The 54,606-nt window shown below is 61.8% G+C and carries 53 protein-coding genes and 7 pseudogenes (2 of these 60 cut by a window edge); 31 read left to right on the top strand and 29 right to left on the bottom strand.

Annotated elements, in window-relative coordinates; all coding sequences use genetic code 11:
- The 4 genes from QIY50_26355 to QIY50_26340 form a co-directional block, all read left to right on the top strand.
- Positions 1 to 207, top strand: partial view of a DUF5676 family membrane protein gene (locus tag QIY50_26355; protein ID WGV20711.1) — the 3' portion only. It extends 63 nt beyond the left edge of the window; 207 of the gene's 270 nt are visible here — the last part of the coding sequence; its start codon lies beyond the left edge, outside the window; its stop codon occupies positions 205 to 207.
- A 24-nt stretch (positions 208 to 231) separates the two neighbouring features.
- Complete coding sequence (locus tag QIY50_26350; GenBank protein ID WGV20710.1) at positions 232 to 2,415, top strand: heavy metal translocating P-type ATPase; 2,184 nt, start codon at positions 232 to 234, stop codon at positions 2,413 to 2,415.
- A complete protein-coding gene (locus QIY50_26345; GenBank protein WGV20709.1) occupies positions 2,412 to 2,630 on the top strand; it encodes a hypothetical protein in 219 nt (72 codons plus the stop codon). Before QIY50_26350 ends, QIY50_26345 begins: the two co-directional genes overlap by 4 nt.
- Positions 2,631 to 2,765: 135 nt before the next feature.
- Complete coding sequence (locus QIY50_26340; protein ID WGV20708.1) at positions 2,766 to 3,086, top strand: DUF2933 domain-containing protein; 321 nt, start codon at positions 2,766 to 2,768, stop codon at positions 3,084 to 3,086.
- A 125-nt stretch (positions 3,087 to 3,211) separates the two neighbouring features.
- Here the strand turns inward: QIY50_26340 and QIY50_26335 are convergent.
- Positions 3,212 to 3,431, bottom strand: a pseudogene (locus QIY50_26335) (transposase domain-containing protein).
- 34 nt (positions 3,432 to 3,465) lie between these two features.
- Here QIY50_26335 and QIY50_26330 point away from each other — a divergent pair.
- Entirely contained in the window at positions 3,466 to 3,675 is a 210-nt protein-coding gene (locus QIY50_26330) for a DUF2790 domain-containing protein (GenBank protein ID WGV23123.1), read from the top strand.
- A 447-nt stretch (positions 3,676 to 4,122) separates the two neighbouring features.
- Positions 4,123 to 5,892, top strand: coding sequence for an alkaline phosphatase family protein (locus tag QIY50_26325; GenBank protein ID WGV20707.1), 1,770 nt, complete (start codon positions 4,123 to 4,125; stop codon positions 5,890 to 5,892).
- Between the two features lie 40 nt (positions 5,893 to 5,932).
- Here QIY50_26325 and QIY50_26320 read toward each other — a convergent pair.
- From QIY50_26320 to QIY50_26275, 10 genes and pseudogenes are all read right to left on the bottom strand, one after another.
- Positions 5,933 to 6,075: pseudogene (locus QIY50_26320) on the bottom strand (type II toxin-antitoxin system YhaV family toxin).
- Positions 6,075 to 7,384: pseudogene (locus QIY50_26315) on the bottom strand (PAS domain-containing protein). The pseudogenes QIY50_26320 and QIY50_26315 overlap by 1 nt, the downstream one beginning before the upstream one ends.
- A 1-nt stretch (position 7,385) precedes the next feature.
- Complete coding sequence (locus QIY50_26310) at positions 7,386 to 8,654, bottom strand: GTP-binding protein (protein WGV20706.1); 1,269 nt, start codon at positions 8,652 to 8,654, stop codon at positions 7,386 to 7,388.
- The gene (gene nthB / locus QIY50_26305) at positions 8,651 to 9,313 is read right to left on the bottom strand and encodes a nitrile hydratase subunit beta (GenBank protein WGV20705.1); all 663 of its coding nucleotides are present in this window, start codon (positions 9,311 to 9,313) and stop codon (positions 8,651 to 8,653) included. The genes QIY50_26310 and nthB overlap by 4 nt, the downstream gene beginning before the upstream one ends.
- A 36-nt stretch (positions 9,314 to 9,349) precedes the next feature.
- Positions 9,350 to 9,931 carry a nitrile hydratase subunit alpha gene (gene nthA, locus QIY50_26300; GenBank protein WGV20704.1) on the bottom strand — a complete coding sequence of 194 codons (582 nt, stop codon included), beginning with the start codon at positions 9,929 to 9,931 and terminating at the stop codon, positions 9,350 to 9,352.
- 88 nt (positions 9,932 to 10,019) lie between these two features.
- Positions 10,020 to 11,534, bottom strand: a complete 1,515-nt coding sequence (locus QIY50_26295; GenBank protein WGV20703.1) for an amidase — start codon at positions 11,532 to 11,534, stop codon at positions 10,020 to 10,022.
- 186 nt (positions 11,535 to 11,720) lie between these two features.
- Positions 11,721 to 12,245: a group 1 truncated hemoglobin gene (locus QIY50_26290; GenBank protein ID WGV20702.1), complete on the bottom strand. Its 525-nt coding sequence runs from the start codon at positions 12,243 to 12,245 to the stop codon at positions 11,721 to 11,723.
- A gap of 38 nt (positions 12,246 to 12,283) precedes the next feature.
- On the bottom strand, positions 12,284 to 13,150 hold the full coding sequence (locus QIY50_26285; GenBank protein WGV20701.1) for a transporter: 867 nt from the start codon (positions 13,148 to 13,150) through the stop codon (positions 12,284 to 12,286).
- 92 nt (positions 13,151 to 13,242) lie between these two features.
- Positions 13,243 to 14,301 carry a phenylacetaldoxime dehydratase family protein gene (locus QIY50_26280; protein WGV20700.1) on the bottom strand — a complete coding sequence of 353 codons (1,059 nt, stop codon included), beginning with the start codon at positions 14,299 to 14,301 and terminating at the stop codon, positions 13,243 to 13,245.
- Positions 14,301 to 14,486, bottom strand: a complete 186-nt coding sequence (locus tag QIY50_26275; GenBank protein WGV20699.1) for a hypothetical protein — start codon at positions 14,484 to 14,486, stop codon at positions 14,301 to 14,303. Before QIY50_26275 ends, QIY50_26280 begins: the two co-directional genes overlap by 1 nt.
- Positions 14,487 to 14,826: 340 nt before the next feature.
- Between QIY50_26275 and QIY50_26270 the strand changes: the two genes are divergently transcribed.
- Positions 14,827 to 15,768, top strand: coding sequence for a helix-turn-helix domain-containing protein (locus QIY50_26270; GenBank protein ID WGV20698.1), 942 nt, complete (start codon positions 14,827 to 14,829; stop codon positions 15,766 to 15,768).
- Positions 15,769 to 15,970: 202 nt separating this feature from the next.
- Here the strand turns inward: QIY50_26270 and QIY50_26265 are convergent.
- The 3 genes and pseudogenes from QIY50_26265 to QIY50_26255 form a co-directional block, all read right to left on the bottom strand.
- Positions 15,971 to 17,211: pseudogene (locus QIY50_26265) on the bottom strand (DUF4010 domain-containing protein).
- A complete protein-coding gene (locus tag QIY50_26260; protein WGV20697.1) occupies positions 17,190 to 18,017 on the bottom strand; it encodes a helix-turn-helix domain-containing protein in 828 nt (275 codons plus the stop codon). Before QIY50_26260 ends, QIY50_26265 begins: the two are co-directional and overlap by 22 nt.
- 2 nt (positions 18,018 to 18,019) lie before the next feature.
- On the bottom strand, positions 18,020 to 18,229 hold the full coding sequence (locus tag QIY50_26255) for a hypothetical protein (GenBank protein ID WGV20696.1): 210 nt from the start codon (positions 18,227 to 18,229) through the stop codon (positions 18,020 to 18,022).
- A 356-nt stretch (positions 18,230 to 18,585) separates the two neighbouring features.
- Between QIY50_26255 and QIY50_26250 the strand changes: the two genes are divergently transcribed.
- The gene (locus QIY50_26250; protein ID WGV20695.1) at positions 18,586 to 19,512 is read left to right on the top strand and encodes a universal stress protein; all 927 of its coding nucleotides are present in this window, start codon (positions 18,586 to 18,588) and stop codon (positions 19,510 to 19,512) included.
- Between the two features lie 29 nt (positions 19,513 to 19,541).
- On the opposite strand, the gene QIY50_26245 is transcribed toward QIY50_26250, so the two are convergent.
- Positions 19,542 to 20,090 (bottom strand): GNAT family N-acetyltransferase, encoded by a 549-nt coding sequence (locus tag QIY50_26245; protein WGV20694.1) that lies wholly within the window; start codon positions 20,088 to 20,090, stop codon positions 19,542 to 19,544.
- 184 nt (positions 20,091 to 20,274) lie between these two features.
- Between QIY50_26245 and QIY50_26240 the strand changes: the two genes are divergently transcribed.
- The 5 genes from QIY50_26240 to QIY50_26220 all read left to right on the top strand — a co-directional run bounded on the left by QIY50_26240 (position 20,275) and on the right by QIY50_26220 (position 24,643).
- Positions 20,275 to 21,189 carry a universal stress protein gene (locus tag QIY50_26240; protein ID WGV20693.1) on the top strand — a complete coding sequence of 305 codons (915 nt, stop codon included), beginning with the start codon at positions 20,275 to 20,277 and terminating at the stop codon, positions 21,187 to 21,189.
- A gap of 2 nt (positions 21,190 to 21,191) precedes the next feature.
- Complete coding sequence (locus QIY50_26235) at positions 21,192 to 22,559, top strand: MBL fold metallo-hydrolase (GenBank protein ID WGV20692.1); 1,368 nt, start codon at positions 21,192 to 21,194, stop codon at positions 22,557 to 22,559.
- A 19-nt stretch (positions 22,560 to 22,578) separates the two neighbouring features.
- Positions 22,579 to 23,223 (top strand): hypothetical protein, encoded by a 645-nt coding sequence (locus QIY50_26230; protein ID WGV20691.1) that lies wholly within the window; start codon positions 22,579 to 22,581, stop codon positions 23,221 to 23,223.
- 63 nt (positions 23,224 to 23,286) lie between these two features.
- The gene (locus QIY50_26225) at positions 23,287 to 23,979 is read left to right on the top strand and encodes a phosphoribosyltransferase (protein ID WGV20690.1); all 693 of its coding nucleotides are present in this window, start codon (positions 23,287 to 23,289) and stop codon (positions 23,977 to 23,979) included.
- Positions 23,972 to 24,643: a dienelactone hydrolase family protein gene (locus QIY50_26220; GenBank protein WGV20689.1), complete on the top strand. Its 672-nt coding sequence runs from the start codon at positions 23,972 to 23,974 to the stop codon at positions 24,641 to 24,643. The genes QIY50_26225 and QIY50_26220 overlap by 8 nt, the downstream gene beginning before the upstream one ends.
- A 17-nt stretch (positions 24,644 to 24,660) precedes the next feature.
- Here QIY50_26220 and QIY50_26215 read toward each other — a convergent pair whose 3' ends face one another.
- The 3 genes from QIY50_26215 to QIY50_26205 all read right to left on the bottom strand — a co-directional run bounded on the left by QIY50_26215 (position 24,661) and on the right by QIY50_26205 (position 27,630).
- On the bottom strand, positions 24,661 to 26,028 hold the full coding sequence (locus QIY50_26215) for an erythromycin esterase family protein (GenBank protein WGV20688.1): 1,368 nt from the start codon (positions 26,026 to 26,028) through the stop codon (positions 24,661 to 24,663).
- Positions 26,029 to 26,088: 60 nt separating this feature from the next.
- Positions 26,089 to 26,658, bottom strand: a complete 570-nt coding sequence (locus QIY50_26210) for a GNAT family N-acetyltransferase (protein ID WGV20687.1) — start codon at positions 26,656 to 26,658, stop codon at positions 26,089 to 26,091.
- Between the two features lie 96 nt (positions 26,659 to 26,754).
- Complete coding sequence (locus tag QIY50_26205; GenBank protein WGV20686.1) at positions 26,755 to 27,630, bottom strand: universal stress protein; 876 nt, start codon at positions 27,628 to 27,630, stop codon at positions 26,755 to 26,757.
- Between the two features lie 212 nt (positions 27,631 to 27,842).
- Here QIY50_26205 and QIY50_26200 point away from each other — a divergent pair, with 212 nt between their 5' ends.
- A complete protein-coding gene (locus QIY50_26200; GenBank protein WGV20685.1) occupies positions 27,843 to 28,574 on the top strand; it encodes a helix-turn-helix domain-containing protein in 732 nt (243 codons plus the stop codon).
- Here QIY50_26200 and QIY50_26195 read toward each other — a convergent pair.
- Positions 28,543 to 29,280 (bottom strand): hypothetical protein, encoded by a 738-nt coding sequence (locus tag QIY50_26195; protein WGV20684.1) that lies wholly within the window; start codon positions 29,278 to 29,280, stop codon positions 28,543 to 28,545. The genes QIY50_26200 and QIY50_26195 overlap by 32 nt on opposite strands.
- Positions 29,281 to 29,470: 190 nt before the next feature.
- On the opposite strand from QIY50_26195, the gene QIY50_26190 reads away from it, so the two are divergent.
- The 3 genes from QIY50_26190 to QIY50_26180 are packed head-to-tail and all read left to right on the top strand — an operon-like array spanning position 29,471 to position 32,964.
- Positions 29,471 to 30,031, top strand: a complete 561-nt coding sequence (locus QIY50_26190) for an Hsp20/alpha crystallin family protein (protein ID WGV20683.1) — start codon at positions 29,471 to 29,473, stop codon at positions 30,029 to 30,031.
- 58 nt (positions 30,032 to 30,089) lie between these two features.
- Positions 30,090 to 30,554 carry a CBS domain-containing protein gene (locus QIY50_26185; protein WGV20682.1) on the top strand — a complete coding sequence of 155 codons (465 nt, stop codon included), beginning with the start codon at positions 30,090 to 30,092 and terminating at the stop codon, positions 30,552 to 30,554.
- 34 nt (positions 30,555 to 30,588) lie between these two features.
- Complete coding sequence (locus QIY50_26180; GenBank protein WGV20681.1) at positions 30,589 to 32,964, top strand: phosphoketolase family protein; 2,376 nt, start codon at positions 30,589 to 30,591, stop codon at positions 32,962 to 32,964.
- Positions 32,965 to 32,971: 7 nt separating this feature from the next.
- Here QIY50_26180 and QIY50_26175 read toward each other — a convergent pair whose 3' ends face one another.
- From QIY50_26175 to QIY50_26165, 3 genes are read right to left on the bottom strand one after another with little or no spacing between them, the layout of a single operon-like run.
- Positions 32,972 to 33,397, bottom strand: coding sequence for a potassium channel family protein (locus tag QIY50_26175; GenBank protein ID WGV20680.1), 426 nt, complete (start codon positions 33,395 to 33,397; stop codon positions 32,972 to 32,974).
- A gap of 28 nt (positions 33,398 to 33,425) precedes the next feature.
- The gene (gene ftsH, locus QIY50_26170) at positions 33,426 to 35,267 is read right to left on the bottom strand and encodes an ATP-dependent zinc metalloprotease FtsH (protein WGV20679.1); all 1,842 of its coding nucleotides are present in this window, start codon (positions 35,265 to 35,267) and stop codon (positions 33,426 to 33,428) included.
- Between the two features lie 26 nt (positions 35,268 to 35,293).
- Positions 35,294 to 35,941, bottom strand: coding sequence for a BON domain-containing protein (locus QIY50_26165; protein WGV20678.1), 648 nt, complete (start codon positions 35,939 to 35,941; stop codon positions 35,294 to 35,296).
- 152 nt (positions 35,942 to 36,093) lie between these two features.
- Here QIY50_26165 and QIY50_26160 point away from each other — a divergent pair, with 152 nt between their 5' ends.
- From QIY50_26160 to QIY50_26145, 4 genes are all read left to right on the top strand, one after another.
- Positions 36,094 to 36,348 (top strand): outer membrane lipoprotein OprI, encoded by a 255-nt coding sequence (locus QIY50_26160; protein ID WGV20677.1) that lies wholly within the window; start codon positions 36,094 to 36,096, stop codon positions 36,346 to 36,348.
- 6 nt (positions 36,349 to 36,354) lie between these two features.
- Positions 36,355 to 38,637 (top strand): heavy metal translocating P-type ATPase, encoded by a 2,283-nt coding sequence (locus tag QIY50_26155; GenBank protein ID WGV20676.1) that lies wholly within the window; start codon positions 36,355 to 36,357, stop codon positions 38,635 to 38,637.
- 111 nt (positions 38,638 to 38,748) lie between these two features.
- The gene (groL, locus tag QIY50_26150; GenBank protein ID WGV20675.1) at positions 38,749 to 40,368 is read left to right on the top strand and encodes a chaperonin GroEL; all 1,620 of its coding nucleotides are present in this window, start codon (positions 38,749 to 38,751) and stop codon (positions 40,366 to 40,368) included.
- Positions 40,369 to 40,396: 28 nt separating this feature from the next.
- Positions 40,397 to 41,287: a universal stress protein gene (locus QIY50_26145; protein ID WGV20674.1), complete on the top strand. Its 891-nt coding sequence runs from the start codon at positions 40,397 to 40,399 to the stop codon at positions 41,285 to 41,287.
- A gap of 14 nt (positions 41,288 to 41,301) precedes the next feature.
- Here the strand turns inward: QIY50_26145 and prs are convergent, their stop codons facing one another.
- A complete protein-coding gene (prs, locus tag QIY50_26140; protein WGV20673.1) occupies positions 41,302 to 42,249 on the bottom strand; it encodes a ribose-phosphate diphosphokinase in 948 nt (315 codons plus the stop codon).
- 155 nt (positions 42,250 to 42,404) lie between these two features.
- Between prs and QIY50_26135 the strand changes: the two genes are divergently transcribed.
- On the top strand, positions 42,405 to 42,896 hold the full coding sequence (locus QIY50_26135; GenBank protein WGV20672.1) for a BCAM0308 family protein: 492 nt from the start codon (positions 42,405 to 42,407) through the stop codon (positions 42,894 to 42,896).
- A 51-nt stretch (positions 42,897 to 42,947) separates the two neighbouring features.
- On the opposite strand, the gene QIY50_26130 is transcribed toward QIY50_26135, so the two are convergent.
- The gene (locus QIY50_26130) at positions 42,948 to 43,844 is read right to left on the bottom strand and encodes a universal stress protein (GenBank protein ID WGV20671.1); all 897 of its coding nucleotides are present in this window, start codon (positions 43,842 to 43,844) and stop codon (positions 42,948 to 42,950) included.
- Between the two features lie 162 nt (positions 43,845 to 44,006).
- Between QIY50_26130 and QIY50_26125 the strand changes: the two genes are divergently transcribed.
- On the top strand, positions 44,007 to 44,885 hold the full coding sequence (locus tag QIY50_26125; GenBank protein ID WGV20670.1) for a universal stress protein: 879 nt from the start codon (positions 44,007 to 44,009) through the stop codon (positions 44,883 to 44,885).
- 1 nt (position 44,886) lies between these two features.
- On the opposite strand, the gene QIY50_26120 is transcribed toward QIY50_26125, so the two are convergent.
- Positions 44,887 to 45,459, bottom strand: a complete 573-nt coding sequence (locus QIY50_26120) for a phosphoribosyltransferase family protein (GenBank protein WGV20669.1) — start codon at positions 45,457 to 45,459, stop codon at positions 44,887 to 44,889.
- A gap of 484 nt (positions 45,460 to 45,943) precedes the next feature.
- Here QIY50_26120 and QIY50_26115 point away from each other — a divergent pair, with 484 nt between their 5' ends.
- From QIY50_26115 to QIY50_26105, 3 genes are read left to right on the top strand one after another with little or no spacing between them, the layout of a single operon-like run.
- A complete protein-coding gene (locus QIY50_26115) occupies positions 45,944 to 47,137 on the top strand; it encodes a cation:proton antiporter (protein WGV20668.1) in 1,194 nt (397 codons plus the stop codon).
- Between the two features lie 55 nt (positions 47,138 to 47,192).
- Positions 47,193 to 48,524, top strand: a complete 1,332-nt coding sequence (potE, locus tag QIY50_26110) for a putrescine-ornithine antiporter (protein WGV20667.1) — start codon at positions 47,193 to 47,195, stop codon at positions 48,522 to 48,524.
- Complete coding sequence (locus tag QIY50_26105) at positions 48,521 to 49,435, top strand: transporter substrate-binding domain-containing protein (GenBank protein WGV20666.1); 915 nt, start codon at positions 48,521 to 48,523, stop codon at positions 49,433 to 49,435. The genes potE and QIY50_26105 overlap by 4 nt, the downstream gene beginning before the upstream one ends.
- Here the strand turns inward: QIY50_26105 and QIY50_26100 are convergent.
- From QIY50_26100 to QIY50_26090, 3 genes are read right to left on the bottom strand one after another with little or no spacing between them, the layout of a single operon-like run.
- Positions 49,432 to 50,538, bottom strand: coding sequence for a hypothetical protein (locus QIY50_26100; GenBank protein ID WGV20665.1), 1,107 nt, complete (start codon positions 50,536 to 50,538; stop codon positions 49,432 to 49,434). The genes QIY50_26105 and QIY50_26100 overlap by 4 nt on opposite strands.
- A gap of 57 nt (positions 50,539 to 50,595) precedes the next feature.
- Positions 50,596 to 51,486, bottom strand: coding sequence for a DUF2252 family protein (locus tag QIY50_26095; protein WGV20664.1), 891 nt, complete (start codon positions 51,484 to 51,486; stop codon positions 50,596 to 50,598).
- Between the two features lie 25 nt (positions 51,487 to 51,511).
- Positions 51,512 to 52,042 (bottom strand): DUF2252 family protein, encoded by a 531-nt coding sequence (locus tag QIY50_26090; protein WGV20663.1) that lies wholly within the window; start codon positions 52,040 to 52,042, stop codon positions 51,512 to 51,514.
- A 211-nt stretch (positions 52,043 to 52,253) separates the two neighbouring features.
- Here QIY50_26090 and QIY50_26085 point away from each other — a divergent pair, with 211 nt between their 5' ends.
- Both QIY50_26085 and QIY50_26080 read left to right on the top strand, forming a co-directional pair.
- Positions 52,254 to 52,691, top strand: a complete 438-nt coding sequence (locus QIY50_26085; protein WGV20662.1) for a YeeE/YedE family protein — start codon at positions 52,254 to 52,256, stop codon at positions 52,689 to 52,691.
- 1 nt (position 52,692) lies between these two features.
- Positions 52,693 to 53,122 (top strand): annotated as a pseudogene (locus QIY50_26080) (YeeE/YedE family protein).
- A 78-nt stretch (positions 53,123 to 53,200) separates the two neighbouring features.
- On the opposite strand, the pseudogene QIY50_26075 reads toward QIY50_26080, so the two are convergent.
- Positions 53,201 to 53,474: pseudogene (locus QIY50_26075) on the bottom strand (electron transfer flavoprotein subunit beta/FixA family protein).
- Between QIY50_26075 and QIY50_26070 the strand changes: the two are divergent.
- The 3 genes and pseudogenes from QIY50_26070 to QIY50_26060 form a co-directional block, all read left to right on the top strand.
- Positions 53,448 to 53,711, top strand: coding sequence for a hypothetical protein (locus QIY50_26070; GenBank protein WGV20661.1), 264 nt, complete (start codon positions 53,448 to 53,450; stop codon positions 53,709 to 53,711). The pseudogene QIY50_26075 and the gene QIY50_26070 overlap by 27 nt on opposite strands.
- 54 nt (positions 53,712 to 53,765) lie before the next feature.
- Positions 53,766 to 54,374, top strand: coding sequence for an NAD(P)H-dependent oxidoreductase (locus QIY50_26065; protein WGV20660.1), 609 nt, complete (start codon positions 53,766 to 53,768; stop codon positions 54,372 to 54,374).
- Positions 54,353 to 54,606: pseudogene (locus QIY50_26060) on the top strand (MerR family DNA-binding protein) (it continues 4 nt past the right edge of the window). The gene QIY50_26065 and the pseudogene QIY50_26060 overlap by 22 nt, the downstream one beginning before the upstream one ends.

Genomic DNA, 54,606 nt, shown 5'->3' with positions numbered 1-54,606 from the left:
TGTGCGCTGCTCTATGCGCTATGGCCGGCGCAGGGTATCGCCTTTCTCAACGCCTTGTTCCATGGACTTGACTTCGGTCGTCTCCAAGCCCCGAAAGACTACGATGTGACGACTTTCGTCGGGCCACTGCTGGTCTTGACCGTATGGGGCGCGATAGTCGGCACCTTGTTTGCCTGGCTGTCCGGCAAGCTCCATGGCAAGTCTTGATAGCCGCTTCAGCAGGAGACAGTGATGAACGAATCACACATGCAGCACAGCCAGCACCAGGCGGCGTTTGCATCAGGGAAAATGGCGAAAGATCCGATTTGCGGGATGATGGTCGATAAGACCACCGCGTTGTCACGAGAACGTGGCGGGCGCAGCTATTACTTTTGCAGCGATACCTGCCTGCGCACCTTCGAGTCGCCAGAACGAGAACTGAAGGCGATGAAAACCCGCGTGACTATCGCCCTCACCGGTGTACTGGCCCTGGCGCTTCTGCGTGCCGGCGCCTTCATCGCGCTGGCCGCCGGTGCCACGCTACTGACTTGGGTGCCGATCCCTGCGCTTCCTTGGTTCACCTGGGGTATATGGCTTTTCCTGTTGGTCACTCCGGTGCAGTTCATCGGTGGCTGGAGTTTCTACAAGGGAGCGTGGAACGCCATTCGCACCCGTAATATCAACATGGATTTCCTGATCGCCCTCGGCACGTCGGTTGCCTATTTTTACAGTGTCGCTGTGCTGTTCTTCCCGGACGTCCTGCCGGTAAAGGTGGCCGAGCGCGACGTCTATTTCGAAGTGTCTGCGGTGATCATCGCCTTCGTACTGCTGGGTAGGTACATGGAGGAGATCGTCAAGAAAAAGTCTTCGGCTGCGGTACGGCGCTTACTTGATCTCAAACCGGCGATCGCGCATGTGATTCGTGATGGGCAAGAGGTCGACTTGCCCGCTGAAAACGTCATGGCCGGCGAGTTCCTGGTAGTGAAACCTGGCGAAAAAATCCCCACCGATGGCGATGTCAGTGAAGGTCAGTCAACGGTAGATGAGTCCATGCTGACGGGCGAGTCGATGCCGGTCGACAAACACCCGGGCAGTCCGGTGATCGGAGGTACGCTCAATGGCAGTGGTGTGCTCACTTTCAAGGCGAGCAGAATTGGTGCCGATACCGCACTGGCGCAGATCATCAAGATGGTCGAGGAGGCACAGAACAGCACGGCACAGATCCAGCGCTTGGCCGATCAGGTCACTGGCTATTTCGTGCCGGCGGTGGTGGCGATCGCGCTGCTGGCCCTGGTCGGCTGGTCTCTTGCGGGGAGTTTTCCGCAGGGGCTGTTGGCCTTTATCGCGGTTCTGATCATTTCTTGCCCCTGTGCACTGGGCGTGGCGACGCCCGCTGCGTTAATGGTCGGTGTTGGCAAGGGTGCCGATAACGGCATCCTTATTCGTGGCGGCGAAGTATTAGAGCGAGCAGAAAAACTGAGTACGGTGGTGTTTGACAAAACCGGCACTATTACCCGAGGTGAACCAAACGTAACTGATGTGATCCAGCTCGGCACAGCGTTGGAAAATGAGGTCTTGATGCTCGCCGCCGCCGTGGAGTCTGGTTCAGAACATCCGCTCGGCGCAGCGATAGTGCGCGCCGCCCGGCATCGCGGCATAAGCCTGCCGAAAGCAACCGGCATCAATGGGATTGCCGGTCACGGCATCGAAGGCAGTATCGACAGTCGAAAAATCTGGCTGGGTAACCGACGTTTATTCGCCCGCCAAGGCATTTCGACCGAGGCTGCCGAGGAGCACCTCATCAGCCTGGAAGCCGATGGCAAGACCGCTATGCTGGTCGGGGTCGACGACCGCTTGCTCGGGGTAATTGCTGTGGCCGATACCATAAAACCTGAAGCGGCTGAAGCCGTTGCGGCATTGCAGGCAAGCGGCATCAAGGTCGTGCTACTGAGCGGCGACAACCACCGTACTGCCGAAGCGGTCGCGCGGCAGGTCGGCATCGAGCGAGTGATTGCCGAGGTCTTGCCGGACGACAAGGCCGCAGTGATCCGTCAATTGCAAAGCGAAGGGCAGGTCGTGGCTATGGTTGGCGATGGTGTCAACGATGCGCCTGCCCTGGCCACCGCTGACATCGGCATCGCCATTGGCTCGGGTTCCGATGTAGCCAAGGAAACCGGCGGCATTATCCTGCTCAAGAACGACGTACGCGACGTGGTCACCGCGATCAAGCTGTCGCGCGCAACGATGGTCAAGATCAAACAAAACCTGTTCTGGGCATTCATCTACAACAGTATCGGCATTCCAATCGCGGCCTTCGGACTGCTTAATCCCATCATCGCTGCCGCCGCGATGGCACTCAGTTCCCTGTCGGTAATCGCCAATTCCGCGATGCTGAAACGTGCCCGTATCGGCTTGAGTCAGGAGGCTAAATCATGAACCGCGAAGTTTTAATTATCTGCCTCCTGGTGAGTGTTGTGGGCATCGCCACCGTGCTTTACCTGTTGGGGCTGACCGGAAAATCGTTCGTCATAGCAGCGATTTTCCTGCTGTGCCCGGTCTTGGTTGGGGTGCAACTTTTTCGCGGCGTCCGCCAATTTGATAAGGACATGGCCGAGGCTAATCGGCAACTGAAAAGAAAGAATCTGCCTTGATACTTTATGCGCCGCATTGGACACGTAAACCGATGCTCTGGCTCGCTATGCTCACACCTACGATAGCGCTTCAGCAAAATTGGAAGTGGCCTTGCGTCATGACCCTCCCTCCCGTTCCCACCAAGGAGTGCCATCATGAATCAACATAACTTGCCCCAGCACCGCACAAGGGGCACCAACTGGTACTTTTTAGGCTTCCTGGCCATTGCCGGTTATTTCCTGCTCACCGAGCACAGAGCTCACGTCCTTCCATATCTGCCATTCCTGCTACTACTGGCCTGTCCACTGATGCACTTTTTCATGCACCGTGGGCATGGGCATGGCGGACATGAACACGGTGAAAGTGGTGAACATGACAATTGCTGTGGCCATCAGCACACCAGCGCTCGCGATAGCCAAGAGGAGCACGAAGGTCTACCCGATAATCAGACGAAATATCCCGATCGCCCTGCATGACGGATTCGTCGTATATGCGTAATGCCATGAAGCTAATCGATCTTCGGTTGGCTCATGGCCTAATTTTTTGAAACGGCGCATGAGTAGAATCAGGGCAAGCGTCTTCCGAAGTCTCCCTGCTTAAGTTATGCCGTTACCCACTGATGCGGCAGCAATTGGCCAATCTCACTCGCCCGCTGCATCGGCAGCCGAGTCAGTACATCCTTCAGATACGCATACGGATCATGCCCATTCATGCGCGCCGACTGGATCAAACTGATAATCGCCGCCGCGCAGTGATCCTGCGAAGAGCCAGTTCTTGCGACCCAGCGCCCATGGCCGGATCTGGTTCTCTGCCCAATTACTCGTTTTGTCCCTGTGCTGCCTTGGTTCTGTTGCTATGGCCGATGACCAAGGTACTCAAACTGCACAAATAACGGTTGAGCCCTACCGATACTCTCAGGACCTGGATATCGCGCACGTCGTGGCTGTGACGCCGGTGCCCAATGTTTGCGAAGTTGTGCCGATGCATCTGACTTACGACGACTCCAATGGCCAGCGTCATATCATGGAGTACCGTATTATGGGGAATGGCTGTTCTAACAACTGATGCGCCGCCCATACTCCAAGAAGCTGTTCCGTCATATGTGCTCTGCACGATCCTTGCTGGAGCCTTCGCCCTTCCGGAACCAAGTCATACCCTCGCACAGCTTTATCGATCACTCCTCGGTGGCGGTCCTGACTCGATCCGCGATCGAGAACTATCTGGTCATGACGTGGCAACCCTTGGCATATCGGCTCGCTACAGCTGGCCAGCGTGGGTGCTGGCGCTTGCTGTTGCGTATGCCTACACTCCAAAAGCCTTATGCAGACGGGGCGAAAAGGTCATGAAAAGAGCCTTCACAAGGGCTATGTCGAGTTGCCTCGTGATCACTTACCTGGCAGCAGTTGCATTTTGAACGCGAAACCGCGCTTGCGGGCATGGTTTGCGCTGGGTATTTCAGGTGTGCAAACTTGTCAACGTTATTGCTGCTTAACCTGAAGGGAAATAACAGGGATGTCCAAAGCACTCTTTACTGTGGGGCCCGTGCTGTCCTTTCGAGGCGTCAGCAAAACCGGGCAATGGCAAGTGACCGCATTGGTCGGGGTTGTCAGTGGTTCTGCATTCCCTGCGTTTTCCGTTGAAGGGCGGGCTTGTCCAGCACCGAAAGTTTTACTGGACCGCCCGAAGGAAACCATCCTCCGATATGACCTGAGCTGTGATCTGCAGGAGCAGGAGCGAACGGTTCAGTTTGGTATGGGAGGTGGCGGGCCGCAATGGCAGTTCTCCGTTCCCGGTCGAGACTACGCCCCGAGAATGGCCTACGTCTCTTGCAATGGCTTTTCCGACCCCAGTGGAATGCGCAAGTTGGTACGCCCTGAAAACGCCGTCTGGGCCGACCTGATCAGCAACCATGACAGTGAGTTGCGGGCTGCCGGTTACGTGCTGGACAAGGAGCAGCTATGGCACGAAGGACGAATCCACGACAAGGGGTTGAAGCGCTTCCAGTTACTGCTGATGGGAGGCGACCAGATTTACTTCGACTCGATCTGGGAAGATTTAAAGGCGCTCAAGAGATGGGTTGGGCTGTCGCGCAAGGAGCAGCTGGCGTTCAAGGTGAGCGTGGCGTTGGAGAAGGAGATCGAAGCTTACTATTTCGGCCTGTATGCCCAGCGTTGGCTACCTGATACACGGCGTGACTGGGGCCATGCCAGGCCGAATCTGGATGCAGCGGATGCGATGGCGAGAATTCCAACGGTGATGATGTGGGATGACCACGATATCTTCGACGGTTGGGGGTCATACAGCCCAGCCATGCAGCATTGTGAGTTGTTCCAGGTGTTGATGCGCCATGCCCGCAAGGCGTTCTGGGTGTTCCAGTTGCAGCATGCGCTTGATGATTTGCCGCAGCAGGAACTGCTCCAGCGCGCGAACGTCTCCCAGCAGGATCCACAGTATGAGCCGGTGCAATGGAGCGCACGATTGAAAGGAGACCGACTGGCCTTGCCGCTTCTGGATGGCCAACCGGGCTTCAGTTTCGGCTATCACATGGGGCCGGTATCGCTGTTTGTTGCCGATTTGCGCACTGAGCGTTCACGCACCCAGGTGATGGGCCCCAATACCTGGACCGCCATGCAGGCTTGGCTGCGCACGCTGCGTGACGGCAAACCCGCCCATCCCGGAAGCAAATGTCAGCACTTGATCTTCATGTCCTCGGTACCGGTCGCGCACCCCAAATTGTCACTGGCTGAAGGATTGCTCGATACGTTTGGTCAGGATCATGTGCTCGACAGCAATGCGGATGACCTCAAGGATCATTGGTCGCACGGGGACCACGAGGGCGAGCGCAAGCGACTCCTGGAGTCGCTGACCCATATTGCCGAGCAGAGAATGCTGCGGGTATCCATTGCCTCCGGAGACGTGCATGTGGCGGCGTGGGGCAGTTGCTATCGTCGGGATATTCCGCCGACATCGAACTGGGCGCAGATTCAGCAATTCACTTCGTCAGGCGTGGTGCATCCGTCGTTGGTTGGCGTGGCCGAGCGGCTGTTTCTGCAGTTGCTGAACCAAACCGCAAGCAACGTCCAATCCATCGATGTGCAGCACTGTGTCGAGATGATGTTGTTTCCAGGGTTCAACCGGTACGTGATGCCGGCTCGGAACTGGTTGGCATTGGAGCTGGACATGGGGGGCGAGGCAGGATGCAAGCTCTGGGCAACCTGGCGTTGTGAAACCGAGGCTGGCTTTTCCAATCACCTGCAAGCGGTGCAACCGGCCCGGAAATAGCGCACAGCGAGGATTGCTGTAGCGTGTTTTGAAAGGCTGCTTCGGGCTTGCCCCATTCGCTACTCGCCGCAGCAATCAGCGCATCCCAGTCATCAAGAGGGTTACCGCAGCCCAGCATTTTCTCGAATCCGGCATATGGATCGGATTGTTGCCTGCGTACCGTAGGGTATTTTCGTCGTTAACCCCGCGCTGGCACGGGTTAGCTGTCGATCATCTGCGCCGCTTGCTGGGTTGCCTGACTTGTACGGGTCGCGAGCTTGCGCACCTCGTCCGCCACTACTGCAAAACCGCGCCCGGCTTCGCCCGCACGCGCCGCTTCGATGGCGGCGTTCAAGGCCAGCAGGTTGGTTTGGCTGGCGATGCCCTGGATGGTGGCGACGATGTGGGTGAGTTTTCCGAGGGTCTCCTGCATCAGCTGGTGTTGTTGCGTCTGTGCCTCGCGGATGGTGCTTTCTTCATGACGGGCATGGATATCAGTTATAGCCCCTACTACCCGCAACGGCGTGCCATCCTGACCACGGCGGGTTTGCCCGCGGCCGCGGAACCAGCGGTAGACGCCACTTTGGTGGCGAAGCCGATACTCGACATCGAACGGGGTGTTGCCACTGCGATCGTCAACATGGGCGACAAATGCTGCGATGGCGCGAGCGCTGTCGTCTGGGTGCAGGCGTGAGGTCCAGCTTTCCAGGGTGTTGGGGAATTCCTCGACGGTGCTGCAACCGAGCAGCCTGCGCATCTGCGACGACCACCAGATCGTATTGCTCGGGTTGGCCGGATCACCGGCCACTACCTCGATATCCCACAGGCCATCGTGGAGCATCTCGCGGGAGATGTCGAAACGTTCGGCAACCAGCTCCAGCTGCTGTATATGCAACTGTTGCTCGTGGATGTCCCGCAGGGTGCCCGCCGTGGCGATGGAAACGCCGTTGGCGTCACGCAGCGAACTGCCGCTGACCCGACACCAGCGGTAATCGCCACCGGCGGTGAATTTCATGCGCAGGTCCAGCACAAACGGCGTGCGCCCACTGCGGTCGGCGAGGTGCCGGGCCAGGGCTTGCTGGTGGGCATGGCGATCAGCCGGATGCAGCTGTTCGTGCCACTGGCCCAGCTCAGACAGATGCGGTGCCTGGATCGGGCCCGAGCCCGTCCACTCCATCGAGCAGCCCGGTGCAGGCGTGCCTGTGGCGTTCAAATGCAGTTGCCAGAACAGCTCATCGGCACCTTCGGTGATCAGCGTCCAGCGTGCTTGCAACTGCTGCATATGTTCGTCGCGCTCAGCCAGGCGCTGTTCCAGTTGGCTCACCTGCGAGGCGAGTTCGTAAGCCTGCTCCTTGAACGTGCGCCGCTCCTGCAGCAGCTGCTCGACGCCGGTGAGGATGCGCCGCAGCAGTGGGTTGCGCGACGATAACGGTGCGCCCGGCTGGTCGGGCTGATCGAGGCGGTCGGCGAGTGGGGCCAGTACCCGGCGGCTGGTGCGATTGAAAAACAACATGCTACATCTCCAACTGGATAGCGGCAGCAGCCGGTAATGGCTGCGCCTGGCTGGCTGACAAGGCGAGGCTGTCAAAGGCGTTCGCCCAGGGCAGTGCTGGCCAGCCGGACGGGCCGGTAGCGATTTCGTCTGCGCTCAACAGGCAGTGGTCGAGCTCGCGTTGTAACGTCGCGGTGTCCAGGTCCTGGCCAATGAACACCAGTTCTTGCCGGCAATCGCCGACGATGCTGTCCCACTTGGCCATGATCCCCTGCAGGCGGTACTTGTCCTGCGGCCACTGCGACGGGTCGATGAAGTTCCACCAGTGGCCAACGTAGTCCCACTGGAACTGCTTGCCGCTGTGCACCAGCAGGCCGATTTCGCGGTGACGGCTGGCGAGCCAGAAGTAACCTTTGCTGCGCAGCAGGCGGCCATTGCTCCAGGGGCGGGAGAGAAATTCGAGCAAGCGTTGCGGGTGAAACGGGGCGCGTTCGCGGTAGACCCATGAGACCACGCCGTAGGTGTCCGACTCGGCGGCCGGGGTGTCATGGGCCTCCATCTGCTTCATCCAACCGGGCGCGGCGGCCAGGCTGGGCAGGTCGAACAATTGGGTGCCGAGGATTCTCGACGGTTCAACATTGCCGGCGACCATCGGCAGGATTTGCGCGCCAGGATTGAGCCCGGCCAGCACCGCCCGCACTGTCTGGTATTGCGCGTCGTCGATCAGGTCGCACTTGTTCACTAGAATCACGTTGGCGTACTCGACCTGCTCGATCAGCAGGTCAGCCAACGGGCGGCGGGGCGCAGCAGCGTCGGCACGCTCGACGGTTTCCGATGAGTCGAGCAGGGCCTGAAACTGGCTGGCATCGACCACCGTGACCAAGGTATCCAGCCTCGCCAGTTCGCTGAGGCTGAAACCCTCGGTGTCGAGAAAGGCAAAAGTCTCGGCGACCGGCATCGGTTCGGAGATGCCGGTGGACTCGATCAGCAGATAATCAAACCGCTGCTGGCGCGCCAGCGCGCTGATCTGCTCGAGCAGGTCGGCGCGCAGGGTACAGCAGATGCAGCCGTTGCTCATCTCGATCAACTCGTCCTGGCCACGATGCAGCGTTACATCACGCTGCACCTCAGCGGCATCAATGTTGACCTCGCTCATGTCGTTGACGATCACCGCCACTTTCAAGCCTTGGCGGTTGCGCAGGATATGGTTGAGCAGGGTGGTCTTGCCTGCGCCGAGGAAGCCGGAAAGGACCGTCACCGGCAGTCGGCCTGCCTGGGCGCCGGCAGTCATGTGCGCACCGCTCGCGGGCTGTCGACTTTGTCCAGGTAGCTTTCGAACAGGTCGACTACCACCAGCCCATCGTCGGCGGCATCGCCCCACAGGTCCTTTACGCGGAACTCGACATGGTAGGTCGGTTGATGCGCCGCGCTGCGGTCCCCGTGGCCAATCGCATCCGGGAACGGCCACTGCTCAGTGGTGCGGTGCAGTACCACGCCCTGCTTGCCGCGCACGTAGGCTGGCATGCGCACATGCCCGGCGACGTATTCATCACGCACGACGACCCGGTCGCCTACTTCAAACGGCGGGCGCCCGGTGATCGCTTCACGACCCTGGGCATGGGCCGGGTTGGCCAGCTTGAAGTGCGAGCCAAGGGCCTCATCCAGTTCGGCCTGGGTGATGACGCCGGTCTCGACCAGCAGGGTGGCGGTGGCAATGACATAGCGCTCATAGTACTCGGTGCCTACATGCTGGCGCACATCGATGCGCTCCACGGCGTGACGGATTTCGTCGACGCTGAACTTGCCCATGTGGTCGGCGCCAATGAACATCAGGCTGTAGGCCAGGTGCTCCCAGTCCTGCTTGAAGACTTGTTTGTAGCTGAGGCTGTTGATGCGGTGGGGCACTTTGCCAAAGCCCTGGAAACCGCCGAGATCGTGAAAACCATCCATTTTGAACACTCCGCAAGGGTAGGGGGGGCGCTTAGCTCAGCCGACGCGCGGCAGGGCGACGCCGATCAGCACGTCTTTGGTGACCAGTTGGCGTAGCTGCTCTTCGCTCATGTGCTCGGAGCCCGCTGGCCGCTGTGGCAGCACCAGGTAACGGCTTTCAGCGCTGGTGTCCCAGACCTTGATCACCACGTCTTCTGGCAATTCCGTGCCCATCTCGCGCAACACCGTGCGCCCCTCCCGCACCAGCCGCGCGCGGAACTCGAAGCCCTTGTACCACTCGGGCGGCAGGCCCAGCACCGGCCAGTTGGTGCAGGAACACAGGCTGCAGACGATCACGTTTTTCAGCGTTGGGGTGTCTTCCAGGGCGACGATGTATTCGCCCTGCGGCCCGGTGAAGCCGAATTGGGCGCAGGCGGCGGTGCCGTCCTTGAGCAGCAGCGCGCGGAAGGCCGGATCAACCCAGGCCTTGGCGACGATGCGCGCGCCGTTGTCCGGGCTCCAGCCGTGTTCCATCAGCTGGGTGAGCTGCTCGATGTAGCCCTCTGGGATGAGGTCTTTGCTCTTGAGCACTGCGTACAGTGCCCGCGCCCGCTCACCCGGGGTTGAAGGTGCCGTCATGGGATTACTCCTCTCGTTCAACACGGTTGTCTAAGGATGTTGCTTTTCTGGTTGTTGGGGTGCCGGGGCGCAGCGGCTGTCGCTTGTTTCACAACGTGCGCCAGTCCACCGCGCCTTCGAATGCCGCCGCTGCCTGGTAAATAGTGCCCTCGGCGTAATGCTTGCCGACCAGCATCAGCCCAACGGGCAAGCCGTCGACCAAACCGCAGGGAATGGACATGGCCGGGTGGCCGGTGATGTCCTGGGCGGCGGTGTTGCCGAGCATTTCCAATGCCCGCGAGACGTTCTCGGTGATCGAGCAGCCCGCCGCTGGCAGCGGCTGGGCGATGATCGGCACGGTCGGCATCACCAGCAGGTCGAAGCGCTCCAGCGCCTTGTCGTAACCGGCGCGGGCGAAGCGGGCGATGTTCTGCGCCTTGGCGTAGTAACGGCCGTGGTAGTGGTCGAGGCCAAACTGGCCGACCAGCATGCACAGCGTGAGCGATGGCGAGAGGGCGTTGGCCTGGGTGCGCCAGCCGACCTGTTTGTCGAGCAGGCCGACGTCGTACAGGCCCTTCCAGTTAAAGCCTGCGCCGTTGCCGTGCATCATCTGCATGGTCAGGCCTTCGCAGCCGATCGGGCCCCACAGCGTGCCGGCCAGGGTGTGCTCGGGCACCGAGACTTCCTCGGCCACCGCGCCCAATGCTTCGAACTGGGTGATGGCGCTGCGCACCGATGCGGCAACCCGCGGGTCGAGGTTGGCCAGCTCGAAGCCTTGTTTGAGGATGCCGATGCGCAGGCCACGCACGCCACGATCAAGGTAGTGGCTGTAAGCGTCGACTTCAGGCGCGCCCTGGCGTGGGTCGAGCCCGTCGGCGCCGGCCATCACTTCCAGCATCAGCGCGTTGTCGCGCACATTGTTGGTCATCGGGCCGACATGGTCGAAGGTCGCCTCGACCGCCATCACGCCGGTATACGGCACCAGGCCGAAGGTCGGTTTCAGGCCATAGATGCCGCACCATGCCGCAGGAATGCGCGCCGAGCCGCCTTGGTCGCCGCCCACCGCCAGGTCGACTTCGCCCGCCGCCACCAGCGCCGCGCTACCCGACGACGAGCCACCGGTACTGAAGCCAGGACGCAGTGGGTTGTGCACCGGAGCCGGGTCCGAAGTGTGGCTGGCGCCGGACAGACAGTAGTGCTCGCAGGTGGCCTTGCCGAGGATGGTCACCCCGGCGTCGAGCAAACGGGTAACCACGGTGGCATCGAACGCCGGCACATGGCCGGCCAACGGCGCCGCGCCGTTCATCATCGGCACGCCGGCCAGTGAGATGTTGTCTTTCAGGGCAACGGTTTTGCCGAGCAGCTTGCCCGAGCTGGCGCCCATCACCTCGGTGCGATAGTACCAGGCGTTAAGCGGGTTTTCGCGGTTGGACGGGCGATAACCGGCAGTGCGCTCGTAGCGCACCAGCGGGGTGAAGTCAGGCAGCTCGTCGACCAGGTCGTAGGCGTCCAGACTGGGCTGCATAAGCGCCAGGTATTCGCTGGCTTGCTCGGGTGTCAGCTGCAGATGCAAGCGCGCGGCGAGGGCCTGCAGTTGTTCGAGCGTCGGGCGGGTGATGGCCATGGTGTGTCCTGTTTCCGATGCCAGGGCAGGGCCTGGCAGATGGCTGTTCGAGAGGCCCGCCGCGGCTGGGCCTGCTACTAAGCTAGCGCCAGCACGCGGGCGGCACTTGGTTGAGCAGGACATTCGCTTGGTTGAGAAGGACTGCCTGCGCCAGGTGCTGAGCCTCATCCAGGTGGCCGAGCGGTGTTATGACTCGAGCTTGGGCACCGCAGCCTGTGCCGCCGCTTCGTCGCGAGCGGGCCAGACCACGCCAACGCTCTTCATGCCCTTGGCCGGGTCCATCTCAGGGTTGGCCAGCACCACGTCGCGGTAGGACGGGCTGCCGATCACCGCCGGCTTGAACTTGATCAGGAAGGCGTTGACCTCCTCGCGCAGCTCCGGCGCCAGGTTGTAGTCGTTGTAGCACTCCTCCAGGCAGTCCAGCGTGGCTTGCCAATGCACCTCGGTCAGGCCCATGCCACGGTGTGCGGTGACCATGTCGCGGCCGCGGTACTTGGCGCTGCCGCCCCAGTGCTGAGAGAGGAAGTCGACAAAATTGATGTGCTCTTTCTGGAAGGTCGACTCGGACATATGCGCCCAGATATGACCAATGGCCGGGTGCCCCATGGTCTTGCGCAATACCGCGCCAGCGAACTGGTAGATAACGTCGTAGCCGCCCAGGCGGGTGTAAAGCGAAGGTTGTTGCCCGGTAGAGGCGTTTTGGTCAGTCATGGGTGAATGCTCCATTTCAGTTGAGGCTGTGCAGACGGTTAAAAGACCCGGACGTACCTGAGGTTCAGGCGGAAGTTTTCTTTCGGGCCGTTTTCTACCGCGAGGTCTCGCCCCAGTTGCATCTGCAGCTGGTCCTGAGCGGTAAAGAACCTGGTTGCGGTGACGCGGAAGTTGGTGGTCTTGCCTCGGTCATCCTGAGAAGTGCCGTCGACCTTGGTTTCGCCACCCCAGGTATGGCCAAAACCGAGGGCCAGGGACGTGCCCGGGTTGATGATGTAGCGCCCCATCAACTGTGCTGCGTAGGACATATCCTGCTCACGGCGTACCGAGTTGGCGGTGAAGTCGTCGTTGTCGCCGTACCAGATCGCATCACCGATCACATCGACCGCCCACTTCTCGCCGAAGTGCTTGATATACGCCGCCTGCAAGTCCACCTTCCAACGGTTCTCGCCCAGGTTGAGCGCGTCTTTGCGGTCGTAGTTTCCGGTCGGGGCGATCAGGTAAACCGTGGCGCCGACCGTGTCGTTGGCCTCGTTCAAGCGATACTTCAGCGGCGCGGTCAGGATGAGGTCACCGATACCGCTGGTGCTGCCCAGCGCCGAGGCGTCACGGTCGCTGGAAACATGGCCGAACGGCAGCAGAAACTGCGGCTCGATGGTCAGTCGATCGGTCAATTTGTAAACGTGCAGCAAGCGCAGGATGCCGACGTCAGAGGTCAGGTCGAAGTCCGAGCTGGCCTTGTGGCCCTGGGCGTAGGCACTGTCGGTGGTGGAATGCTGGTAATAGACCACGCCAATGGTTTTATCCGCCGGCAGTATTTCGTAATCCCCCGGCGAAACTTCAACTGCCTGCGCAGACAGGCACGGCGCGGCCGCCGCGAGCATCAGGTAACGGAGCTGTTTCATGGACCAGGTCCTTATCGTGGGCCCAAACGCGGGCAAAAAGAGCCCCGCTGCCGTGATAACGGCAGGTGCAGGGCTAAACGTGGAGTTTGTTATTAGTTGGTGCTTACTTGCGCGTCACGCAACATGCCCGTGTGCGGGTGGCAGTTGATATATTCGAACACCTGGCTGCTTGCATCCGACACCGACACCTCGTGATACAGGCGCAACTTCTGAAGCCCCGCCGCCACTCGGAAGAAGGTGACGAAGATGCGCAAATGAGTCGGGTGTGATTCAGCCCAGCGCTCGAGTTTTTCCACCGAGCGCCAGTGCCCGATGTTGTAACTCATGTCGAGGAAGTTGCCTTCGGTATCGATATTGCGCACGAAGCGATTGCTGTAACAGCCCAACGACTGGCCGTTATCGCGCAAGAAGTCCATGCCGTCCTGCAGGGTCGGCAAGATCTCATCCAGGTACAAAGAACGCTCCGCCGCCTCAGCCGCTGCCCAGTCCTGGCCCGAGCGAATCAAGGCGATGTTGTCATGGCCGAGCACTACCACCCGACCGCCCTTGGCCGGGTCGCCGGATACCACCCGCAGCCCGCCGTTGGGGCTCATCCAGCTGGTTTGCGACACCGGGAAACGATCACGCATCGAGCCCCAGTAACCGTGCTCTTCGATCTCGCCACTGATGTTGTCCATGACCGCCCCAACCCCGGGCAAATCGCTTTGAAACGCATACAACGTCTCGAACTGCTCAGCCCGCGGCGCAGAGATCTCGCGGTAATAACCCAGGCCGTCATCCAGGCGCTGCGGCGAACTCCACCAGCCCTCCACCTCGGCCGAGCGCACCCAGCGACAATACGCGGCCGTGTCCTTCCAGTAGCCGACGATCATCAGGTTGTCGTAGCCGCTGCTGTCGGTGTGGTGAGTCAGGTCGTGGTTCAGCGGGCCGTCGGCCAGGCTGAAGCTGGCAACGATGTCACGCATCGCCTGCAAGGCCTGCTCGCGCTGGCCGCCACCTCTGTATTGCACGCCCAGATAAGCCATCACCACCTGAGTCAACTGCTCATCAGCGCGGCCCACCCACATCGGGAAGGGCGGCTGGTAATCGTCAGGCACCCGGCGCGACAACGTGCGCGGGCACTTGAGGTGTTTGTCGATTGCAGACTCCATCACAGGCTCCTTGTTGTTTTAGGTTCAGACACACGCTCAGTTTCACGGGAGGCACTCGCCAGCCGGGCCCGCACTGTGCAGGCCCCCCACTCGAGCAGCCACGACAAAAACTCTTCGGGCGCCAGGTCACGCATGTGCAGCCACCTGAACTCGTCGGCCACCTGCTGTTGTTGTTTGAATTGCATGGGCTCACCTCATCGGCATGGGTTGCTGATTTGCCGTAAGGTCAAAGTTAGGCAGGACTGACCAGCCCCGCTTTGTTCGCAAGGACAACCGTTTGTTTGGAAAAGACAGCGCCAAAACACCCGCTCGAGCACGACCCAAGAGGGTGCGGCGCACCACGCAAATCAGGGCTTTTGCCCCGAAACGGGGAGGGGCGTTGAGGCTGTTGACAGGGCCGCGCAGATGAAATCAAGCAGTAGACACTCTCGCGCCAACGCAAGCCGCTGGCGTGTTTATTGCCTGTCCCACCCACGGTAACAGTGCCCCGTTTTCTCCCGTTGTTGCATCAAGGTGAACGCCATCATGGCTGAGACCTACCAGTATTCCACCCTTGCCGTTTCACCCGCTCGCCGCTTTGACTACTGGCGAGAAGTGGTCTGCCGCCATTGCCTGTCGGCAGACAGCAAACCCTCGTCGCAGAGCGATTTCGAGGGTGCGCTTCAGGTCAACGGAATTGGCCCCCTGGACATCACCACCCTGTCGTCCCCGCTGCACCATTGGGTGCGCGCAGAGCAGCATTTGCGCAGCGACCCCGCCGACGATATCTGGCTCGGTTTCACCCTCGACGGCCACGGCGAAATTGAACAACACACCCGCAAAGCCAGCCTCAGCGCCGGCAGTTTGTTTCTTTATGACGCAACCCAACCGTTCCGCTTCAGCCTCGGTGGTACCGAAAACCACCTGATCCGCATTCCCCGCCCACTGCTCGCTCAACGCCTGCCCCGGATCGGTGATTCCACCGCACTAGTGCTGGACGAAGCCCGCCCCGGCGTGATCCCGCTGCGGCAAATGATCGTTCAGGCGGCCAGTTCGGAGGCGCTGCTGCAGGATGAAGGAATCTCCCGGCGCTTCTCCCACACCATCATTGATTTACTGGTGCTCAGCCTGGAGCTGCAGGACCTGAAGATCACCCATCAAGAGCTGGATTTGTATGAGCGGATCATGAACTACATTCAGCAGCATTTAACCGAGCCGGAGCTGTCGATCGAAACGATTGCGTTGGCGCACCATGTGTCAACGCGCACGGTGACCCGGGCGTTTGCGCGGCATCAGAAGTCGCCAGTCGCAGAAATTTGGAAGGAGCGGCTGACTGCTAGCCGCGTGGCGATCGAGTGTGGGCATGTAAGGAGTGTTTCGCAGGCGGCGCTGGAGTTCGGGTTTTCGGATTTTTCGCATTTTAGTCATGCGTTTCGGAAGGCATTCGGGGTGGCACCACGTACATTGCTGCGAAGAAGTGGGGGGTGACCATGGTCGCCATCTGTTTTCTGGTGGGGTGTTTAGAAATACTGCTGAAAATCATTTGCCCAGCGCTCGTGCCACGCGAGCGACTGAGGCAACTGGGGTGGCAGTAAGCGCCTGCGGGGACTCATTGCGCTGTGCAGTTCGATAATCAATTCCATTGCGAGCTTTTAATCTACCATTAGAAGCCTTGGTCACCCTGCACAGCTTATGCGAGCAATCCTAACCACATAGCACTGAGTATCACGAACTGCGCCGGAATCACGTATCGCGCAAAACCGTAGCCGCCATTGGTGAACGCCAGCACGCATTTGGTTAGCGTGTTTGCCGTCAACGCCATCATGCCCGGAATGACAAGATCAGCCAGTCCAATCCGGCCAGCGACGACCAGCGCGGCCATCGAAGCAGTCGCCGCGTGGGCATCGCCCAGCCCGGCGACGAAGGCTGCGATGTTCACACCGTTTTGGCCCAGATGCTGAAGGAGAAAGGCCGAGAACAGTGCGATGCCGGTCAGGGCGAGGGTGATGATCAGGGCCGTCCAGAGGCTGAAGGCTCCCTCGCTTTGATACGCTGTCGCATTGCCCGAGGCTGTGCGCCAAGGGGCCAGCAGCAATAGCCCATACGTCATGGTAACCAGGACGCCAAGCCCGATCGATACCATGAACGGGCTCAGCAGGCGCCTGTCGACGACACCCAGTACGAGAGCGAACTGGCTGATGCTTGCGAGGTTGGACAGTACGGCCGCAGCGGCATAAGGCCTGATTGCCGTCCCTCGTTGCCTGGCCTGGTGAGCCAGCAACGCAATGGTCGCCGAGCCGGAGGCAAAGCCCGATGCGATGGCGCTCAAGGGCAGGCCATACCTGGGGCCCAGCAACCGTAGGGCGATATGGCCCAAGGCGCCGACGGTCATCAGCAAGACCACCAGTGTGCAGATCGTGCGTGGGTTGAGGACCTGGTAGGGTCCTACGAAGCGATCCGGTGTCAACGGCAGCACCACTAACGCCACCGTCAGTAACATCAGGCCGTCGCGCAGTTCCTGCTCGCTCAGTTGCTGCAGCACGAAATGATGCAGCTGACGGCGCAGCGCTAACAGCAAGGTCAGTACAACGCCTGCCGCTGTGGCGAGTTCGGGTTGATCGAGGCTCAGCGCGCCCAGAGTCAGCACCAGCAGCAGGGCGATTTCGCTTGTGACTTCCGGGTCCTTGTCGGCATGTTTGCGGTAATGCATGCAAAGCATCAGCACCAGGCCCAGGCTCGCCACCCCAAGACCAGCATCGCGCCCCCCAGCAGTATGCTGACATAGCCCAGCAGGGCGGTGATGGCAAAGGTTCTGAGCCCGGCAGCTGCGTGGTCTTCGTTCCGGCCTTTCTTGCGTTCACGCTCAAGCCCGACAAGCATGCCGATACCCAGGGCCACCGCGCCATGGCCTACATTGACGGTGTCGAGCATGGTGCCTTCGGGTTGTCCTTGCGTACGCCGTCACCGCCGCCTTGTTGGAGCGCCATCAGTGCAGGCATGTCGAGTATCTCCACCAGCCTGCCGTGCATGCTGACGATGCGCAGTGCACGTAGGCGAGCGACGGAACGGCAAACGGTTTCCAGGCGCAGGCCCAGGTACGAGGCCATGTCCTCGCGGGACATGCGCAACATGAAGCCATGGGCAGAGTAACCGCGGCTGACGAAGCGCCTGGACAGCCCCACCAGGAAGCTGGCCAGGCGTTGCTCGGCGGTGAGGTTGCACAGCATCAGCACGCGCTCGTGTTCACGTACGATCTCCCGGCTCATCAAGCGGTTCAGGCTTTGCTGCAGGACCGGAAATTCGCGCGCCAGGGTTTGCAGGCGGCGGTAGGGCACCGGGCAGACTTCGCTGTCTTCCAGGGCAATGGCGTCGCAGACATGGTGCTCGGTGGCAATGGCATCGAGGCCGAGCACGTCGCCCGGCATCCAGAAATTGATCACCACGCCCTGGCCTTCGACGGTGTTGAGGCTGGACTTGAAGCTGCCGCAGCGCACCGCATAGAGCATGGTGAGTGGGTCATTGGCATTGAACAGCGCGGCGCCCTTGCGAATACGCATGCGTGGACCTATCAGGGCGCCCAGGCAGCTGTTGTCGTGAAGGGGCAAGCCGGTGGGCAGGCACAGGCCGCTGACGCGGCAATCCCTGCACAGGGTCGACAGCGGTTTCAGGTGAATCGGGGTTGCCGCCTGCGATGCCTCGGAGTGGTCGAGCAGCATGACCTTGAGTTGGCCGGACATCATCAGTACTCCTTCGCGTATCGACGTTCGGCCGACCCGCTACGGGGGGGGCAATTGGCCAGCTTGTCGAAGGAGTGGGGGGCGTTGAGGCGGGCAAGCAATCGCTCTACAAACTGTTCCGCCTCAGCGGACGAGGTGAAGCTTACCCGGCAGTCATCCAGGCGTACCCACCAGCGGTTGTGTTCGGTGTTTTTCTCGACGTAGACGTTCATCGGAGCCTCCAAAGCCTGCATCAGCAAGACAACTGCGTGACAGTGCAAAACGAAGGCGTCCCTGCCGACAGCGGGCCGAGGGCGGAGATGAGTTTATCCTCGCCCACGATACGGTTCTTTTCAACGAAAACTGCTGCATTCATGAGCGCGATGGCACGTCTCCCGAGGCATTGCGTGATTGTTCTTGATCTAGGGTCAGCGTGCGCCGGATTTGCCAGGAATCATTGATCCGCATCAAGTTTGCACAGGGGCCGAATCGCCGTTCGTCTGTACGCTGCGTGAGTTGACAAACATCAAGCCGCACGTACGCCGGGGGCAGATGATCGAAACACGCTTCCCAACCGCAGAGGTGTGCCATGGACAACCCGCAAAGACTCTTGATGATCGCATCGCCCCTGATGCGCCGAACCCCGGTCTATGACCGCGCTGCAGCATTGGCCAAGGCCAAGGGCATGGCCTTGCACATCGTCGCTTTCGACTATGTCGAAGGGCTGGCCACTGCGGGCCTGGTCAATGACCAGGCACTGGCGGTGATGCGCGATGGCTATGTGCGGCAGCACCGCGAGTGGCTGGAAAGCCAGGCGCAACCGATGCGGCGTACTGGCCTCACGGTCACCACCGAAGTAGTCTGGGTGCAGCATCCGCTCAACGAGATCCTGCTGCATTTGCGCGAGCAACCCTTCGCCATGCTGATCAAGGAGTTCGAGCACGAGCCCTGGTGGATGCGCGCCATGTTCACGTCGCTGGATATCCAGTTGTTGCGCGATACGCGCATACCGTTGCACCTGATACACAAAGCCAGCCACGCCTTGCCGCGCAGGATACTGGCGGCCGTCGACCTGTCCAGGCCCGAAGACCAGTATGAAGGCTTCAATGACCAGATCATCAGCGAGGCACTGAAACTGGCCTTGCAGTGCAACGCCCAGATCGACTTGCTCTACGTCTACGACCTGGGGTCGATGTACCTGGACGCCGGCGGTAGTCGCGAGCATTCGTTCGTATTCGACTCCAACCTCGCCCAGACCCTTCACGAAGCCCAGAGTGAGGCCTTCCAGGCACTGGCCGAGCGCAATGGCATCGCCAGCGAGCACCGCCACATGCACATGGGCGACCCGGCCAAGGTCCTGGGATTGTTCATGGACAGCCATGACATCGACGTGCTGGTGATGGGCAGTTATCACCACCATGGCATCGGCTGGTTCATTGGCAGCACTGCCGAGCGTGTCATGCACCGGTTGTCCAGCAGTGTGCTGGTGATCTCGCCCGAGCATTCACAGGGGTAACCGTACAAGGCCCGTCAGGGCCTTGTCGCTCAGGTGCTGAGGTCCAGCTCGTGGACGATTTCGCTGACGTCGCCGCCCAGGTAGCGTGAGGTGAAACCCAGCGCCTTGGTCAGCCGGTGCATGGCGTAGTTGTTCGCCAGGTCCCGAGAGACCATGCACTGGTAGCCATTGCGCCGTGCCGCGTCGATCAGGTGCTGCAACAGGCGCTTGCCCAGGCCTTTGCGCTGCCAGTCTTCGCTGACCGCCACCGCGCATTCGCAGCTCAGGCTGCCCGCTATGCTGGCGTAGCGGCTGACGCCCACCTGGCGCAACTTGCCGTCCACGTGGGCGAGTGCGACATAGGCCGTACGCTGATGCTGATCGACCGGCATCCACCGTGGGTCGAGACTGGGCATTGCGCCGCTGAGCCCGGCGATGAAGCGAAAGCGCCTGGCTTCGTAGGCGATCGTGCTCAGGAAGCGCTTGTCCCGTTCGTAGTCTTCTTCGCGCAGCGGGCGGATCAGCACGGCTGAACCGTCGTCAAGCGTTTCGACCCAGTGCTCACAGGCTTGTGCCTGTTCAGTTTGCTGCCCGCTCATGCTGCCTCCCGGTGATCTGATCAGTGCCTGGTGCAGCCGTTGTAACGTGACCAAGCGGTTCGGTTCTGACAATGGTCAAGTTCAGCGCAGATGGCAGTTTTCTGATCTGCATCAAGCGCCATCGAGGCGGTGCGCGGAACATCGCCTGCATCACACCCCAGTGGCGCAAGCCCGGAGGTTCATCATGGGTCAATACCGACAACTGCTGGTGCTGCTCACCGAGGTCGATGCGCATTCCGCCGCGCTGCGCAGGGCCCTGGCCCTGGCGCACGTCAGTGGCGCCAGCTTGCATGTGCTGGGGCTGTTCGAACCGAGTGAGGAGCACTTGCTGCGTGAGGAGCGGCTCAATGAAGCCGACCTCAAGCGCCAGTACGAACACTATCGGGCCAGGCTGACCGCCTTGGTCGAACGGCATCGCGGCAGTGGCATCACGCTGACGGTCGACACCCTGAATGCAGACGATATCCGCAGCATGGCCATCGACTACATCAATGAACTGCAGCCCGACATGGTCATCAAGGACAGCGAAACCGCCTCGGCCCTGGCGCGGCTGTTCAGTACGCCGCTGGACTGCGCCTTGATGCGGGGGTTCAAGGGCATCACGCAGTTTGTGCCGAAGTCGTCCGTCACGCTGCCCCGGTGTGTTCTGGTTGCCGTGGATACCGCGTTCAGCGAAACACCCGCTGTGCAGGAGCACTTCAACCGTGGGCTCATCCGCGCCGCCCAGGCGCTGGCCCTGCAGTGTGATGCGCCGTTGCACCTGTTGTCTGCTTACAACCTGGCCGGGGTGTTCGCCGCGGACATGAATGTGACCCAGGCCTGGATCGACGAGATGCGCGAAGCGCTTCAGGAGCCATTCGACGCCTTGGCAGACGCCGAGGGCGTCGCGCCCGAGCGTCGGCACTTCATGGAAGGCGGGCCGGTACAGGTGATCCGCGAGCAGGTGGCCGCACTGGATATCGATGCGCTGGTAATGGGCATCGTGCAGCCCAAAGGGCTGGACAAGCTGCTGGGCGATACCACCGAGCGAATTGTCGGCCACCCGCCCTGCAGCGTCCTCGCAGTACACCCTGACGTGGCCGAGACCTGGGAGCCATAGCCATGCAACTGACCTTTCTTGGCGGTACAGGCACCGTGACCGGCAGCAAGTTCCTGTTGACCCGCGACAGCACGCGCGTGCTGGTTGACTGCGGGCTGTTCCAGGGCTTCAAGCAATTGCGCCTGCGCAACTGGGAGCCGCTGCCACCGGCCCTGCGCGCCCTCGATGCAGTGGTGCTGACCCACGCCCACCTTGACCATAGCGGTTATCTTCCGGTGCTGGCGCGTGAGGGCTACAGCGGGCCAATCTACGCCACCCCGGCGACCTGTGCCCTGGCAGAAATCCTGCTGTTGGACAGTGCGCGCTTGCAGGAAGAGCAGGCCGAGCATGCCAACCGCCACGGCTACTCCAAGCACACGCCAGCGCGCCCGCTCTATACCGAGCAGGATGCGAAACGGGCCCTGGCACTGTTGCACCCCGTGGCGTTGCATCAGCCCTTGCCGATCGCCGACGGCATGGAGCTGCTGATGCGCACCGCCGGGCATATCCTCGGCGCGGCAACGGTGCAGATCAGTGCCGAAGGCCAGACCGTGCTGTTCTCGGGTGACCTGGGCCGCCCTCAGGACCCGATCATGCGCGCGCCTGAACTGGTCAGGACGGCGGACGTGCTTTTGATCGAGTCGACGTACGGTGATCGCCAGCACCCTGACGAATCGACCGCGCAGTACCTGGCCAAGGTCATCAATGAAACGCTGCTGCGCCATGGCATCACCCTGGTGCCATCGTTTGCCGTCGGCCGCGCCCAGCTGCTGATGTATTACCTGTACACGCTCAAGCGCGACCGGCTGATCCCGGATATCCCGGTCTACCTGAACAGCCCTATGGCCACCGACGCAACCGCCCTCTACCAGCAGTACCGCAGCGAACATCGGCTGTCGGCGGCCGAGTGCGCCGCCATGTGCCATGGCACGCATATCGTGCGAACGGTCGATGAGTCCAGGCACCTTGACCAGCTGCGCGAACCTGCGGTGATCATTGCCGCCAGTGGCATGGCTACTGGTGGCCGGGTGCTGCACCACCTCAAGGCGCTGGCCCCCAACCCGCGCAACAGCATCCTGTTCTCGGGCTTTCAGGCCGGCGGCACGCGGGGGGCCGATATCGTCGCCGGTGCTCACAGCGTGCGCTTGCAAGGCGAAGATGTGCCGATAAGGGCGCAGGTGCATGCCATGGAGAATCTCTCCGCGCATGCCGATGCCGACGAAATCATGGAGTGGTTGCGCGGGTTCACCCGGCCGCCTCGGCAGACCTACGTCATTCATGGCGAGCCGCACGCCGCCGACACCTTGCGACGGCGCATCAGTCTCGAACTTGGCTGGCAGGTTTGCGTGCCGGAGTATCAGGAAACCGTCGCCATCGACCCTGTGCGCTAGCCGGTACGGGAGGTGAATCATGAATACGCAAGCAAGGGCGAAACTGCGGGCCTGGTTGCACAGGCCCAGGGGCAGCCTGGGTTGGATCGTGACTATCGTCGCTTTACTCGTCGCTGCGTCCGTCTATCGCGCCTTGAGCGCGAGCTGGCGCATGCCCATGCGTGATCCGGCGGTGCTCCTGAGCCTGTTGGCGTTAAGTGTGGCGCTGGGGTGGGCGGTGCAGCGGGGCGTCAAACGCACGGTCGGCAAGACCATTTTCAACGGCCAGGAGACGGGTTGGCAGGCCAGGTTGGCGTTGCTCCGTTCGATCACCCAGGAATCGAACAGGTTGATGAGTGTGTTGCTACTCCTGATCCTGCTCGGTGCTGGCACTGTGTGGCTGGCGGGGCGCTCCGTGGCACAGATCGTGGAAAATTGCACGGCCAACCTGCAGGCCCAGGTCGATGTACCCGAGGATGAGAAGCTTGCGGCGCTGGTCGGCAAACCCGTGTGCACGTGCATGGCTCAGACCTTTCTGGAGCGCAATGGGGTGCTGCGCCTGGCCCTGTTCGAAACGCCCCTGCAGGAGGTGAGCGGCCTGAAGGCGCTGACCCCCGCGGATGAGCAGCGTTGCCTCGCGCAGTTCGACCTGTTGCCCGAGGAGGGGCGTGCAGCCACGCCTTGAAACCCTCACTGACCCCATCGGATGCTGCAATGACAGGCGCCCATCGCGGCGCGGGAGGTATTCATGTCCCATGATCTTGCCTTGCCAACCTTGTTTGTCGACCGTAGCCAGGCTGGACGTTGCCTGGTCGAGCCACTGGCCCGCTACGCTGGCAGGCCCGACGTGATCGTGCTCGCACTGCCGCGTGGTGGTGTTCCGGTGGCCTACGAAGTCGCGACCGCCCTGAACGTGCGCCTGGACCTGCTGGTGGTGCGCAAGCTCGGCATGCCGTTTCACCCCGAGTTCGCCATGGGGGCGATAGCCAGCGGCGGAGTCACTTTCCTCAATGACGACATGCTGCGGGCCTATCCGGTAGATCCCGCGTTGTTCGACGCCGTGGTTGCCAGGGAGACCGAGGAGCTGGCCCGGCGCGAGCGGGCCTACCGGGGAGGGCGGCCAGCCCTGCAACTCAAGGACCAGGTGGTGATTCTCATCGATGACGGCCTGGCGACCGGGGCCACGATGAGGGCAGCTATCCAGGCTGCGCGCGCTCAGTCACCGGCGCGGATCGTGGTAGCCATCCCGGTCGCACCGCCAGAAACGCTCGAAGCGCTGTACGGTGAAGTGGATGAGCTGGTGTGCCCGCTGGTCCCCGAGCGGATGGTTTCGGTGGGTTACTGGTACCAGGATTTCCCGCAGACGTCGGACGAGGAAGTCATGACGCTCATGGGGCAAGCCGATCAGCAAGCGCTTTGCCGGAGTGCACCCCATGACTGAGCACAGGGTTGAAGTTCGCACGCAGACGATGAAGCTGGCAGGCGTCGAACTCATGGCGGACGTGCGTGAGCCGGCCAACGCTGGTGCCCTGGTCATCTTCGCCCATGGTAGCGGTAGCGGGCGTCTGAGCGCCCGAAATCAGTACGTAGCGGATGTTCTCGCGGCGCGTGGCCTGGGTTCACTACTTTTCGACCTGCTGACCGAGGCTGAGCAACAACTGGATAACGAGACCGGAGAATTGCGCTTTGATATTGCCTTGCTGGCCAAGCGTTTGATCGATGTCGTCGATTGGGTTGCAGGCGATCCGCAGTTGGGCAAGCTGCGCATCGGCTTGTTCGGCGCGAGCACGGGGGCCGCTGCGGCCCTGTGGGCGGCTGCGCAGCGTCCCGAGCGGGTGGCGGCGGTGGTGAGCAGAGGTGGCAGAACAGACCTGGCTGAGCCGATGCTGGGCCGTGTGCAGGCGCCAACCTTGCACATCGTAGGTAGCCGGGATGCCCTGGTGCTTGAGCTCAATCGTCAGGTGGGTCGCTTGCTGAACTGTGAGCATCATCTTGAAGTGGTGCCAGGCGCTACGCATCTTTTCGAAGAGCCTGGCACCCTGGCGAAGGCCGCAGCGCTCGCCGGTGACTGGTTTGTGAAGTACCTGCAGCGCGAATCCGCCTGATGAGGCTTCGCCGAGGCTTATACACCAAATGGATAGGTTTCGTCCTCAGGCTCAAGATGCTGTTGTTTCGGCAACGGCAGGGCAGTCACTGGCTGGGTCTGCTCGAACCAGAGCAGCGCATCGAACTGCTCGGCCAGCACCGCTTCGAAGTAGTGGCTTAGCCGTTCGCTCTCGGGGCGATAGATAACGCCGATGGCGCGTTCGAGCAGCGCCGTGGACAACACATGGCGCAGCTCCTTGCGCTGTGGATCGCGCCAGTCGCTAAGGCAGGCTGGCACGCCTGCGAGGCGGAACTGGTGCTCCCAGCTGTCGCTTCGCGAAGGGCGGATTTCCTTGATCCGCATGTCGCCGTCCCAGTCATCGGCGGCGGCCACTTGGCCGCGGTCGGTGGCCATGCCGATCAGCACCGCGTCATGCCCGAAAGCGCTGCGGCAAAGCTGGCCGATGTTGAACTGGCCTTTCCAGCCCATTTCCGTGGCACCGGCATTGCCGACATGGGAGTTGTGTGCCCAGACTACCGCTTTGGCATGGGGCCCACGGTGTTCCAGCAGCGCGCGCAAGGTATCGAACATGTGCCGGTCGCGCAGGTTCCAGGAGGCCGTCGAGCCTCGGTAAATGGCGCGGTAGTACTGTTCCGCGGCGATGATGACACGGGCGTTCTGCGTTGCGTTGAAGAAGGCTTCGTCATTGCGGACAAGCCCTGACAGTTGCTCGGCTAGCATGACATTCAACTGCTGGATCACCGGTTGCTCGCAAGGCATGACGCCACCGCGCTCGACAAAGTGCCCATACAGCGCGGGGTCGTCCTGCCAAGGCGTCAGGCAACCGTAGCGGCGGCGAGCTTCATGGGCCAGGTGCGGATCGACCCGGTCCAGATACGCCAGCACTTCATGGATGGAGTTGCGCAGGCTATAGACATCCAGGCCGCGGAATTCCACGCGATGGTCGGTGGGCAGCAGGCGGTTGTGGCCGTGCAGCCAATGGGCGAAGGCTTTGACTTCGCTATTGCGCCACATCCAGGTCGGAAAACGGCTGAAAATATGGCGTTTCCACGCCGAATGGGCCAAGCCGCGAACGTACTGATCGACATGCCCGGCATCCGGCCAGTCGGCCTCGACGGCGACGATGTTGAAACCATGCTGTTCGATCAGGCGCCGAGTGATCGCCGCTCGGGCGCGATAGAACTCGCTGCTGCCGTGGCTCGCCTCGCCCAGCAGGATGACGCGCGCGTCAGCGTAGCGGTCGAACAGGGCTGCGAATGCCGGTGTATCCAGGTCCGGCAAGGGTTCGGCGTATTGATGAAGCACCGGAGCAATATCGGCAATGTCGACCTGATACTGCTTGCCGTAGAGTTTTTCCATCAATTTCTTCGAAGGGCCGTTCATGGGGATACTTCCATAGTCGGGCCGCCGCGCCTTGACCCGTCAGGGTGCGGCGGCCCAGGGTCAGATCAGGGAGAGCCGGTGAATGACTTGGCTAGGGTCATCCGGGTCAGCGGCGGTGGTGAACCCCGCCGCCTTGGCCAGATCGCGCATCGCCTGGTTGGCTGCCGCGTCGATCGAATACATCTGCCGCAAGCCCTTGGCCCGGGCATGGTCGGTCAGGTGCTTGAGCAGCAGGCGCCCCAAACCATGGTGCTGCCAGCTGTCCATGACGGTGACGGCGCATTCGCACTCATCCTTGCCGCTGGCGGTGGCGTAGCGGGAAATGCCCACTTCCTGCAATTCGCCATCCACGTGGGCGAGGGCGACGTAGGCCGCCTGGCGATCCTGATCGACCTTCATCAACTGGTCGAGCAAGGCCTCACCGGGCTCTCTGAGCTGGCACAGGAAGCGGAAATGCCGCGACTCGGGCGACAGCCGTTCGATGAAGGCTTTTTCGCGTTCCCGGTCCTGGGCCTGCAAGGGCCTGATCAACACGTGAACGCCGTTATCAAGGGCTTCGATCCAGTATTCACCCGAAGGTTTGGGAAACGAAGGCGTTGTGTGCACATGGGAAGTCTCGGCGGGCGCCATGGCTGTGTCCTCTGTGTCGAATGAACAAGGGAGTCCAGTTTCGGCAACCGGCCCTGCGCTGACTTGACAGTTGTCAATTGCTTCACTCATCACCTGTCAAACCGATAGAAAAAGCGGGTCGCGCAACGCCTGGGACTCAGGAATGGCCAACTGCTGCTGGCGCGTCTTGGCGTGTACTACGAGCAAGCTGCATTTCAGGTTATTCTGCAGGTATTCCAGGGTCGCAAACTGCCAAGCGCGATGAGGGCTGGAGATCACCACAGTGTCATACCTGCAGCGATTGGCGTAAGCGCAGAGGGTGAGCGCGCATGACCCGACGATCAGATGGTGATGAACGTTGGGGATGCCCAACTGCGCTGCGAAATGTTTGAATGCGCTTGCAAGGGTTTCATATGAGGGGATTTCCGCCAGGCTGTAGTGCTCGGTGTGACGCAGCAAGGCAGCCTGATCATAAACGGAAAACAGATGCATCTTCGCTTTGCGCGCATGGCTTATGAGCCTTGCGGCTTCGACGACTTCGGCATTCGCGGCCCCGTCGTCCAGGTCCTCGCAACTGGCTGGTGCCGCGACAAACAGCTTGGCTTGGCCAGGCTGTAGTCGTTCCCGTGCGAACAACACGGGGCAGGGTGCGAGCCGCATGAGTTCGAGGCCGAAACTGCCGCACCCGATCGCTTGAGCCTGGATGATCATCAGGTCGGCGTCGCATGCCCTGGCCAGTTTGGCCAGCGCTTTCGCCGAGGGCTTGATTCGCCTGACCTCGGGCTCGAGGTGGATACCGCTGTCGAGGAAGACCTTGGCCAGGCTTTTCTGCAGGCTCTGGGTATCTGGCTGCCTGGCCTGCATATCAGGCGCCGTGTGCAGGGCGAGGGTCACCGAGGCGCCGACTGCCATCGCCAGCTCCACCGCGTGTTCGATAGCCGGATCGTATCGATCTTCGTCGGCTGCAATGACCAGCAAGCTACTTATTTCCATGATCTTCACCTTTTGGCTGTAAGCGCCCTTGCAAGCAGTCGGGCTTCTTCGAAGCGTTCGACGCTTGAGCATGCGAGCGCGCACAGGGTGTGGTTTGATCTTCATCAAGTCACTTCGGCTATCATCCGACCCTTTGTCGGACCGACCGCTAACGTTTAGCGGGGCCGCTAACTTGAATAGATGAGCACCTGCAAAAAAGCGGAGGCATGGTCATGTCAGGCGCTGCGGAAATGGGGGCAAGGCCCCATGTGAAGTGCCTTGCGTGCTCGTTGAGCCGCCTTTGCCTGCCCGCCAGCCTCAGTGCTGACGAAGTGGACAAGCTGGAGCGAATCGTCCGCCGTAACCGCCCGTTGAAGAGGGGTGAGTACCTGTTCAAGGCCAATGAGCCCATGGAGCACGTATTTGCCCTGCGCTCCGGGGTCATCAAGAATTTTCTGCTCGATACCGAGGGCACCGAACGGGTGAGCGGCTTCATCCTGCCGGGGGAAATGCTGGGGCTGGACGCTATTGGTGCCAGTCATTACCGAAGCTATGCCATGGCCCTGGAAATCTCGCTGGTGTGCTCCATCAGGCTGGACCAGCTGGTGGAGCTGTCCGGCAAGATTCCGGGGCTGCGCTACCAGTTGCTGCACATGCTCAGCCTGGGGATCCAGGACAAGGACGAGCACCTGCGCTGCTGCCACGGGCGAGCCGACCAGCGGCTGGCGATCTTCCTGCTGGGCATGTCGGCGCGCTACCAGGCGCGAGGGTTGCGGGCGGATGTGTTCAATCTGCCGATGTCCCGTGGTGATATCGCCAACTACCTGGACCTCACGCAGGAAACGGTCAGCCGACTGTTCAGCCGCTTCGTCCATTCAGGTTTCCTGCAATGCGCCGGGCGTGAGGTCAGGCTCGTCGACATGCAAAGCCTGGTCAACCTGACCCGCGTGGAGGAGCCCATTTGAGTGCGGCAAGCACCCGGTCATAACGTTGCACAGGCCAGCTTTCAGAGTTGTGCCCAACCCAGATCGGGCGTGGCAGATGATCCGTGCGTATCCAGATATGCTGCGGGGCTACGCCTGTTTGCCAGCACAGCCGGGCCACTTGGCGCGCCACCTGTGGCGGTGCGCAACAGTACACCGTGTCCGGTTTGAAGGTGGTCAGCAAGCGCCTGGTTTGCCACCCGCCGCCGCCGCTGTCACGCGGCAGTGGCGACAGTGCCGTCAGCCAGGTTTGACAATCGTCTGGCAGCAGTTCAGCGGCAATACCGTCATGTGACAGCTGCAATTGTACCCAGGGCAGCCAGCAGCGAATCTCATCCAGCGCGCCCAGCAAGGGCAGCAGGCCATCGGCGCGACTGATGGCCAGCAACCTTGAACTTTGCAGGGGCAGCGGCCAGGCGCTGCCAAGCGGCCCGGAATAGTCGAACAGGTCCCCCGCCCGACCCAAGGGCTGCGCACTGTGAGTGCTGACGATGAATTGCCCGGCCACGCCAGGCAGGCTCACGTAGCTGCATGGCCAGTACTCGGCACGACGGCTGAGCACGCAGTATTGGCCAGCCATAGCCTCGCTGCATGGCTGGCTGCAAAGGGCCAGGCGCACGAACTGCTGAATGCCCGGGCCTTGCAACGTTTGCAGCAAGCGGACGCTGGCACCACCCTCGCGGCTCATGGCTGCCTCGCACTGTAATTATGTCTTGCTGATATCAGCCTAGGCCGTGGCCAGTACGGCATTTTGACCAGAATCAAACCGGCGGGCGGAAGGGGCGCCACGCTGTTGATAAAGGTCAAACGGGGGGCTACCCCACGGCGCATGATCGTGGCGTCTCCCAGGGAGGCATTATTCATTCGAGGAGGTCGCCATGTCAGAAGTCGCCAAGAAAGTGCCTGTTACCCCCGCCGCCCCCCAGCCCGCCAAAGCTTCGCCGCCCAGCGTCGAGCCTTCAGAGCTGTGGCGGCCCTTCCAGCAATTGCGCCGTCAGATCGACAGCCTGTTCGAAGATTTTGGCCGGCGGCCGATGCGCATGCCGTTCGGCCACACCCCGTTCGATGTTGAACCTTTCTGGCGGCGTGACCTGTTCACCCACGGCCTGCCAGCCATGGACATCAGCGAGCTGGCCGAGGAGTACCGCATCAGCGCCGAGTTGCCCGGCGTGGAGGACAAGGACATCGAGATCAAGCTAGCCAATGGCAACCTGGTGATCCGTGGCGAGAAACAGGAGGAAAAGGACGAAAAACGCAAGGAATATCACCTGTCCGAGCGCCATTACGGCAGCTTCGAGCGGGTTTTCCAGTTGCCCCGTGAAGTTGACGCCGAGAAGATCAATGCCCAGTTCAACAAAGGCGTGCTGCTGGTGCACCTGCCCAAGCGCGCCGAAGCCATCCATCCGGAAAAGGTGATTCCGATCAAGAGCGGTAAATGATCAATCATCCTGACTGTATCGAGGAGCAAGGAGGCTCCGCCTGTGGAGGTAGAACATGATGTCCATTGGCAAATACTGCAACCGGGACGTGGTCACCGCACCACCCGGTATCTCCATCTATGCCGCGGCGCGCATGATGAATCAGTACCATGTCGGCGATCTGGTGCTGGCCGAACATGTCGACCGCGAGCGTTGTCGGCCCATCGGCCTGATCACCGATCGCGACCTGGCGTTGCGCATCATCGCGCGCAACCCACCGGATCAGGAAGACCTCCAGGCAGTCGATGTGCTGCCCCGGCCTCTGATCACCGCCAACCAGAACGAGGACTTGTTCGATGTCATCCTCAACATGCGGCGCGCCAATATCCGACGCATTCCGGTGGTCGATGACTTCGGCCTGCTGGTCGGAATAGCCACGGCAGACGACCTGGTCGGGCTTCTGTCGGACCACCTGCATGAACTGTCACTGCTGATCCGTCAACAGAGCCGGCGGGAGGAAGACCTGCGCGGCGAAGACCTTTGAGCGCACCCTTGCGCGATGATGACAGGAGGCTGGCATGAGTGATTTCCCCAGTGCCGAAGAGCTCGAAAGCCTGGACGCCTATTGGCGGGCGGCAAACTACCTCACCGTTGGCCAGATCTATCTGCAGGGTAATGCCTTGTTGACCAGGCCATTGACCTTGGCTGATGTCAAACCCCGGTTGCTGGGCCACTGGGGGACTTCGCCGGGGCTCAACCTGATATATACCCATCTGAACCGGTTGATTCGCCAGTACAGCCTCAATGTGCTGTTCGTCACGGGGCCTGGCCACGGCGGCCCCGCCCTGGTCGCTCAGGCGTACCTCGATGGTACCTACACCGAGCTCAACCCATCGGTCGAGCGCAACGCATTTGGCATGGCCCGGCTCTTTCAGCAGTTTTCCTGGCCTTATGGCATTGGCAGCCATGTCGGACCCCATGTGCCTGGCTCCATTCACGAAGGGGGCGAACTGGGCTATTCGCTGGCCCATGCGTATGGTGCTGCCCTGGACAATCCGCAACTGATCGTGGCGTGCGTCATTGGTGATGGTGAGGCCGAAACCGGGCCACTGGCTGCGAGCTGGCACTGCAACAAGTTCCTCAACCCCGCCCGCGACGGCGCGGTGCTGCCCATTTTGCATCTGAACGGTTACAAGATCGCCAACCCCAGCGTGCTGTCGATGATCAGCGAGGAGGAACTGACCAGCCTCATGTATGGCTACGGTTATGACCCCTATTTTGTCGAGGGTGAGGAGCCCATGGACGTCCATCGCGCGTTGGCCAGGACGCTGGAAGTCATCTACGAGAAGATCAGCCAGATCCAGCGCCTCGCGCGGCATGCCGAAGACCCGCAAGCGATCGACAGGCCATTGTGGCCGGTGCTCATTCTTCGTACCCCCAAAGGGTGGACGGGGCCCAGGTACGTGGATGGGCAACGCGTGGAGGGCACCTGGCGATCCCATCAACTGCCTTTGGCGGACCTTGGCAAACCGCCGCACTTGATGCAGCTGCAACAATGGCTGGAAAGTTACCGTCCCCATGAGCTTTTTGACGCGCAGGGCACATTGCTGCCTGAGCTGGCCGCGCTGACCCCGACTGGCCGGCGGCGCATGAGCGCGAACCCGCATGCCAACGGCGGTCTTTTGTTGCAGGCACTGGACCTGCCACATTACGCCGATTACTGCGTGCCGATGGCGGGCCCCGGTCAGGTGCGGGCGGAGGCGACCAGAGTGCTGGGCGGTTATGTGCGCGATGTCATGAAGAACAGCCTGGCGTCGCAGAATTTTCGCCTGTTCGGCCCTGACGAAACGGCGTCCAACCGCCTGGATGCAGTGTTCGAGGTTACCGACAAGGTGTGGCTGGATGCTCAGGCCAGCGATGATGGACACCTTTCGGCACAGGGGCGGGTCATGGAGATCCTCAGTGAGCATATCTGCGAAGGCTGGCTGGAGGGGTATCTGCTGACGGGCCGCCATGGCCTGTTTTCCTGCTACGAAGCCTTCATCCATATCGTCGATTCGATGATCAACCAACATGCCAAATGGCTCAAGACAGCGGCCGAGGTGCCGTGGCGCAAGCCGATTGCCTCGTTGAATATCCTCCTGACTTCGCATGTCTGGCGGCAGGACCATAATGGTTTTTCGCACCAGGACCCGGGTTTGCTCGACCTGCTGGCAAACAAGAAGGCCAATCTCGCGCGGATCTATCTGCCCCCTGACGCCAACTGCCTGTTGTCGGTGGCTGAGCATTGCCTGCGCAGTCGTGGGTACATCAATGTGATCGTTGCCGGTAAGCAGATGGAGTGGCAGTGGCTCGACAGCGAAGCGGCCGCCGTGCATTGCCAATCGGGTATCGGGCGCTGGGGCTGGGCCTGCCATGATGACGAGATACCCGAGGTGGTGCTTGCCTGCGCGGGCGATGTGCCGACACTTGAGGTGCTGGCGGCGGTTACGCTGCTGCAAGAGCATGCCCCAGACGTTCGCGTGAGGGTGGTGAATGTCGTTGACCTCATGGCCCTGCAATTGTCGCAACAGCATCCTCACGGGCTGTCCGACAGCGACTTCAATGGGCTGTTTACCGAAGATCGTCCGGTGATCTTTGCCTTCCACGGCTATCCGGCGTTGATCCACCGCCTGATCTACAAACGCGCCAACCCGCAACGGTTTCATGTGCGGGGTTTTCGCGAAGAGGGCGCAACCACCACGCCGTTCGACATGGCAGTCATCAACAACCTGGACCGCTACCAGCTGCTACTCGATGTGTTCGAGCGCGTGCCACGCTTGCAGCCCCAGCTCGAACAGGCCCGCGCCCGCTATTGGGCAACGATGGAGAGGCACAAGCTCTACCTCATCGAGCATGGCGAAGACATGCCTGAAGTTGCGCAATGGCGTTGGACTTCACCGCCACGTGCGTAACCCAGCCTTACTTGGCCTTCCAGTACTTCTGCATTTCGAGGAACAGGAATGAGGCGGTCCAGGTGATCAGCACCAGGCCCGTCAAGGCCTGCAGGCCGGTGAGGTATTTCAGATGGCCGGTCGGCGCGATATCGCCGAAGCCTATCGTGGTATAGGTGGTGAAGGAAAAATACACGCAGTCCAGCAAACTCCCGTCGAAATTGCCGCTGAGCGTGCCCCAGCCTGGGGCATGCGCCATCAGGTAATAGGCCAGGGCAAAGCACCACACCTCCAGGGCGTGCGCCAGCAGTGCGCCGAATACACCCGCCACGATGCGAAAACGGCTCCAGACCTTGAGCTGTGGTAGCCAGTCATTCAGGCGCAGCAGGCATTCGTAGTGAATGATCACCACCAGGATCACCACCAGCATGTTGATCAGTGTCACAGAGAGCATGGCGGGTACCCTGGCCAGGATTGACGGTTCATTTGGTGACATCGACCAACACATAGGTGGCGGGCTCATTGGCCTGCGGTTGCAAGGCCGGGAATTCTTCGGGGGTGATGGTCTCCTTGGCCAGCAACAGACGCGCGCCTGCGTCCAGGTCGTTGCGGCGCTGCTCCAGCAAAGCCCGCGCCTGGCCATAGGCTTCTTCGAGCAAGCCGCGGACAGCGAGGTCGATCTCGCGCGCAGTTTGCTCCGAGTAGTCCTTGCGCTCCTGGCGCAACACCGAATCGCCCAGATAGCCGGCTTGCTGGCGCTCCAGCACCGCCTGGCCCAGCGCCGGGCTCATGCCGAAGCGGGTGACCAGCTGGCGGGCGATGTCGGTGGCGCGCCCGAGGTCGTCGGCGGCACCCGTGGAGACCTGGCCGAACGCAAGGTGTTCGGCGGCGCGCCCGGCCATCAGCACGACCAGGCGGTCGCGCAGCATCTGGGTGCTGATCAGGTAGCGGTCGTCGGTCGGCCGTTGCAGGGTGTAACCTAGTGAACCCGCAGCGCGGGGAATGATCGACACCTTGTGTACCGGGTCCATTGCCGGCAGGCTGCTGGCGGCCAGGGCATGGCCCATTTCGTGGTACGCCACCACCATGCGCTCGTCGCTGCGCAACACGCTGCCTTTGCGCTCGACGCCTGCCACCAGGCGTTCGACCGCAGCGGTGAAATCCTGCAACTCGACCCACTGGCTGGACCGCCGGGTGGCAACGATGGCCGCCTCGTTGACCAGGTTGGCCAGGTCGGCGCCGGTCAGGCCCGGGGTGATCTCGGCAATCCGCTCGCAGTCCAGGTCGTTCTTGTAGATGATCTTGTGCAGGTGGACTTTCAGGATCGCCAGGCGGCCCTTGCGGTCGGGCCGGTCGATGAGGATCTGCCGGTCGAAGCGCCCGGCACGCAGCAGCGCCGGGTCCAGCACCTCCGGGCGATTGGTCGCGGCTAACAGCACCACGCCTTCACGTGGGTCGAAACCGTCGAGTTCGGCGAGCAACTGATTGAGGGTTTGTTCTTTCTCGTCATTGCCGCCAAAGCTGCCGACGCCGCGCATCTTGCCCAGGGCATCCAGTTCGTCGATGAAAATGATGCAAGGTGCGGCCTGGCGGGCCTGGTCGAAGAGGTCACGCACCCGTGCGGCGCCCACGCCCACGAACATCTCCACGAACTCCGAGCCGGAGATCGAAAAGAAAGGCACCGCCGCTTCCCCGGCGATGGCCTTGGCGACCAGGGTCTTGCCGGTGCCGGGTGGGCCTACCAGCAACGTGCCCTTGGGCACATGGGCGCCAAGGCGCGCATACCACTCCTTGTTTTTCAGGAAGGATACGATCTCGGTCAGCTCGCCCTTGACGTCGTCGATACCGGCCACGTCGGCGAAGGTCACCTGGATGTCATGTTCGACATAGACCCGCGCGCGTGACTTGCCCACCCCCATCAACCCGCCCAGCCCTTGTTTCTGTCCCAGGCCATGAAACAGGAAGTACCACAGCACCAGCATCATCAGCAGCGGCATCAACGCGCCCACCACGGTCGCTACTGTGCTGTTCTCGGGTACGCCAGAGAACGCCACCCCAGAGCGCCCCAACTGCTCGCTCAGTGCCGGGTCGACGCGCACGGTGGAGAACACCGAATGACCATCGATCGGTTCCTGCAGCCTGCCGATGATACGGTCGTGCTCGATATGCAGGTCGCTGACCTTCTGCTGATCGAGCAATTGCAAGAACTGGCTGTAAGGGATGGCTTGCACGGCTGGCTGGTTGAACAGGCCGAACTGTACGGCAGCGAGCACCGCCAGGCCGACTGCCAGGAAGTAGAACTTCCAAGGCTGATCCTTGTTCATGGCCATCTCTCCTCGGCGCGGCGGCGCTAGGCGATCAACAGATAATCTTCGACCTTGCTGACGCCCGGCACCGACCAGGCCGCACGCTCGACCACTTCTCGCTCACGCAGCAAGTGGACCTTGCCTTCCAGCTTGACCACGCCACCGTTGACCGTGACGCGGATGCCTTCGGCCTGGATTTCGGCGCTGCGCTTGAGTGCGTCTTCGATGTGGCGCTTGATATCGACCGCGTCGGCCCGGGCTTTCAGGGTGATGCGGTTGTGCACGCCGACCACGCCCGACAGGCGCCAGACCGCCTGTTCGATCACCTCCTTCTGGTATTGCCAATCGAGTTGGCCTTCCAGGGTCACCGTCCCTTTCTGCACGGTGACCTTGATGCCTTCCACGTTGGCGTCCGAGCTCCAGGCGATGATGTTCAGGGCACGGCTGGCAATGGTGTCGTCAGCGGTACCTTCGAGTTTGTTCAGGCGTACCTCTATTTCCTCGGCCAGGCCGCGCACGCCTTTCATGGCCTTGACCGTGCGTTCGGCACTGACTTTCTGGGCGTAGCTGCTGACGTGCCCGGAGAGGGTGACTACACCATCCTGCACCGTCACACCGATGCTGGCGGCGTTGATATCGGGTTTGAATTCCAGCTCTTCGAGCACAAGGTCTCGCAAGTCAAGGTCGTTCATGATCGGCTCCGGTAGCGGTCAGGGAAGGGGCTGAAGTGCCCTGAGCCCTTGTTTCTACCCTTGTGCCGGCCAGCGCGATTGACAAATGTCAGGCTGCGGCGCACGCCGCCATCGATACTCAGCGTGTCCTGGGCATGCATGAGGGTACGGACATGCGACGTTATGTGCTTTGCGGGTGGGCAAGCCTGCTGCTGATTGCTGTTTCAGGCTGCACGGCGTGGCGCGCCGAGGAGTACGATGCGCGCCTGGAGTCAGCGGAGAACAACGCCGCCACTGCGAGGTTGCGCGCCGATCAAGTGTGTTACCGCATCGATCTGGTCGAGCAGACTGCCAACGAGGCGCTACGGCGGGCAACCCAGGCCCAGGACGAGGTGCAGCAACTGCGCCAGCAGGCCAGACGCAAGTAGCCCGCCATGCCACGTCGATGGCTCGACCCCGTACTGTTGGGGATCTGCCTGCTGGCCTTGCTGACTGGCGGCGTGGCCTATGCGGCGCAGCGGCCCGCCTGGGCCGCGTTGGTCTGGGCAACTGGCGGCATGGTAATGGCCGGGGTCCTGGCGGTGGAAATGCTCAGGCGCATGGCCAGAGGCGAGGCGGGTATCGACCTGATTGCCTTGTTGTCGATCGGCGCCGCGCTGGCCCTGGAGAACATGCTGGTGGCTGCGGTGGTGGCGCTGATGCTGGCCACTGGCCGCGCACTTGAAGCGTTCAGCGTGCGTCATGCCGAGCGCGAACTGCGCGCGCTGATCGACCGCGCGCCGCAACGTGCCTGGGTCCAGGAACAGGACGGGCTGCGTGAGGTTGCGGTGGACCAGGTCAGGCCAGGTCAGGCCGTGCTGGTGCGCCTGGGTGAAATCGTGCCAGTGGACGGGCGCCTGCAGAGTCCACTGGCCACGCTGGACGAGGCGGCACTGACCGGGGAGTCGTTACCCGTCACTCGCCATTGCGGCGAGTCGGTGGCCAGCGGGGTGTGCAACGCCGGCGCGCCGTTGCTGCTGGTGGCCACGCAGACCGCGGCGCAAAGCACCTATGCCGGCATCGTGCGCCTGGCCGAGACGGCACGCCAGTCACGCGCACCCTTCGTGCGCCTGGCTGACCGCTACGCGCTGGCCTTCATCCCGCTGACGTTGCTGATCGCCGCGCTTGCCTGGTGGGCCAGTGGCGACCCGCAGCGCGTGCTGGCGGTGCTGGTGGTCGCCACGCCCTGCCCGCTGATATTGGCGGTGCCGATTGCCGTGCTGTCGGGCATCTCGCGAGCGGCGCGGCGTAGCATTCTGGTGCGCGATGGCGCGGTACTGGAGGCGCTCGCCGGGGTCCGCCAGGTCTTTCTCGACAAGACCGGTACCTTGACCAGCGGTCATGCCCGGTTGCAATCGATCGAGCTCAACGGGGAGGGCGCGCCGCTGCAGATTCTGCAGTGGGCCGCGTCGTTGGCCCAGGCATCCACCCATCCGATCGCTCGGGCTATTGTCGACGCTGCCCTCGCACGGGGCCTTACCCTGACGGCGCCGGAACAGGTGCAGGAGGCTCCAGGCCAAGGGTTGGCCGGCCAGGTGCAAGGCAAAGCCGTGCGCTTGGGGCTGCTGGATTACGTGCAGCAGGGCAGGGATGCGGGCCATTGGGCACAGGCATGCTTGCAGCAGTTGGACTATCTGGCCAGCAGTGGCAGTTTCGTGGCCGTGGATGGCCAATTGAAGGCGATGTTGCGACTGGCCGACGATGTGCGTCGGGAAACACCCCAGACCCTGCGTCGGCTTCGGGCACGCGGGATCGACAAGGTTGTCATGCTGACTGGTGACCGCCCCCAGACGGCGCAAATGATCGCATTGACGGCGGGTATCGATGCGCTTCGCTCTGGCCTCTCACCGCAGGATAAGGTCCGCCTGGTTCAGGAAGGTCGCCAGAAAGGCCCGACGCTGATGGTCGGTGATGGCATCAATGATGCGCCGGCACTGGCTGCTGCCGATGTCGGGGTTGCCATGGGTGCGTCCGGCGTGACGGCCTCGGCGCAGTCAGCTGGCGTGGTCTTGCTGGTCGACAGGCTGGATCGCTTGATCGAAGCGATCGACATCGCCCGACACGCCGTGCGCATTGCCCGGCAAGGCGTGTGGGTGGGCATGAGCCTCTCGCTGCTGGCCATGCTGTTCGCTGCGGCCGGCTACCTGCCTGCGGTGATGGGGGCGGTACTGCAGGAAGGCATCGACCTGTTGATCATCCTCAATGCCCTGCGCGCCCTCGGCCCGGTCGCCGGCGATGGCCGCAACGGGTTGCCGGCCGTGAGCCTGCAGCGCATGCATGACGAGCATCGGCAGCTGGACGGGTTGTTGACCGAACTGAGCCAGATGGCGCGGGACTTTGCCAGCCGCCCTGCGCCGCAGGCGCGGGCCGACCTCGGGCGCCTGGTTGCCGCCCTGCATGGCTTGCTGGAGCGCCATGAGCGGGACGACGAGCAGCGGCTGTACCCCCTGTTGAGCCGCTACATGGGGGGCGAGGATCCGCTCTCGCCGCTCAGCCATACCCACCGGGAAATGTTCAGGCTGATCCATTTGCTGACGCGCATGAGCGAAGATTTCACCCAGGCCGCTGCCAACCCGAGCGCCGACGAAATCCAGCACCAGCTCATACGCCTGGATACCTTGGCGAAATTGCATTTCGACCAGGAAGAAGCCTTGTATCGGTACCTCGACAAACATTGAGCGACGCTGCAGGCATTCGCACGCTTGATAAAAATCAAGCGCCAAGGGCGGCGTAAGCCGGATGCTGGCAGCAGCAGTCAATCACGCTGCCCTGCACGGGAGCTGAAAATCATGCCGCACAGCAAAATCCTCTTTCGGTCAGCAGCGCGGGAGAAGATCCTCAGTGGCGCCACCCAGCTTGCCGATGCCGTACGCGTCACCTTGGGCCCCAAGTCGAAGTCGGTGCTGATGCAGAGCACCTGGGGTCGCCCGACTGTCTGTAACGATGGCGTGTCCATCGCCAAGCGTGTCGACTTGCAGGACGCTGAGGAGAACCTCGGCGCCCAGATGCTGCGCCAGGCAGCCGAGCGCACGGCGGAGGCGGTCGGCGATGGCACTAGCACGGCGACGGTCCTGGCCCAGGCAATTCTTGCCGATGGCGTCAGAAATGTAGTGGCCGGGGCCAGTGCCATCGACCTCAAGCGCGGCCTGGACAAGGGCCTGGCGCTGGTTCAGGCGGCATTGCTGGCGCAGTCGCGTGCGGTCAACACGATCCGGGAAAAAGCCCAGGTGGCCACATTGTCCGCCCACAACGACCCCTTGATCGGTCAGCTGGTCGCCGACGCCCTGGAAAAGGTCGGGGTGGAAGGCGTGGTGAGCGTGGAGGAATCCAAGACCACCGAAACCGTGGTCGACATCATGGATGGCATGCGTTTCGACAGGGGGTACGTGTCCCCGTACTTTGTCACCGACACCGAAAAGATGCAGGTTGAACTCACCGATGCGTGTGTACTGCTGTGCGATCACAAGATTGGTGCGCTGGCTGACCTGCTGCCACTGCTCGAACAGGTGGCCAAGAGCGGCCAGCCGTTGATGGTGATCGCCGAGGACATCGACGGCGAAGCCTTGACCACACTGGTGGTCAACCAGATTCGCGGAGTGTTGCGCGCCGTGGCGGTGAAGGCTCCCGGGTATGGTGATCGGCGCAAGGAAATGCTCCAGGACATAGCCGTACTCACCGGTGCCACGGTGGTTTCGGCTGAGCTGGGCGTCAATCTCGACCACCTGCAACTGTCCCAGCTGGGCCAGGTGCACCGTGCAGTGGTGCTTAAAGACAGCACCGCACTGGTCGGAGGTAAGGGGACGCGAGAAGCCGTGGCTGATCGTGTCGCGCAAATCCGTGCGCAGATCGCATCCAGCACCAGTGATTACGACCGGGAGAAACTTCAGGAGCGTCTGGCCAGGCTTGCCGGTGGGGTGGCGGTCATCCGCGTGGGCGCACCTTCCGAAGCCGAGATGAAAGCGCGCAAGGACGCCCTGGATGACGCATTGGCGGCTACCCGCGCAGCGATTGCCGAGGGCATCGTGCCCGGTGGTGGCTTTGCCTTGCTCAAGGCTGTGCCAGCCTTGCTTGCCGAGGAGCTCAACCATGAAGGCGACATGCGCACGGGGCTGCAGATCCTGCGCCGGGCACTGGAAGCGCCAGCACGGACGATCGCTGAAAATTCCGCCGTGGATGCGGGCGTCGTGGTGGCTCGCATGCTGGCCGAAACGGGCAGCATCGGCTTCGATGCCGCAGCCAATACGTACGTCGACATGTACGAGGCGGGCATCATCGACCCTACGAAAGTGGTGCGCGTCGCACTCGAAAATGCGGTCTCGGTTGCCAGCATTCTGCTGCTGACCGAAGCCACCATGACCGATATCCCGGAAAAGACCGCACCCCTGATGCAACCCCCGATGCCTGAGTGATCAGGCCGGCCCACCGTTGGAGGCAATCATGAGCCACTATCAACGTCTGTTGCTGATCATGCGCCCGATGCTGCACCAGGCGATCGCCCTGGAGCAGGCCGTTGCACTGGCAAAGTCTGCATCGGCCAGCCTGCACATCGTCGCCTTGCTCGAATCATTGGACAAACTCTGGTTGCTGGAGTCCGGTAAGCGTCAAACGGAGCGGGAGGCTTACCGGCAGGCTCAGCAGGAACAATTGGAAGCCCAGGCAAACGCGCTGCGTGCCTCTGGCGTGCAGGTAACGACCGAGGTGGCCTGGAGCAACGACCTGCAGGATGACATTCTGCAGCACGTGCTGGAGATGCAACCAGACTTGCTGCTCAAACAGGTGGAGCATGAGCCTGTGCTCAAGCGCGCCTTTTTCACGTCGCTTGACTGGCAGCTGTTGCGCCACTGTCCGGTCCCGATCTACTTGCTCGGTGCCAGCCGGCCGGCGTTGCCACTCCAGGTCGTGGCGGCGGTGGACGTGGCTGATACCTCCGATGAGGGGCAGGCCCGAAATGACAATATCGTCCAGCAGGCCAGTGCACTGGCCTTGCAGACCGGGGCGCAACTGGACCTCCTGCACGCCTGCGATCTGTCGATGGCCTACATGGGCGACATGGGCTATGCCGCCTGGGCCATCGGTGACATTGCCGGGCCTTTGCGCCAGGCGCTGGAGGAAGATTTCAAGAAACTGGCCGAGCGCTTCGGGGCGCCACCGGAACGCTGCCACTTCGTGCTGGGCCGCCCGGTCGCGGTGCTTGGCGAATACGTCGAGTCACAGCCGGTGGACGTGCTGGTCATGGGCCGACCCATCGCACGGGGACTGGACCGTCTGTTCGGCAGCACCACCGAGCATGTGTTGTACCAGGTGCCTTGCAATATCCTGGTGGTGTAGGACTATGCGGCTGGCTACATCATAGGCATGAGGCGCTCGGCGACCAGGGCGCTGCTGTCGACGATGTCCAGCTGGGCCCGGCAAGCGGCGGGCAGGCGAAAGGGCGTGATGCTGTCGGCGACCAGGATGCGGTCGAACATCCCGCTTTCGAACAGCGTTGCTGCGGCGGTGAACAGACCGTGGGTGGCGGCAGCCAGAATGCGCGATGCACCGCCTCGACGGCAGGCGTGTGCGGCCCGCAACAGTGTCTGGCCGGTACTGATCATGTCGTCAAACAGCACGACCGTGCTGCCAGCCACATTACCTACCAGGCACTCGCCGCTGAGCTGTGTGTGTTGCCGGTGCTTTTCCACCATGGCCATGGCGACCGGGCGCGCGAGCAAATGGGCCAGTGCCTGGCGAAACTGTTCGGCGCGCTTGATACCGCCCATGTCCGGCGACACCACCGTGATGACCTGCTCGGCAAGCAGTGGAGCCAGGCGCTCGGCAAACAGCTGTACGCAGGTGAGGTTCCAGGCCGGGATCCGGTAGGCGTTGTCGAACGCGCTGGGATTATGCACATCCAGCGCCACCACCCGGTCGATGCCGCAGCTTTCCATCAGGCGAGCCACGTGACGGGTAATGGTCGAATCCTGAAATTCCACTTTGCGGTCCTTGCGCCCGTAGCACAGATAGGGCGTCACGGCTGTCACCTGGCTGGCGCCAGCATCCTTGAGCGCGCCACAGAAGAACAGTAGCCGGCACAGTTTGTCGTGAGCGCTGTGGTGCGTGTCACCATAAAGCGAGTGGAAAACGACGGCGTTTCGCCCCTCGACCGGTTCCATGGGCCAGCACTTGTGTTCGCCGTCCTCATAGTCTCGCTCTTCATGTGCCGACAGCGTGACGCCCAGGCGTCGGGCAACGGCATCGCCATAACCCTCGCTCCCTTGCAATGCGAACATCAATGGCGCTGTGGTGTTCATGCGCGGTGCTCCCTGGATCGTTATCGGAAACATAAGCGGCGTGGCAGCGCTGGGTTTGACGATTATCAAGTACAGCGTGGCCCATGGGCGGACACTGTGCAGGTCAACGCATGCCAAGGGCTGCGATCCTCACAATCCGTACAGCGAGCACGCCGATGGACAAGTATCAGAAAAGCCACAAGGACAAATTGTTCAAAACCCGTCCCTTCGACCCCTACGCCATGCCCCTTCGCCCGGGTGGCAGCGCGCTTTGCCCGCAATGTGGCGCAGTCTATCACGGGGGTGAATGGCACCCGCACGGAGCCAACGGCCTCGGGCCGCTGGAGTCGACCGTATGCCCAGCCTGCCGACGCATCGAAGACCATGCTGCAGCGGGCCAGGTGCGCGTGTCGGGCCGTTTCCTCGCGACCCATGAGCAGGAGATTCGCCAGCTCATGCTCCATGCCGAACAGCAAGAGCGCCAGACCCACGTGCTCGAGCGGCTGATCGCCATCGACTGCAAGGATGACGAACTGGTGGCGACCACCACTGGCACGCACCTGGCCAACCGTATCGGACATGACCTGGAAGCCGCTTATGACGGCGCCTGCAGCTATCGCTACAGCGACAGTGAGCGGTACCTGAGCGTCGATTGGCATCGCGATTGAGGTGGGCCGCCGGTTTGCCCTGGGCACGGAGCCTTGCAACCCGGCGGCCAATCAACCGTGGATCGCCAGAATACTCGAATGCACCTTGTACAGGGTTTGCTCGGTGGTACTGCCGATGACCTTGGTCAACCCTTCATGGTAAAGCGTGCCCATGACGACCACATCGAAGCCATGCTGGTTGGCGTATTCGCTGATGGCACTACGGGCAGCCCCGCGTATCAGGTGCAAGTGGTCCGGCTTGATGCCGTAGTGGCCGGCGAACCGGGTCAGGCGTTCCCGCGCTCTACCCGTCATCTCTTCAACCACTTCATCGGTCCATGCTACGGGGGCGGCGGCGTAGGCGACGAAGCTGGGGCTGGGTTCATAGGCCTGGAGCACATGCAGTTGTGCCTTGCAGCGCCGCGCCAGCGCCTGTGCAGCCTGCAGGATACGGTCGTTGCACTTGTTCACTGCGGCGTCGTGTTCGACCAGGTCCACGGCCGCCAGCACCCGCGCAGGCAGTGCCGCGTCAGCCTGGGCTACCAGGTGCAACGGAATCGGGCAACGGCGCAGCAACTGCCAGTCCAGTGGTGTGAGCAGGGCACGGCTGACGACGGTTTCGTGGCGGATATCCTTGATCAGCATTTCCACGTGGTGCAGCTGCGCCAGGCGAATCAGGTCCTTGAGTGGGTCATCGTCATCCAGTGTTTCGGCATAGGCTGTAATACCCTGCTCGCCAAGCGCTTTCGCCTGATCGTGTAACCATGCCTTGCGGTGCTCGGCGTCTTGTTTGCGGGCACTGCTGCGCAGCACCTGGTCAAGGGTGGTCAGGCGTGACGGTAGTTGGCTCAGTACTACAAGGTGCAAGGTGGCGCCTGTGGCCTTGGCCAACGCTTGCGCGCGCGCCAAGGCTGGCGAGGGGTGCAGGTCCGGGTGGCAGATCAGTAACAGTCGCGTCAAAGCGTTCATGATGGCCTCCGCAGTGATGGCCGCCGCGATGACGGCTTACGGGTTCAGGCCTAGGGTGGCGCGATGGCGCCTGGGGGCCTTGATTTTTATCAAGAACGAACCGGCAACTGCTTCGATAATGACAAGCGTACGCCAGCCAACAGCCGCGCCGGGAGGTGGCCGATGAACCCGTATCGCCGGATTCTGCTGATCATGACCGAGGTTCAGGCCAATGCCGCGCTGTCCCGGGCCATGGCCTTGGCTTCGGCGTCTGGCGCTGCCCTGCAGGTGCTGGGTATCCATGAACCCGGCGAACTGCGTCTGCGCCACGAGTTGCAGGCAACTCCGCTGCCTTCCGTTTCCTTCGTGCACTTCAGCACAGAGCTCAAGGCGCTGCTTGACGAACAACCGGCAAGTGGGGCACGCCCAGGTTTCGAGGCCGTGGAAACCACTAATCCCCGCGACCTGTTACCAGCCTGCATCGCCCGCTACGCGCCTGACCTGGTGATCAAGGCCTGCCCGGGCTGTTCGTTGATCGATCAGCTGGCCCGGACCTCGCTTGACCAGATGCTGCTGCATGCGAGCGAGGTGCCGTTGATGTTCGTGCCGGCCAATGCCCCGGCCATGCCAGCTAACGTGCTGGTCGCGGTGGATGTCTCCCAACCCTCGCCGCTCAATGACGCGCTGGTCGTTGCCGGTCAGCAACTGGCGGTGCAATGCCAGGGCCAGTTGAACCTGCTTTCGGCGTACGACCTGCCAATCGCCATGCTGGCCAACCCTGGCCTCGCCGGCCCTTGGGCGGACGAAGTGCGTGAATCACTGCAGTTGCCGTTCGATGCGTTGGCCGATGCCCATGGCATCGCCCACAGCCATCGGTTCTTCAGCGAAGGTGCCCCGTTGCGCGTCATCAAGTCCCATATCGCTGCGCTGGGGGCCGATGTGGTGGTGGTCGGTGCCGTGCAGGCCAGGCGGTGGGCCAAGCTGATCGGCGATACCACCGAGCGGCTTGTCAGCCATGCGCCGTGCAGCATCCTGACGATCAGGCCCGCACCCGGCAGTTGAATCAGGTGCAATCGCCGGTTCGGCCATGGCGTACCACCTCCACGCAGAATTGACCTTCGTAGGGTGGAACATGGCATTCGACGATATCCTGCGCCGCCACCTGCAGGTGGATGCCGACGATATCGGCATGCACTGGTTGGCGGCAGACGTGGCGGTCGACAAGTACCGCGCTGATGAGGTGGCGCGCACCCAGTTCGGCGAGGTAGGCGCAGGTGCGTAGCAGAGAGTGCCCTTCGTAGAGCACGTCATCGACCACCAGCAAGGTGGTTGCGGCCAGGTCTAGCTTGGCGAGTTCAGGGTTCTCGGTGAGTTGGGTATGGGCATGCAGGAGGCTGAGGTCGTCCGCGTAGCGCTTGACCTTGATCGGGTAGAGCGGCAGTGGCGCAGCACCGGTCAGTGCTTGCAGGTGCTGTTGCAGGCGCTGCGCCAGCGGCTCGCCACGCCGCTGAATGCCTACCAGCGCCACTTCGGACACAGGCAGGCAGGCCATGGCCTGGCGGGCCATCGAGCGCAGCACGCTGTCCAGATCGTCTTCGTCATACAGGCGGACCCTCGATGGAGCGGGGCGATTCATGGACTTTTTCCTTTGTTGGATAACGCTGTCCGGAATGCTACCCGTGCACCTTGAAGTGGGCTTGATAAAAGCCAAGTGATAGCCAGCCGAGTAACGGCCAGGCGCCTGAGTTTGCCGGTTCTGATCCAGGTCAAACAGGCAGCTCAAAGGCGGGCTAGGGTCCGGATATATACTTTCGAGACTGAACCATGAACGTACCTGCCCAACTACGCCGCCATCGTGACCTTCTGGAACCTGGGCCTGACGTTTGGCCTGGTTTCATTGATTGCCGGTACCTCCAGTTACCTGGGTATTCGCAAAGTACTGCGCGTGGAACCCTTCGAGATCTTTCGTTCTTGAAGCAGGGGCGCGGCCGTTGCCGGCACGTGAGACTCTTTATTACCTGCAGAGTTGACCTAGGATAACTTCTGCCACCTTTCAGATCGTCGCGCTGCGCGGGCAGTGATAGCGTTGCTACATACGCTTTTGATCCCGAGGCCTGGCCATGTATCAGAACCTGGCTGTTCTGGCCGCCTTGCTGGTGCTGTACGCCAGCCTGGCCGGCGCGCTTGAGTCCAAACCTGTCAATGGTCCGCTGTTGTTTCTGCTGGCAGGCCTGGTGGCAGGGCCCTCCGGGCTTGGCTTGTTGAACCTTTCGCTGGACCGCAACGATCTTCGCCTGCTGGCCGAGCTTACCCTCTCGATCGTCCTGTTCAATGATGCCGCCAAGGCCAACCTGGCCCAATTGCGCCAATCCCGTAGCCTGCCCTTGCGCCTGCTGACCCTGGGGCTGCCGCTGACCCTGCTTGCAGGCTGGTTTGCCGCCTGGCTGATGTTCCCGAGCATGCCCTGGCTGGAAATGGCGCTGTTGTCGACGATCCTGGCCCCGACCGACGCCGCGCTCGGCAAGGCCGTCGTGAGCAACCCCGAGGTTGCGGCCAATGTGCGCGAGAGCCTGAATGTCGAAAGCGGCTTGAACGACGGCATTTGCGTGCCGGTACTACTCTTGCTGTTGGCATTGTTGACGGAGGCTCGCTCGACGATGCCTTTTGCCCTGGCGGGCTACTTCTTCCTGGAGGAGTTGGGGATCGGTGTTCTCACGGGGGCGGCGCTTGCGCTGTTGGTGGGCGGGTTGCTACGTCTGTCGCAACGCCATTGCCTGCAAATCGAGGCCTGGCAGCAACTGGTGATGCCCGCGCTGGCGTTGCTGAGTTTCGCTTGCGCCCAGGCACTGGGGGGCAGCGGCTTCATCGCCGCGTTCTGCGCAGGGTTGCTGACAGGTTATTTGTTCAAGCGGGAAACGCAGCCGTTGCTGGTCACCGGCGAGTCATGCGGTGAAGCGCTATCGTTGCTGACCTGGGTGGTGTTTGGCGCCTACGTGGCGCCCAAGGCTTCGCAGATCATGGCGCCCTCGGTCTGGTTCTACGCACTATCGAGCCTGTCTCTGGTGCGGATGCTGCCTGTCTGGCTCAGCCTGGCAGGGAGCTCACTCAGCGCCGAGAGCCGCCTGTTCATCGGCTGGTTCGGCCCCCGTGGCCTTGCATCCATCGTTTTCGCGATATTGATACTGGACACGCCGTTGCAAGAGGGTGGCACGATCATCGCGTGCACCATCGCGTGCGTCCTGCTCAGCGTGGTATTGCACGGGGTGAGTGCAGTGCCGGGTGCGCGGCGGTTGGGGCGCAGCGCACGAGAATGAGGTGTGGCAGGGAACCGACCGGCTTTATCGAGACATGTACGCGCGGGAGAGCATCATGAGTGATCCAGCAAAAAAGATGGGCCTGGTCGGGCTCACGACCCTGGTAACGGTGAACATGATGGGTTCGGGCATCATCATGCTGCCGGCGAGCATGGCACAGATCGGCGCGGTGTCGCTGCTGTCCTGGCTTGTCACGGCAGTGGGCTCGATGGCTATCGCCTACTGTTTCGCTCAATGCGGTATCTACTGCACGCGCTCTGGCGGCATGTCTGCCTACAGTGAGGAAGCCCATGGCAAGTCGGCATTCTTCTTGTGCTCGTACCTTTACTTTCTTTCATTGATGATCGGCAACGTGGCCATCGGTATCTCCGCCGTGGGCTACCTCACGCCGTTCTTTCCCTGGCTCGGGAGTGGTGCCATACCGCTGCTGGCGGGGGCGGTCATGCTGATCTGGTTTACCACACTGGCCAACCTTGGCGGCGCCGACATCACCGGCCGGCTGGGCGCCATCAGTGTATGGGGCGTGATCGTACCCGTTGCCGGCCTGAGCCTGATCGGTTGGTACTGGTTCAGCCCCAAGCTTTTCCAGGAAGCCTGGAACCCAGGAGATATACCTGTCGCACATGCCGTTACCAGTAGCATCCCGCTGACGCTATGGGCATTCCTGGGCATGGAATCAGCCGCGCAAAACTCCGATGCGGTGGAAAACCCGAAGCGCAACGTGCCCCTGGCCTGTCTGTTCGGCACCCTGGGTGCAGCGGTGGTGTACATACTCTCAACCACGGTCATTCAAGGCATCGTGCCCAACCCGGACCTGGCCAATGCCAGTGCACCTTTCGCCATGGTGTATGCACGGATGTTCAATGACAGCGTCGGCAACATCATCATGGCATTGGCGGTGATCGCCTGTGTCGGCTCGTTGCTGGGCTGGCAATTCACCTTGGCTGAAACCGCCAAGGTCACCGCCGGGCAGGGCCTGTTCCCACGGCTTTTCACCCGCACCACGGCACGCGGCGTGCCGCTGGCCGGCATGCTGACCTGCGCCGTCCTGCAGAGCCTGATTGCGCTGTCGACGCTCTCGCCAAACGCCAGCGCCCAGTTCAGCAAACTGGTCAACCTGGCTGCCGTGACCAATATCATTCCCTACATCACCTCGCTGACCGGGCTGCTGGTGATCATGTACAAGGCACAGGTCGAGATGGCGATTTTTCGCCGCAACGCCGCAATCATGGTGCTTGCGGTGTGTTATTGCTTCTATGCGCTTTATGCCTCGGGCCTGGAAGCGGTGTTCGGCGCTGCGTTGATCATGGCGCTGGGTTATCTGCTGTTCGGCTTTATCGCCAAGCGTTTCGTCAAGGCCCTGGACATGATCGGAGGTGCATCATGATCAACCTGTCGAAACTGGCCGGTGCATGCCTTGCGAGCCTGCTCCTGAGCGGGGCGATGGACGGCCAGGTGGTCGCTGCCGAAGGGCTGGACCGCCTGCGTGACAGCCAGGTGCTCAGCCTTGGCTACGTGGAAGGCTTCGCGCCGTTCTCGTCAGGCAGCGAGCAGGCCCCGCAAGGGTATGCCGTGGAACTGTGCAATGCAGTCGCCGAACACCTTCGCCAGTTGCCAGCAATGGCCGACCTGCAGGTGCGCTGGCGCGCCCTGCCAGAGTCACAGGGCCTTGCAGCCGTGGCGGCGGGAGACATCGACCTGCTGTGCACACCGATGGTGGAAACCGTCAGCCGTCGCGGTGCTGCAGATTTTTCCATTCCGGTGTTCACCTCTGGCCTGGCTGTGCTGGTAAGGCGCGATGCGCCGGATGCCTTGTTGGGGCCGCTCAGTGGCCGGTCGGGCGACAACGGCCCACGTTGGCGGGCGACGATCAACGCGGGGTTGAGCAAGCATAGCTTTGCGGTACTGCGGGGGTCGTTGAGTAGTCGCTGGGTGCAGGCGCGGATACGCCAGCTGGGCTTGCAATCCACGTTGGAGGAGGTTTCGACCTATGAGGAGGGCGTACGGCGTGTGGCCGAACGCAAGGTTGATGCCTTCTTCGCAGACCGGGTCATCCTGCTCGCGCTGCAGGCCCGGCAGGCCGAACGGGAACAGCTGGTGGTACCGGATCGTCTGTTCGTCATGAGCCGGGTAGCGCTGCCGATGCGTCGGGGCGATGACGCGTTTCGGCTGCTGGTCGACAGCGCCTTGAGCAAGGTGCTGTCCGGGGCTCAGGGCGAGGCGTTGTTCGTTCGTTATCTGGGCCCGCTTTCCGACCAGGACCGGCTGCTGCAAAGCCTGTATCCGTTACCTGATTAATTGGCCGGGATGGTGATCACGGGCACCTCTGGAGCGACCCCTGTTTCGGCCAGCGAGAGCAACACGAGGATGAACAGGAATTCGGATTTCGATTGCATGTCACGGTCGTCGATCCAGAACCAGTAATCGCGATAGTGCACGGCGGCATAGGCATCGCTCGGCTGTCGTGCGCTGGAATGTATGCGCACCAAGGGTGCATCCCATGCGCTGACAACGGGAAGGGCCGGCTCGGGATTGGCCCGGCCTTCCTGCACATGCACGGGCGGGGCTTCGAGTGTGGCGGCGATTTCAGCGAAGATTTCCGACATCGAGCGGGTCAGCAGGGCGACCTCGGTATCGGACCTCTGGACCGAACCAAAGGTAAGGTGCAGGACATTTTCGTCGCGTTGCAGATGCAGGTACTCGCGGACCAGGCGTCGGTCGTCTTCAAGGCTTTGCGACCTCGCGTCGTCAATCAGCAGCAACTCACTGTCAGCCCCCGCGCGTTGACTGATACGCATGCCGAGCTTTTCCGAGCGCTGAATGCGGCGCAGCGCATCCAGTACGGCGTAGAACCGGGGGTCTGCAGCACGTAATCGAGACGGCGAGGCTGAACGGTTGTAGAGGCCGTTCGCGGCGCGTGTGGTCAGGTGCAGTACGCGGTCGACCGGATAGCCTGCCTGAATCAGTGAGAATATCGCCGCCGGTGAAAGGGGGGTCAGCAAGTAACGGGAAAATCGCTCGCCAGACAGCGGCGTGTAACTGATGGTGGGCCGGTCGGTATAGAGGCCGGACGCGCCGATTGCCTGGCTGGTGCCGTCGGCAGGCAAACCGCTGAACCAGCTGGCGGAAAGACTCACCTGGCTCTGTATGGCGGTGGAACTTATCACCGATGAGATTTCCAGATAGACGGGAGCGTCGGCGTACCGCAGTTTCACGATGTTCAGCAAGGTTTGCTCTTTCCAGGTCGTGGCTATCACGCCCGCGTAGTCTGTCCGATCACGCTCGATCGTGGTGGGCCCCAAGGTCGAACAGGCGGCCATGAACACGGTGGCTGCGACAAGCACTGCCCGCTGGCAAGCCGCCACGTTTGCGTGCGCTATGGAAAAAACCTGCTGTTTCATCTTCTCGCATCCAGGTCAATGCAAGTGGAACTGTGCAAACGCCAAGTTCGACGACGGCTAATCGTCGACCTCGCGAAGCGCTTTGATCCTTCCTTTCTTTTCGGCATTGACCAGCGCGGCGTAATCCTTGGCATTCTGACCCGCATAGGCCAGGGCAAAATCGCCAATGGCCTGATCGAACACCTGCGACTTACCAAGGTAGCCACTGATCAATGCGGCGTCACCTGACTTGGCATGCGCGCGCGCCAGGGTCATGCCGCAGACCTGTGCATACATTTTCATCTGCTCGAAGGTCGCGCCTTCGACCGGCAATGACATCTTCATGTCGCGCAACTGCCGGACATAGAACTGCCGGCCTTTGCTGCCCTCGGTCCAGCCGAGGAAAATATCGCTGGCCGATTGCGAGAGCCGTTGCCCGGTGACCACGCGCTGCCCCTGGTTGATGAACTCGCTGTTGCCGGCATAGGGCGCCAGCACTGACGGGCAGGCTTCCTTGAATTGCAGCAGCAACGGATTGTTCTCTGCCGAGAAAAACAAACCGACGAAGCAGAAAGTGCCTACGCTGCCAATCCCTACTGCCTTTACTGCAAAGTCTTCCAGGCGATACCGGTCATAGAGAACGCGTCGCTCGGGTAGCAGGGAAGCGCGGTAGTCTTCAAGCGCCAGCTTCACACGCTCGGCGAACCCGCTTTCATGAACATGGAACAGGATGGGCGGCTGGTCGACCAGACGGCGCCTGCCACCGACTTCGTCGCTGATCTGCGGATAGAGGTAATCGCCGATGCGGGTCCGGGCTTTGGCCATCAACTCTTCACGTGCCTTGCGGTATTTCGGGCTGGGGGCCATGTCGATCAGCGTTTGCGCATCCAGCCGGTCGTACCATATGTCCAGCGGGCTCATTTGCGACAGCTCCCGCATGCGCGTGCGGTAGGCACTCACACACGCCATGGCGAGCTGCCGGGCTAGCTTGCTGTCAAGCCGGTTGTCCCAGGGACGCGACGGCAAAACTTACCGCCAACCGTTTGATGTCCCACTCCCACGGGGCAGGCAGCGTCTCGTCGAAATCGTTGATATCAAAGATCAGGTTGCGCTCAGGGGTGGCGAACAAGCCGAAGTTCAGCAGATGGCAATCGCCGCAGGCCTGAACACGGATGCCGGTGCAGGGGAGTGTGGCGAGGTCGCGCGCCATCAAGCCTGCCGAGCCGCGCAGGAAGGTAAAAGGGCTGCGAAGCATGCGACCATAACGCACCGGTACCAGCTCCGGATGCCGGTGACGGTTGGACTGCTCCAGCAATTGCACAGGGTCGCGGTGTTTCGAAGTGGTTTTCCATACCCCATGTGCGGACCGCGGCACGCTGTCGCGCAACTGCTTGCCGGCTTCCAGCCGCTCCTTGCGCGAGTGAAACACCTTGTCTTCACGGAGGTCGTCAATGATCTCGGGTAGCGGTTTGCTCGACTGTTTTCTGGACTCAGACATATCGGCACCTTTGTCGGCAAAGGTCATGTGCAGAAGGTAGGCCTGAAGAACAACGGAACTCAGCCGAGCTGAACCGGCAATCCAGCGTCATGGAATCCTGAACAGGTCTCCAAAGTCTAGCAGCAATCATTGGCTGTCCATGGGCAGAAGCGGCGCCGCGATGGGGTGGTTCCGGTGGTTCAGGCACGGCGTTAAGATGGAGCCGGTTCAATTCTGCAGGTCGATAGGGAGCACTGAGATGCATGTTGATATGGCTGCCTTCACACCGTGGTCGGCACTGGCAGGTGGGGCACTGATCGGCCTGGCCGCCGGGCTGTTCGTGGTGGCGAACGGGCGCATTGCCGGCATCAGTGGCCTGCTCGGCTCGCTGTTGCAGCGCGAGGGGGGAGGGCGAGGCGAGAAGCTGTCGTTCCTGCTGGGCATCATTGCGGCGCCACTGTTGTGGCGAGTGTTCTCGGCGATGCCGCCGGTGCATTTCAGTACGGCCCCCTGGTTGCTCATGGTCGCGGGGCTTCTGGTGGGCCTGGGTACCCGGTATGGCAGTGGCTGCACCAGCGGCCATGGGGTGTGCGGCCTGTCTCGCCTGTCCCCGCGCTCGGCAGTGGCGACGTTGTGCTTCATGGCGGCTGGCTTTGCCACGGTCTTCGTGGTTCGTCACCTATTCCCAGGAGCATGAAATGACCCGTATCAGCGCATTCATCGCGGGGTTGCTGTTCGGCATGGGGTTGCTGCTGTCGGGCATGGCGAATCCTGCCAAGGTACTGGGGTTTCTCGACCTCGCCGGGCAGTGGGACCCGTCACTGGCACTGGTCATGGTGGGAGCCATCGGTGTTGCCCTGCTGCCCATGGCCTGGGCGCGTCGACATGCTGTGGCCTTGCTCGGCGGCGCGATGCAGTTGCCTGCCCGGCGTGACATTGACGGACGGCTGGTGGGCGGCAGCCTGATCTTCGGCATCGGTTGGGGGCTGGCCGGGGTGTGCCCGGGGCCGGCCCTGGTGCTGCTGGCCGGCGTGGTTCTGGCAAGGCGGGCTGTTCGTGGCTGCGATGCTGGCTGGGATGGTGTTGTTCAATGGCTTGGAAGCACTTGGCAAAAGCCGCCAGGCGTAAATAACCAATGTCCGCGCGCCCCATAATGGCCTTGGCCTTGTTTCAGCGAACGGCAACAGAGTGACAACCAGCGCCAGGCAGGCCACCGTCGATTTCACGGGTGACATTCAGCTTGTCGCCAGCGACTTCCACCTTGGATACGAAGGTGCCTTGGGCGAAGCCGGTCAGCGCCGCCAGCATCTGGCCGGTCTGGTTGTCATCACTGTCGATGGCCTGCTTGCCGAGGATAACCAGCTGCGGCTGCTCTTTGTCGACAACGGCTTTCAGTGCCTTTGGCCACGGCCAGGATGGCGCGGTCGGCACCCGCTGCCAGGGCGGTGCGCAGTTGCTCCTGGACGGCGCCCGAGCCGACCAGCGGGGCGAATCAGGCGTAGCCGGGCTGGGAGGCGCAGGCATCGAGGTCTTCAAGGAACGCCTGCAGGATGGGCGGACGCGAAACGCTGCGGCGGGTGACCACATCCGCTTGATAGGCGGTGTCACGCTACTTGACGGCGAACTGACCGACTCTGTCATGGCTGCCAACCGTGGCCACAAGCCCGTCGGTGCCGAATGTGCAGGCCAATATGCCCAGAGCAGCCTGAGCAGTTGACTCTCCCGTTAGGGGCAGGCTTTACCCTGCATGCCTCATGTTCAGGACGAAGGGATGATGAGCAAACGAGTACTAGTGGTGCTGGGGCACCCGTCAAGCGAGAGTTTCTGTGCAGCGTTGACCGAGAGTTATGTCGAGGCGGCCAGAAGTGCCGGCCATGATGTAAGGGTGTTACGGCTTGATGCTTTGAGCTTTGACCCGGTACTACGCAATGGCTACCGGCAAGCGCAGCCTCTGGAACCCGATCTGCTCAGGGCCCAGGCCGACATCACCTGGGCCGAGCACCTAGCCTTTATCTACCCCATTTGGTGGGGCGGTATCCCTGCATTGATGAAAGGCTTTTTCGATCGCGTGTTCCTGCCCGGTTTCGCGTTTCAGTATAGGGCAGGCAAGGCTTTCCCCGAGCAACTGCTCAAGGGGCGAACGGCGCATCTGCTGGTGACGATGGATACACCGCCGTGGTACTACCGCTGGGTGTATCGCATGCCTGGCCTTCACCAGGTGCGCAAAACCACGTTGCAGTTCTGCGGTATCAGACCGCTGCGTACCTTGATGTTCGGGCCGCTGCTCGGCTCCAGCGCGCGGCGGCGTGGAGCCTGGCTCGAACTGGCACGAGGCATCGCCAGCTGGCCTGCGGCTATCAGCAGAGTGTCGAGCTGCTGACGTTCATCAAATGCGCGCAGCAGTTGGGTTTCAAACTGAAAGAACTGCAGGCGATTCTGCTGAGGCATCAGGGTGCTGATTTGCCGTGGGAGTTGGCTGGCAAGGCCATTGCCGACAAGAAACGTGAAGTGCTGGGGCAAATCACTGGGCTGCAACAGTTATACGCTGGGCTAGAGGCGTTTGAAGCAAGCCTTGAAGGTGCCAGGCATCAGTGCGGGCTTAAGCGTCTGCC

The organism is Pseudomonas putida (genome assembly GCA_029953615.1).
Taxonomy (GTDB): domain Bacteria; phylum Pseudomonadota; class Gammaproteobacteria; order Pseudomonadales; family Pseudomonadaceae; genus Aquipseudomonas.
Note: the sequence above shows the minus strand (reverse complement) of the source record. Positions and strands in the feature narration are given on the sequence as shown.

What these genes read in the sequence shown, in the direction of transcription:
- QIY50_26120 (WGV20669.1), bottom strand. Translation starts at nt 45,459, where the DNA reads ATGAATCGCCCCGCTCCATCGAGGGTCCGCCTGTATGACGAAGACGAT.
- QIY50_26250 (WGV20695.1), top strand. Translation starts at nt 18,586, where the DNA reads ATGGACAACCCGCAAAGACTCTTGATGATCGCATCGCCCCTGATGCGC.
- nthB (WGV20705.1), bottom strand. Translation starts at nt 9,313, where the DNA reads ATGGATGGTTTTCACGATCTCGGCGGTTTCCAGGGCTTTGGCAAAGTG.
- prs (WGV20673.1), bottom strand. Translation starts at nt 42,249, where the DNA reads ATGAACACCACAGCGCCATTGATGTTCGCATTGCAAGGGAGCGAGGGT.
- QIY50_26160 (WGV20677.1), top strand. Translation starts at nt 36,094, where the DNA reads ATGCGACGTTATGTGCTTTGCGGGTGGGCAAGCCTGCTGCTGATTGCT.
- groL (WGV20675.1), top strand. Translation starts at nt 38,749, where the DNA reads ATGCCGCACAGCAAAATCCTCTTTCGGTCAGCAGCGCGGGAGAAGATC.
- QIY50_26085 (WGV20662.1), top strand. Translation starts at nt 52,254, where the DNA reads ATGCATGTTGATATGGCTGCCTTCACACCGTGGTCGGCACTGGCAGGT.
- QIY50_26105 (WGV20666.1), top strand. Translation starts at nt 48,521, where the DNA reads ATGATCAACCTGTCGAAACTGGCCGGTGCATGCCTTGCGAGCCTGCTC.
- QIY50_26065 (WGV20660.1), top strand. Translation starts at nt 53,766, where the DNA reads ATGATGAGCAAACGAGTACTAGTGGTGCTGGGGCACCCGTCAAGCGAG.
- nthA (WGV20704.1), bottom strand. Translation starts at nt 9,931, where the DNA reads ATGACGGCACCTTCAACCCCGGGTGAGCGGGCGCGGGCACTGTACGCA.
- QIY50_26340 (WGV20708.1), top strand. Translation starts at nt 2,766, where the DNA reads ATGAATCAACATAACTTGCCCCAGCACCGCACAAGGGGCACCAACTGG.
- QIY50_26330 (WGV23123.1), top strand. Translation starts at nt 3,466, where the DNA reads ATGGCCGATGACCAAGGTACTCAAACTGCACAAATAACGGTTGAGCCC.
- QIY50_26230 (WGV20691.1), top strand. Translation starts at nt 22,579, where the DNA reads ATGAATACGCAAGCAAGGGCGAAACTGCGGGCCTGGTTGCACAGGCCC.
- QIY50_26345 (WGV20709.1), top strand. Translation starts at nt 2,412, where the DNA reads ATGAACCGCGAAGTTTTAATTATCTGCCTCCTGGTGAGTGTTGTGGGC.
- QIY50_26185 (WGV20682.1), top strand. Translation starts at nt 30,090, where the DNA reads ATGTCCATTGGCAAATACTGCAACCGGGACGTGGTCACCGCACCACCC.
- QIY50_26205 (WGV20686.1), bottom strand. Translation starts at nt 27,630, where the DNA reads ATGGAAATAAGTAGCTTGCTGGTCATTGCAGCCGACGAAGATCGATAC.
- QIY50_26130 (WGV20671.1), bottom strand. Translation starts at nt 43,844, where the DNA reads ATGAACGCTTTGACGCGACTGTTACTGATCTGCCACCCGGACCTGCAC.
- QIY50_26275 (WGV20699.1), bottom strand. Translation starts at nt 14,486, where the DNA reads ATGCAATTCAAACAACAACAGCAGGTGGCCGACGAGTTCAGGTGGCTG.
- QIY50_26245 (WGV20694.1), bottom strand. Translation starts at nt 20,090, where the DNA reads ATGAGCGGGCAGCAAACTGAACAGGCACAAGCCTGTGAGCACTGGGTC.
- QIY50_26240 (WGV20693.1), top strand. Translation starts at nt 20,275, where the DNA reads ATGGGTCAATACCGACAACTGCTGGTGCTGCTCACCGAGGTCGATGCG.
- QIY50_26175 (WGV20680.1), bottom strand. Translation starts at nt 33,397, where the DNA reads ATGCTCTCTGTGACACTGATCAACATGCTGGTGGTGATCCTGGTGGTG.
- QIY50_26255 (WGV20696.1), bottom strand. Translation starts at nt 18,229, where the DNA reads ATGAACGTCTACGTCGAGAAAAACACCGAACACAACCGCTGGTGGGTA.
- QIY50_26155 (WGV20676.1), top strand. Translation starts at nt 36,355, where the DNA reads ATGCCACGTCGATGGCTCGACCCCGTACTGTTGGGGATCTGCCTGCTG.
- QIY50_26220 (WGV20689.1), top strand. Translation starts at nt 23,972, where the DNA reads ATGACTGAGCACAGGGTTGAAGTTCGCACGCAGACGATGAAGCTGGCA.
- QIY50_26270 (WGV20698.1), top strand. Translation starts at nt 14,827, where the DNA reads ATGGCTGAGACCTACCAGTATTCCACCCTTGCCGTTTCACCCGCTCGC.
- ftsH (WGV20679.1), bottom strand. Translation starts at nt 35,267, where the DNA reads ATGAACAAGGATCAGCCTTGGAAGTTCTACTTCCTGGCAGTCGGCCTG.
- QIY50_26280 (WGV20700.1), bottom strand. Translation starts at nt 14,301, where the DNA reads ATGGAGTCTGCAATCGACAAACACCTCAAGTGCCCGCGCACGTTGTCG.
- QIY50_26195 (WGV20684.1), bottom strand. Translation starts at nt 29,280, where the DNA reads ATGAGCCGCGAGGGTGGTGCCAGCGTCCGCTTGCTGCAAACGTTGCAA.
- QIY50_26165 (WGV20678.1), bottom strand. Translation starts at nt 35,941, where the DNA reads ATGAACGACCTTGACTTGCGAGACCTTGTGCTCGAAGAGCTGGAATTC.
- QIY50_26200 (WGV20685.1), top strand. Translation starts at nt 27,843, where the DNA reads ATGTCAGGCGCTGCGGAAATGGGGGCAAGGCCCCATGTGAAGTGCCTT.
- QIY50_26260 (WGV20697.1), bottom strand. Translation starts at nt 18,017, where the DNA reads ATGTCCGGCCAACTCAAGGTCATGCTGCTCGACCACTCCGAGGCATCG.
- QIY50_26325 (WGV20707.1), top strand. Translation starts at nt 4,123, where the DNA reads ATGTCCAAAGCACTCTTTACTGTGGGGCCCGTGCTGTCCTTTCGAGGC.
- QIY50_26100 (WGV20665.1), bottom strand. Translation starts at nt 50,538, where the DNA reads ATGAAACAGCAGGTTTTTTCCATAGCGCACGCAAACGTGGCGGCTTGC.
- QIY50_26095 (WGV20664.1), bottom strand. Translation starts at nt 51,486, where the DNA reads ATGGCGTGTGTGAGTGCCTACCGCACGCGCATGCGGGAGCTGTCGCAA.
- QIY50_26285 (WGV20701.1), bottom strand. Translation starts at nt 13,150, where the DNA reads ATGAAACAGCTCCGTTACCTGATGCTCGCGGCGGCCGCGCCGTGCCTG.
- potE (WGV20667.1), top strand. Translation starts at nt 47,193, where the DNA reads ATGAGTGATCCAGCAAAAAAGATGGGCCTGGTCGGGCTCACGACCCTG.
- QIY50_26310 (WGV20706.1), bottom strand. Translation starts at nt 8,654, where the DNA reads ATGACTGCCGGCGCCCAGGCAGGCCGACTGCCGGTGACGGTCCTTTCC.
- QIY50_26210 (WGV20687.1), bottom strand. Translation starts at nt 26,658, where the DNA reads ATGGCGCCCGCCGAGACTTCCCATGTGCACACAACGCCTTCGTTTCCC.
- QIY50_26090 (WGV20663.1), bottom strand. Translation starts at nt 52,042, where the DNA reads ATGACCTTTGCCGACAAAGGTGCCGATATGTCTGAGTCCAGAAAACAG.
- QIY50_26350 (WGV20710.1), top strand. Translation starts at nt 232, where the DNA reads ATGAACGAATCACACATGCAGCACAGCCAGCACCAGGCGGCGTTTGCA.
- QIY50_26125 (WGV20670.1), top strand. Translation starts at nt 44,007, where the DNA reads ATGAACCCGTATCGCCGGATTCTGCTGATCATGACCGAGGTTCAGGCC.
- QIY50_26295 (WGV20703.1), bottom strand. Translation starts at nt 11,534, where the DNA reads ATGGCCATCACCCGCCCGACGCTCGAACAACTGCAGGCCCTCGCCGCG.
- QIY50_26145 (WGV20674.1), top strand. Translation starts at nt 40,397, where the DNA reads ATGAGCCACTATCAACGTCTGTTGCTGATCATGCGCCCGATGCTGCAC.
- QIY50_26115 (WGV20668.1), top strand. Translation starts at nt 45,944, where the DNA reads ATGTATCAGAACCTGGCTGTTCTGGCCGCCTTGCTGGTGCTGTACGCC.
- QIY50_26235 (WGV20692.1), top strand. Translation starts at nt 21,192, where the DNA reads ATGCAACTGACCTTTCTTGGCGGTACAGGCACCGTGACCGGCAGCAAG.
- QIY50_26135 (WGV20672.1), top strand. Translation starts at nt 42,405, where the DNA reads ATGGACAAGTATCAGAAAAGCCACAAGGACAAATTGTTCAAAACCCGT.
- QIY50_26190 (WGV20683.1), top strand. Translation starts at nt 29,471, where the DNA reads ATGTCAGAAGTCGCCAAGAAAGTGCCTGTTACCCCCGCCGCCCCCCAG.
- QIY50_26290 (WGV20702.1), bottom strand. Translation starts at nt 12,245, where the DNA reads ATGACTGACCAAAACGCCTCTACCGGGCAACAACCTTCGCTTTACACC.
- QIY50_26180 (WGV20681.1), top strand. Translation starts at nt 30,589, where the DNA reads ATGAGTGATTTCCCCAGTGCCGAAGAGCTCGAAAGCCTGGACGCCTAT.
- QIY50_26225 (WGV20690.1), top strand. Translation starts at nt 23,287, where the DNA reads ATGTCCCATGATCTTGCCTTGCCAACCTTGTTTGTCGACCGTAGCCAG.
- QIY50_26215 (WGV20688.1), bottom strand. Translation starts at nt 26,028, where the DNA reads ATGAACGGCCCTTCGAAGAAATTGATGGAAAAACTCTACGGCAAGCAG.